The following is a 52,050-nucleotide window of genomic DNA, read 5'->3' on the forward strand; positions in this document are numbered from 1 at the left end:
CGTCCCCACCGCCCACCAACGCGGCGCTGCTGCGCCAGATCCTGGCGCTGGCCGCGCCCACCACCGCGCTGTCGATGCTGCAGGTGGTGGCCCAGGTGGTCGAGACCTGGCTGGCCGCACGCCAGGGCACGGCGGCGCTGGCGGGCTGGGCGGTGATGCTGCCCTTCGGGCTGCTGCTGCAGCAGATGTCCACCGGCGCCATGGGCGGCGGCGTGGTGTCGGCGGTGGCGCGGGCGCTGGGCGGGCAGCGGCGCGACGAGGCGGCGGCGCTGGTCACCCACGCGCTGATCATCGCCACCGGCTTCGGTGCGGTGTTTGCCATCGGTGTCACCGCCGCGGCGCCGCACCTGCTGCAGGCCGTGGCGGGGGCTGAATCGGCGCGCCTGGCCTCGCCCTACGCGGCCTGGGTGTTCGGTGCCGGCGCGCTGCCGGCCTGGTGGGGCAACACGCTGGCGTCGGTGCTGCGCGGCGGCGGCCGCCATGCGCTGGCGGCCCGCGTGCTGGCACTCAGCTGGGGCGCGCTGCCGGTGCTGGCCTGGCTGCTGGCCGAGCCAGCCGGCCTGGGGCTCACCGGCGTGGGCATCGCCTTCGCGGCCTCGTCCTGGACGGCCGCCGGGGCCATGGCCTGGCTGGTGCGCCGGGGCGATGCCGGCTTCATGCCGCGCTGGCGGCTGCAGCCGTCGCGGGCGCTGTTCGCCCGCATCCTGGCCGTCGGCGCGCTGGCCTCGGCGCTGGCGCTGGTGGCCAACATGACCACGGTGCTGGTCACCGCGCAGCTGCGCCACCACGGGCCGGCCACGGTGGCGGCCTACGGCATCGCGGCGCGGCTGGAGTTTCTGGTCATCCCGGTGGCCTTCGGCATCGGCTCGGCGCTGACGGCGCTGGTGGGCCGGCTGGTGGGCGCCGGCGACTGGGCCACCGCGCGGCGCATCGCCTGGCTGGGCGGCGGCGCCGCCTTCGTGCTGACCGGCGGCCTGGGGCTTACTGTGGCCGCCTTTGCGCTGGGCTTTGCCAGCCTGTTCACCCACGACCCGGTGATCGCCGGCATCGCCGCCAGCGCGCTGCGCTGGACCGGCCTGGCCTTCGGCGGCTTCGGCCTGGGCATGGCGATGTACTTTGCGTCGCTGGGGGCGGGCCGCATGCGCTGGCCGGTGGTGGCGGGGCTGTCTCGGCTGACCATCGCGGTGGGCGGCGGCTGGTGGCTGGCCAACGTGGCGGGCCTGGGCGCCGAGGGCAACTTCATCGGCGTGGCGCTGGGCATCACGGCCTACGGCGTGGCCGCGGCGGCCGGCGTGCGACCGGGCGTGTGGCACGGCCGGCGCTGAACACCGCCCAAGACGACACCCGCGGCCACGCCCGCATTCCGCGACGGCACACCGCCGCGATTGCACTGCCGCACGGGCGTTATTCCACGCTTCAACCGCAGCGGCAGGGGCCGATAGTGCTGTCGTGCGGCCTGTGTGCGCCAGCTCGACCCCGTCGGAGCCGGCCCGCCCGGGCACCCCCGATCGACCCACGACCCTGGAGCTGCCCATGAAACACCTGTTTGCCACCGCTGTCGTCGCCTTCGCCGCCCTGGCCTCCTCGCCGCTGGCGCTGGCCAATGACTACGCCGACCTGCGTCCCAAGCTGAGCGCCGCGCGCGAATCGCTGGTGACCATGCTCACCAACAAGGACAAGCGTGGCGCCGACCACCAGAAGGTGGTGAAGGACACCGCCGACGCCGTCAGTGCCCACCTTGCCAAGATGAAGGCGCCGGCTGGCAAGGACGCGCAGTTCAAGGAACTGGTGGACACCTGGAACGCCTTCAAGAAGACCCGCGAGGTCGACCTGGTGCCGGCCATCCTGGCAGGCAAGGACGACGAGGCGCGCAAGATCGCCGGCGGCGTGCAGAAGGAGCGCATCACCAAGTGCCAGCAACTGGTGGGCGAACTGGGCGGTTGACCCGGCGCCGGCCCGGCCCCGCGCACGATCCCCACTTCGGAGACACGCCATGAACCCCCTCGACCTGCGCATCGGCCCTCGCGTCGCCCTGGCCTTCGGCGCCGTGATCGTCATGATCATGCTGCTGGTGGCCGCGGTACAGCTCACGATGGCCCGCACCGCCGAGAACTCGGTGGAGATGGGCCGCGGCGTGGCCCTGCAGGCGCAGGCCTCCGAGACGCACCTGCTGGCCAAGGACAACGCGATCGCCGGCATGGTGTTCCTGGTGTCGTCGAGCGAGGAGCAGCAAAAGCGGCTGCTGCAGGAGATGCGCGACCGCGACCAGCGCATCGTGACGAACCTGGGCGCGCTGGAGAAGGCCCTGGCCGGCTCGGCCGAAGACGCCGCGCTGGTGGTCGACATCCGCAAGCGCCACGCCACCTACCAGGCCGGCGTCAAGCGCATCGTCGACATGGTGCAGGGCGGCAAGCAGACCGAGGCCACCTTTGCGGCCGACGAGGAGATGATCCCGATGCTGGCGCCCTTCCTGGCCGGCCTGGGCAAGCTCGACGCGCGCCAGGTGGCCCGGGTGCACGCCACCGAAGCCGCCAACGAACAACTGATCGGCTCGTCACAGTGGAAAACCATCGGCGCCGGGCTCGTCACCATGCTGCTGGCCGCCGCCACCGGGGGCTGGCTGGTGCTGGGCCTGACCCGGCCGCTGGCCCACGCGGTGGACATCGCCGAACGCGTGGCCGCCGGAGACCTGACCACCGAAACCGACGCCCGCGGCCGCGACGAGGTGGCGCAGTTGCTGCGCGCGCTGAACCGCATGAGCGGCAGCCTGTCGACGCTGGTGCAGCAGGTGCGCACCGCGGCCGACGGCATCGCCACCGGATCGCAGGAGATAGCCACCGGCAACGCCGACCTGTCGCAGCGCACCGAACTGCAGGCCTCGGCGCTGCAGCAGACCGCCTCGTCGATGTCGGATCTGGGCAGCGCCGTCACCCACAACGCCGACAACGCCCGCCAGGCCAACCAGTTTGCGCTAGGCGCCAGCACCGTCGCCGTCAAGGGCGGCGAGGTCGTCGGCCAGGTGGTCGAGACGATGAAGGGCATCCACCACAGCTCGCAGAAGATCGCCGACATCATCGGCGTGATCGACGGCATCGCCTTCCAGACCAACATCCTGGCGCTGAACGCCGCGGTGGAAGCCGCCCGTGCCGGCGAGCAAGGCCGCGGATTCGCGGTGGTGGCCGGCGAAGTGCGCGGCCTGGCCCAACGCAGCGCCGACGCGGCCCGCGAGATCAAGCAACTGATCTCGGCCAGCGTGGAGCAGGTGGAGCGCGGCAGCACGCTGGTCGACCAGGCCGGCGCAACGATGCACGAGATCGTCAGCTCGGTGAGCCGCGTCTCGGACATCATGAACGAGATCAACGCGGCCACCGGTGCCCAGAGCAACGGCGTGGCCCAGGTGAGCGAGGCGGTGTCGCGCATGGACCAGTCGACGCAGCAGAACGCCGCCCTGGTGGAACAGTCCGCCGCCGCCGCGGAAAGCCTCAACCAGCAGGCCCAGCGCCTGGTGCACGCGGTGTCGGTGTTCAAGCTCGGCGCCGGCTGAAGCCCTGCTCGGCGGACCGGGGTCTTACCTCGCGGCTGGAGCCATCTTCCTTGAAATCATTGGTCCGAAGAAACCAGGCACGTCACCGCCACCACGACGTTCAAGAAGAACTCCCAAATCGAACTCAACTGTTTTCCTTTGGAAGACACAAGGCCTCACCGGGCAGCGACGCGAAGCTCACTTCATCGTGCCCACTGCCTCCTGTGAGCATGACTTGGCGACGACTTGCAACCAATTCTGGCGTGGTGGGCACCTCACTGCCTCCCGCGATGCTGTTCGCACAAGTTCGTAGTCCATCGTCCGTGAGGCAGAGCAACTCCACGCGCCCAATCTTCCGGCTTGAACGTAACCACTCTTTGTCATTGAGCCAGTACCCGACTGCGCGAGGGCTCATCAGTTTGCTCAGGACGTCTCGTCTCATCTCGGCCTCTGTCAGTCGGTCCACATTCCCTTGTGCAAGGTGAAATGCCGCGATGGTTCGCGCACGTCCTTGCTCCGTAAGCGGATTCTCGTACTGGCGTGGTGCAAAGAATGTCGGCATGGCTGGAGCAGTTGAGTGTGAGGCCAAACGTTTGAGTTCAGCGGCTGCCGAATGCAGTCCGCTGGACAGAATACGAAGGCACTTCCCCAATCCAGTCACGGTGTCGAGGCACCAAGATTGACGTGCGGGTTGTCAATCTGGAACTTGGAAAGGGGAAGCCCATGTCGGAGATTACACGTGCGCCGAGCGTTCGGGTAGGCGTCTCTGCCACAGCGCTCATGGCGCTATGCGTCTGAACCAGTCACGCATCGTCTGCTTTACGCGTGCAATTTCCTCTTCCGGAATTGGATACATGTGGCAGATCGTGTTTCGAAGATGTCCGATCAGCCGAGCCTGCTGTACTAGCGCGCGATCGCGGACGAGATCCTCAAAGTCATCTTTCCAGCAATGTTCAATCACCCGCAACAGTTGCGGGTATGTCATCAGTGCGGCTTTCCCCCGGGAACCAAGCGCCATCCAGCTCTTCGAGTCCTCGGTTTCTTCAAGCTTCGTCAACTCGGTCTGTACATCAGGTGGAAGCTTCGGCCACCAATCTACCTTCCCGTCTTGAGACAGCACGCCGATGACAAACTCTCGAAGATAGCGCTCAAAAACGAAGAAGAGCTTGTAGGCCTCTGCTGCATCAATAGCGAGCCCCACTTCCTCCGGCATCGTCGCAGCCAGGTCGTGAGATGAGGCGATCTTGAGCGGTTCGGGTGGCACTAGTCCTGGAACGGCTCTCATCTCCCTGGAGGCAGACTGCCCTAGCATCAGGAACAGCGCCAAGCGTTGCTCGTTCACGGACGAAACGCCTTGCGTAGTGCGTTGAAGATGTTCAGGTAGGTCTCCTCCGTGGCATTCGCCGGAAGATGAACCTGGATGTTGTAGTGGAAGTCTGGTCGTAGGGCCCCAAAGTGTGAAGGCTTCTCAATGGGCAAGGGCGAGGCCTCCGCACTCGCTGCGTCAGCCGGCTTAGGAGAAGGGTCTAATTTGCTCTTCTTGGTGAAGTCGGCGACGCGACAGAGAGCTGTGAAAGTACCGGCAATCTTGTTGGTCATGCTGGAGTCAGAGCCAGCGACCTGTGCAATCAAGCCCTTGAGCTCAGCCGAAGCGAGACTGTGGGCGTTCTCATTGGCAGCGTATAGCCCCTCGTAGGCACGTTGGACTGCAGCCGCGATTGCCCCAGGAGCGACTGCGGCGTTCTTCAGACTCCCGTATTCCGAGGTCGGACGTCCGGCTTGATCCAGGAAGCCAAGCGCTTTGAGAAGAGAGATTAGTTCGCGGTCGCCGCTGCTGCTTAAGCCGAGGGTCTCAGCGAGGTACTTCTGCGTGAAGTTCTCTGGCTGCTTCGCTGCTTCAATGCGCTGGAACAGTTCTCCTACGTTCTTGTAGCTGGAAAGGTAGGGTAGGTCTGCGGCCAATCTCTTCTCCCTTGGTGTCGGTCATGCTTAGTCTATTGCTTTGAGGTACGGACGGCGAAGGACGTGAGCGCATAGGCAGCCGAAGGCCGCGAGTCGAGCTTCGGATGAGTGGCAGCAGTGCGCGATTGAGACGCCTAACAGGCCGTTGAAATACCAATCGACCGCGCCCGCGTGTTGAGCGAGGATCGTGTCCGAGTCTGTCGAGGAGTGAGCTGCCGATGCGCGGAGCCGACTGCTACAACGAGAGCCTGTTCACGACGGTGCGGCTGGAGGACTTTGTCCCGGCCAACCACCCGTTGCGCCCGATCCGCACCTGGGTCAACGACGCGCTGTCGACAATGGACGCCAAGTTCTCGGCCATGTACGAGGCCGACGTCAAGGGCGGACGCCCCAGCATCGCGCCTGGGAAGCTGATGCGGGCGATGCTGCTGCAGGTGCTCTACAGCGTGCGCAGCGAACGGCAACTCGTCGAGCAGATCCAGTACAACCTGCTGTTCCGCTGGTTCGTCGGTCTGGCCATCGAGGACAGCGTGTGGAACCACTCGGTGTTCAGCAAGAACCGCGACCGCCTGATCGAGCACGACGCGGTCACCGACCTGTTCAACGCCACCGTGGAGATGGCCGACCGGCGCGGGCTGCTGTCGGGCGAGCACTTCAGCGTGGACGGCACGCTGATCCAAGCCTGGGCCGGCCACAAGAGCCTGCGGCGCAAGGACGGGTCGGACGACGGCAAGCCGCCGGAGGACTGGCGTGGCGAGCCCCGCAGCAACGACACCCACGAGTCCACCACCGACCCCGAGTCGCGGCTGTACCGCAAGAGCAACGTGGCCCCTGCGCTGCCAAGCTTCCAGGGCCACGTGCTCACCGACAACCGGCACGGCCTGGTCGTCAACGTGAAGGCCAGCACCGCGGACGGCACGTCCGAGCGGGAGGTGGCCGCGCAGATGCTGGCCGACGTGGCCAAGCCCGGCAAGCGCGTCACCGTCGGGGCCGACAAGGCCTACGACACCAAGAGCTTCGTCAAGGCGTGCCGCGACCTCAACGTCACCCCGCACGTCGCACAGAACACCAACCGTCGCGGCGGCAGCGCGATCGACGAGCGCACCACGCGTCATCCGGGATACGAGGTCAGCCAGCGTCGGCGCAAACGCATCGAGCAGTGCTTCGGCTGGGGAAAGGTCATCGGTCCGATCCGGCAGGTGATGGTGCGAGGACTGGATAAGGTCGATCAGGTTCTGACCCTCACCATGGCGGCCTACAACCTCACGCGACTGCGCAGCTTGGCCAACTTGCGCCCGCGATGCGCCCAATGAGCGAAAGAAGCGTCCAAATGACCACCTCGAACCCCTCGAATCGCGATCGGCAAACCCGAAGTGGTCGAGATCGCCGAGTTGGCGGCACTGGATGACCTCGGGCCGCTGCAAGACGGAGGGAAGGTGCATGGTCATGTGCAGTTCTTCAACTGCCTGTTGGCCACATTTAGCGACCGGAATAGCAAGGGCCCCACTAGGGGGCCCTTTGTTGAGTGGCTGGAGGGATCCAACCGCAGTTGCCTAGGCTAGTTACTCGAACCCGTCCTGTTATCGGACGTCCAATCCCAGTCCATACTCATGTTTGCCTTTCTTCACATCAGACTCGGGGTGGTAGTGCTTCGTGAACACCTTACGGAAGCCACTAAGCGAGTGCTGCGCGCTCACTGTGAGGTAGAGGAACTGTCCCTCTGTCACACACTTCGCCCGCAGATCAACCGGCGCCCCGATACGCACGGCATACTGTGCCTCTTTGTCCTTCTTGTCGAACTTGCCGACTTCAAACACCTTGCTCTTTATGAGGGGCAGAAGGTCATTCGTCAAGACCACCCCCCCGTGAACGGACTTCGGGGTGATCAACGTTAGTTCGAACTCTAGATGGGTAAGCGCCCACCTGCTCTTGTTGATGATCTTGAAGGCGAAGATGTGATCGCCGTTCTTGCTTTGGTCCGCGATGAACTGCGAGAACTCAATCTTTGGCCGCAGACTGTAGAGAGCCCACAGGAAGATCATAGAGGCTATGACGCTTCCTACTACACCGATGAGTAAACTCTCCAGCATCCGGCACTCCTCCCCAGGAACGACGATATGCACATGTTACCAGTTGCGTCGCGTCAGGGTGTACGGTCTCGCGGGTGATTCCCGGAGGAGCCATAGCGTGCTTCCGTGGGGACTACCTGTTGTCGACACGCCAAACACTGGCGTATCCGGATGCGCCTGCATGGCGCCGGGGGGTCGGCGGCGTCGGCCGGCCCGTCGGCTCTTGCGCATTTGCGGTCGGAACGTTGTGCTGAGAACGATCACAGCGACGGTTGACCACGCCCTACCCACACCTTTCCCTGCCTTCGGCACCCGTTCACCTGCTCGATCAGGCTTGCGTGCGGGTTCGACACCTTCATGGCACCTCACGCAAAGGGCAGGCCCACTGCCATGACGCGTTGCGTGGTCGGCGGCCATGCCGATGCGAACGATGCACACACGCCAAGGGCCTTGCAGACCGCGAATCCGCGGGAGGTGTGGATGGGGCGTGTCGACCGAGGCCAAGCACCGGCCCGCCACGCTCACGCGGCCTCGTCGTAGCCCGGTTGCCCCGGCAGCAGCACGCCGCGGATGCGGCCATCGGCATCCAGCCTCAGGCGCGGGTGCAGGGGCGGCAACGCCCGCTGCGCGGCCGCATGCGACAACAGAGCCTGCACGCCCGCGTTGGCGAAGGGCTGCAACGAGTCCACCGTGCGCACGGTGGCGAACTCCATCGGAAAGTCGCCGCGCCCGTGCGCGGCCAGCGCCGCCGGCGGGTGCACCCAGGCCAGCGTGGTGGTCTCGCCGGCATCCACCTCGGGCACCTGGCCCGCGGGGGCGAGCACCACGAAGAACAGCGTGTCGAAGCGCTTGGGCAGCCCGATGGGCGTGACCCAGTGGCTCCACGGCTGCAAGGCGCTGGTGGCCAGGGGCAGACCGGCCGAGCCGGCCAGCGCGGCCAGCGACTCGCCGGCGTGCAGGCGGGCCCGCAGCGGCGCCCAGTCGCCATCGGCCGGCAGGTGGTGCTCGGGCGCGCCCAGCCACAGGCCGCATTCCTCGAAGCACTCGCGCAGCGCTGCCACGGCGTAGGCCAGGGCCTGCTCGCCGACCTGGGTGACCTCGCCGATGCGGCGCCGCAGCGCCTCGGCCGGCTCGTCGCAGGCGGCGGCATGCACCGGCGAGCCATCGACCGCGTCCACCGCGCCACCGGGAAAGACATAGGCCCCCGGCATGAAGCTCGCCTGCAGCGAGCGACGAACCATCAGCACCTCCAGGCCCGGCGCGCCGTCGCGCAGGATCAGCGTGGTGGCGGCCGGCCGAGGCGTGACGGCGGCCACGGCCAGGGGCGCCTGGCGCTTGGGGGGTGCTTCTTGGGAGGTCATGGCGGCCTGGGGCTGTCGTTCGGGCCCCCAGCGTAGCGCGTCGGCCGGCGTCGGCGAAATCGGCTTCGCCACCCAGGCCGGCCTGGCCCCCGAAAACGAAACGCAGTTCGCCGACACCCCGCCGAAAGGCCGCTTTTCAGGGTCTGCGGACATGGCACGGCCCCTGCAATGCACCGACTGTGCAGGCCACCCCGCCGGGGTTCCCGGGCCTGCCGCCCGGAGCCTCGCATGCACCACCGCCGCCTCGTCGACCACCAGCCACAGATCGCCGCCTTCGCCGGCCCTGCGAGCGATGGCGTGGGGACGGCGACAGGCGCAACGACAGGTGCCGCGACGAGCCCGCAGGTGCCGCTGGGCCTGGCCGCTGAACTGCTGGACGTGCTCGACACCGGCCAGGCCGAGGCCTGGCTGGTGCAGCTGATCGACCGCACCCGCCCGGGCATCGCCCAGCCGGCGTCTCGGGCCCTGGGGCGGCTGCTGGCGCCGGTGGCCCGCCGCCTGCTGGCCGGCCCGGCCGGTGCGGCGCACGGCCAGGCCACGCCGGCCTTGGCGGGCCGGGTGTTCGGGCTCGAGCTCGAAGGCCTGAGCCCCGAGGACCAGGCCTTCGAACTGGCCCGTCAGTTCGTTCGCTATGCCCGGGCTGCGGCGCAGCAGGCGGCGCGGCTGCCCTTGGGCACCACGGCCCACGACCGTGCCTGGCGCGCCGCCACCGCGGCCTCACGGCGCCTGGCCCCCGGCCTGCTGCCCTGGCTGGGCGGCACGGCCCACACGGTGCACACGGCCCGTACGGCCGATTTGGCGGAGGGCCGCCGGGGTGGCCCCCGCACCGCCTTCGATTCCCCACCCGGCCGCGATGGCGCGCCGGAACCGTTCCACCCAAGCAAGGAGCTTGTCATGCACGACATCGATCGCACCCAGATGGAATTCGGCTCGGAAGTGCCGGGTTTCGAGGCCGAGCAGTACGAATACGCCGAAGGCGAATGGGGCCAGGAGGGCGGCGCGCTGCTGAGCGAGGCCGACGAATTCGAACTGGCCAGCGAACTGCTGGGCGTGGCCAGCGAGGACGAACTCGACCAGTTCCTCGGCGGCCTGATCAAGAAGGTGGCGCGCGGCGCCGGCAAGCTGATCCGCTCGCCGATCGGCCAGGCCGTCGGCGGCGTGCTCAAGGGCGTGGCCAAGAAGGCGCTGCCGCTGGCCGGCGGCGCGCTGGGCGGCATGGTCGGCGGCCCGCTGGGCGCCAAGATCGGCAGCGGCCTGGCCTCGGCCGCGGGCGGTGCGCTGGGCCTCGAAGCCGAGGCCATGTCGCAGGAAGACCAGGAATTCGAAGGCGCCAAGCAGTTCGTCCGGCTGGCCGCCGACACCGTGGCCAAGGCCGCGTCGGCCGCGCCGTCGGCCGACCCGCGCGCTGTGGCCCAGGCCGCCGCCGTCAGCGCCGCGCGCCAGCTGGCGCCGGGGCTGCTGAAGTCCGCCGGCTCGGCGCTGGGCCAGGGCGGCGCGGGCGGCCGCGGCCAGGCTGGCCAAGGCGGCCGTTGGGCCCGCCGCGGCAACACCATCGTGCTGTACGGCGCCTGATCGGCCGGCTTTGCGCGTCGACGTCTGACACCATCAATGAGCGTCCGATGACACCGTTTGCCGCCTGGATGCTGGGGCAGGAAGCGCGCGCGCTGCTCACGCGGCTGGCGCGCGTCAAGCCCTTCGCGCTGGTCGAGGCCATGCCGCCCGCGGCCAACCTGCTGCCGCCGGCGCAGGTGGCCATCGAGCGCCACCTGGCCGTCGGCCGCCGAGACCTCGACCGGGCGGTGCGGGCCTTCATCGGCTGGCTGCATTGCCACGGGCCGGCCGCCAGCGCCGAGCAGGCGCAGCGCCGCTTCACGCTGCTGCGGCTGCAGTTCAATGCCGCACTCACCCAGTTCGACCTGTTCAGCGACGTCATCACGCAGCGCAGCGAGCACGAATCGGGCGTGTGGCTGTCGGGCCTGGACGTGGTGGCCGCCGATGCACTGGCGCTGCCGGGCGGCTTCTACGAGGTGCCGCCGATCGTCTGCTACCTGGACCGCGGCGCCGGCGCCGCCATCCGGCGCGCCCGCACGCGGCTGCCCGGCGGCGGCGACAACCCGGTGGCGGTGATCCGCGTGCCGCGCGAGCGCATGGTGGGCGCGGGCATCGCCTCGTCGCTGGTGCACGAGGTGGGCCACCAGGGCGCCGCGCTGCTGGACCTGGTGGCCTCGCTGCGGCCCGTGCTGCAGGCGCTGCAGGCCCGCGGCGGCCCCGACCAGGCCGCGTGGCGCCTGTGGGAGCGCTGGATCTCGGAGATCGTGGCCGACTTCTGGGCCGTCGCCCGCGTGGGCATCGCCTCCACGCAGGGGCTGATGGCGGTGGTGAGCCTGCCGCGCGCCTTCGTCTTTCGCGTGGATGTGGACGACCCGCACCCCGCGCCGTGGATCCGCGTGCTGCTCAGCTGCGCCATCGGCCAGGCGCTGTACCCACACCCGCAATGGGCCCGCTTCTCGGCGCTGTGGTCGGATTTCTATCCGCCGCGCGGGCTGGACGCGCCGCGCCTGGCGCTGTTCGACAGCCTGCGCGCCACCATGCCGGCTTTCGTGGCCTTGGTGGCGGCGCACCGGCCGCGCCGGCTGCGCGGGCACAGCCTGGCCGAGGTGCTGGCCACCGCCGACCGCCAGCCGGCGCGCCTGGCGCGGCTGTTCCGCGGCTGGTCGGCCGCGCCGCAGGTGATGTACGAGGCCGCGCCATCGCTGGTCTTCGCGGTGCTGGGCCAGGCCCGCGCCGACGGCCAGTTGAGCCCGGAGGACGAAAGCACGCTGATGGCCAAGCTGCTCACCCACTGGGCCCTGGCCAGCACCCTGGCCGGCGCGGCGCGCTGCGCGCACGCCAACAGGCCTGAATCCCGATCGACAGTCCACTGAAGGAGAACCTCATGGCAAGCAAGAACCCTGTTCAAAGCACCCCCCGCCCCGGCTCGGTCACCGTGTCGGTGATCGACGCGGGCGGCCTCGGCGGACCGCTGGGCGGCGCCTTCGTCAGCCTGTACCGGCGGCCCGACGCGGCCACGGCCAAGTTCGACGCCAAGGCCTGGAAGACCGACGACACGCTGTGGGTGGCCACCGCGCGCACCGACGCACGCGGCCAGGTGGCCTTCGACGACCTGGCGCCCGACCACTACGTGGTGTTCTACGAGCACCACCCCTTGACCTCGCCGCACCCCGTCGAGGTGGGCCCCGGCTGCAATGAGTCGGTGTGCCTGAGGCCCATCCTGGCGGTGGGCCGGCGCAGCGAGATCATCGGCCCCGACTGCCGCACCAGCGCCTGCCTGCGGCCGCGCACCGGCGACACGGTGCACACCTGGATCGAGTTCGACGGCCACCGCGGCATCGAGTTGAAGGACCGTGTCGAACTGGTGCTGCCGCCCGGCGCGGTGCGCGACGACGACGACAAGTTCGCCTTCACCAAGCGCATCACCGTGGCCGGACCGCAGGCCATGCAGGCGTCGCTGCGCTTCGACACCCTGCGCACGCCGCCCGGCGTCGCCGCCAGTGCCCCCACCGGCGCGCTGACCGGCGACCTGCGCGCCGAGTACAACCTGGCCTCGGCGCTGGCCACCACCGCCGACGAGCCCGTGCCCACGCCGGTGACCGGCAACCTGAACATCGCGCTCGACCGAAGCCAGACCGAGCCCACGGCCGACCTGAAGCTGTGGATGGCCATCCGCGCCAGCACCGAGTCGCTGTCGTTCACCCACTACGCCAACTTCATGGAGTCGCTGTTCTGCGGCAAGGCCGACGGCCACTCGCGCAGCGACGAGCGTGCGGCCTTCGGCAGCCTTCTGGGCCGGCGCTTCCTGCCCTTCACCGACACCGATGCCTACCGCGTGATGAAAGCGGCCACCGAGGCCTTCGTGATGGTCAACTGCGGCGTCTTCGCCGACGACGGCTCGCTGCGCGGCGACCCCGCCGTGCTGGCCGACCTGGAGAGCTACCTCGACCGCCGCGACCTGCCGCGGCCCGGCGCCTTCCCCTACCTGGAGCGGGTGGACAACGTGCCGATGCTGCCCTACCTGGCCATCCTGCGCCGCAAGCTGCCCGACGTGCCGATCGTCGCGCCGGCGCGCGGCCGGCAGATCGAGGTCGACGTGTGCGACGGCTTCATCGAGGCCAAGCTGCGCAACCCCTGCCTGCTCGAGCTGATCTGGTCTTACTGGCACGAGGAGGGCATGCAGGTGCAGGGCATGAACGCGGTGACGCGGCGCTTCCAGAACCTGCGCGGCCCGGTGCAGCCCGACCCGCTGGCCAACCTCGAGGTGCACCCGCTGCGGCCGCTGAGCCAGCTGCTGTGGGGCTACATCCAGGACGAGCAGCACCGCCTGACGGTCGCGCGGCGCAACGCCGAGTACGACCACCACTACGGCCTGCGGCTCGAAGGCCGCGCGGTGCAGGGTTTTCTGCCGGCGGATTCGCGCTCGAAGTTCCTCGAGGCCTTCCACCACCTGCTGCAGCTGTGCACGGTGTTCTACAAGCAGGACGACGACACCACCGTGAAGGCCGACGCCTTCGGCGTGCTCAATGCGCTGAAGGAGGTGCACCTGATCCTGTCGCAGGGCGCGCACAGCCAGTTCGCCGACCTGCCGGCCACCTCGCGCACCGAGTTGCTGATGCAGCAGTGGCTGTACTCGCGGGCCGAGTTCCGCGAGTTTCTGCCGACGCGGGCGATGGTGGCCTACCCCGAACCGTGGATGGACCGCGTCGATGCGCTGAAGACGCTGTTCCGCTGGACCGACACCAGCGTCATCCACTTCCACAACCTGGCAGTGTTTGGCGAGCAGCTGCTGCTGGCCATCCGCTACGGCGCGTGGAGCACGGTGTTCGAGCCCACGCAGGCCTTCAACTTCGCGCGCTTCTGGCGGCCGCAGATCCAGGGCTACGTGCACGCCTACCGCGCCGCCACCGGCGTGGTGCTGAGCGCCGAACGGATCGACGCCGGCGTCGACGCGACGCTGCCGTCGGTGCTGCTGCAGCGGCGCCTGTCCGCCCAGCGACGGAGCGTGTGACGTGGCGCCGTCATGCCCGACTTCACGTCCGCGCTCTACCTGGGGATGCACCATGCGAGCGACGCGCTGCCGCCCTGGCGCCGGCTCACCACGGGTCGGCCGGCCGCCCTGGCCGAGCCGCCCGGCGCCGCCGCTGTCGCCCAGGGCCTGGCGGCGCTGGCCGGCTCCGAGGCCGGCACGCTGCTGCCGTCGACCTTCCACCTGTTCTGGGACCTGCTCGGCGTGCTGAGCCGGCACGAACCGATCGAGATCTTCATGGACGCCGCCACCTACCCGATCGCCCGCTGGGGCGCCGAGCACTGGGCCGGCCGGGGCGTGCCGCTGCAGCGCTTCGGGCCGCACGATGCGTCGTCGCTGGCCGCATTGCTGACACGCCAAAGGCGCGTCCGGCCCTGGCGCCGCCCGGTGGTGCTGAGCGACGCGCTGAACCCCGGTGGCCGCAGCCAGCCGCCGCTGGCCGACTACGCCGCGCTGGCCCGGCGCCATGGCGGCTGGCTGCTGCTGGACGACACGCAGGGCCTGGGCGTGCTGGGTGCCGACGCCGGCCCGGCGGCGCCCTACGGCCGCGGCGGCGGTGGCTCGCTCGCCCGCTGGGGCCTGGGCGGCGCGCCGGTGCTGCTGGGCGCGTCGCTGGCCAAGGGCTTCGGCGTGCCGGTGGCGCTGCTGGCCGGGCCGCGCGCAGTGGTGCAGCGCTTCGAGGCCGACAGCGCCAGCCGCGAGCACATGAGCCCGCCGTCGCAGGCGGTGATCCAGGCGGCCAGCGCGGCGCTGGCCACCAACCGGCGCTGTGGCGATGCCTTGCGCCTGCGCCTGTGGCAGGCCGTGCAGCGGCTGCGCGCCGGCCTGGCCCGGCTGGGGCTGGCCGCCCCGGGCACCGACTTGCCGGTGCAGACGCTGGCGCTGCCGCCCGGCACCGACGTGCCTCGGCTGCACGCGCGGCTGCTGCGCGCCGGGCTGGCCACCGTGCCGCACCGCGACCGCGGCGCTGGCGGCCGCATCAGCCTGATCGTCACGGCCCGGCACGGCCCCACCGACATCGACCAGGCGCTGGCCGTCCTGGCCCGCACCGTGACCGCGCGGCCGCATGCCGACGCGGCCTGTTCCCTCACCCCAACCAGGAGATGACCATGCACACGATGTCCTGCCGGTGCGCGCACTGCCGCACGGGGGGCGGGGCCAGCGAGTTCGAATCGCTGGCCTTCCCGGCCTCGGTCTACCGCGACTCGCGCGCGCTCGAAGCCGAGTTCGAAGCGCCCACGGGCGACGCCAGCCCCGGCGGCCTGCCCTTCAGCGAGGCCGAAGAGCACGAGCTGGCGATGGAACTGCTGTCCGTCGCCAGCGAGGACGAGCTCGACCAGTTCCTGGGCAAGCTGTTCAAGGGCGCCTGGAAGGGCCTGCGCAAGGTGGGCTCGGCGGTCGGCCGCATCGCGAAGCCGCTGGGCGGCGCGCTGAAGGGCCTGGCCAAGCAGGCGCTGCCCTTCGTCGGCGGCGCACTGGGCTCGCTGATCCCGATCCCGGGCGTGGGCACGGCGATCGGCACCGCGCTGGGCTCCACCGTGGCCAATGCGCTGGAGGCCGAGTTCGGCGCCCTCGAGGCCGAGGACATGGAGTTCGAATCGGCCCGGCGCTTCGTCCGCATCGCCGGCAGCGCGGCCCGGCGGGCCGCAGCGGCGGCGCCGGGGGCCGATCCGCTGGCCGCCGTGCGCGCCGCCTTGCAGGCCGCCACACGCCAGCACCTGCCGGGCATGGCGCCGGCGTGGCAGCAGGAAGCCCCGACCGACCGGCGCGGCGCCGCCCAGGGCGGCCGCTGGACGCGGCGCGGCGGGCAGATCGTCGTCGAGGGTGCGTGACGCACCGCCGGGAGCGACACCATGGACCGCACCGAGTTCGAATCCGTCCCCTTCGCCTATGCGGCGGAAGCCGATGAACTGAGCTGGGAGGACGAGCGTGGGCGCGCCGCGCCGCCCTCTGGCGCACGGCCGCCATTCGGGGGACAGGCGTCGCGGCCGCCCTTCGGCAGGCCTGCATTGCCGCCCTTCGGCGGCGGGGCCCTGCCGAGCGTCTTCGCTGCACCGCCCTGCGTCTGCCCGGCTCACGGCACCGAGTTCGTCCGCTGGGTGCAGGCCAGCCTGAACCGGGTCGAGGGCGCCGCACTGCCGATCGACGGCGTGATGGGCACGGCCACCCGCGCGGCGCTGCGGCGCTTCCAGTCGACCAAGGGCCTGCCGGTGGACGGCATCGCCGGCCCGGAGGTGGAGCAGGCGCTGCGCGACGCGCGGCGCGGCGACGCGCCGTCGGGTGGCAACACGGCAGGCAACGCCGGGGGCGACGCCGCACCGCCCGAGTCGGCCGAGGGCTTCGAGTTCGAGGCGATGCAGTTCGAATCGTCGGCCGGCCGGCCGACGCTGCGGCAGGGATCGCGCGGCACCTCGGTGGCCGACCTGCAGCGCCGGCTGGCTGCGGCGGGCTTCAGCCCAGGCGTCGCCGACGGCATCTTCGGTTCGCAGACCGCCGCGGCCGTGCGTTCGTTCCAGCGCGCCCGCGGTCTGGGCGCCGACGGCATCGTCGGCCCCTTGACCTGGGGCGCGCTGCTCGGCACCGCGCCAAGTGGGCCGAGCACGCCGAGCACGCCTGGTGCCGGCTCGGCGACCGGGGTGTGGGTGCTGCCGCCCAGCGTGCGCGCCGCGGGCGACGCGCAGACCGTGCGCTACGACAATCCGCCGGCCTGGGCCGGCCTACCCGGCAACTGCACCGGCACCTTCACCGATGGCGCCGCCACGCTGAAGGCCTACCTCCAGGCGAACTTCGCGGGCATCTCGGGCATCTACGGCTACGACTGCCGCGCCAACAGCGCCACCCCGTCCGAGACCTCGGTGCATGGCACCGGCCGGGCGCTGGACATCATGATCCCCATGGTGGGCGGCCGGGCGAACGCCGCCGTCGGCGACCCGATCGCCAACTGGCTGGTGACCAACGCCTCGGCCCTCGGCGTGCAGTACGTGATCTGGAACCGCGTGCGCTGGAGCGGCAGCCGCACACCGCGCGTGGCGCCCTACACCGGTCCCTCGCCGCACACCGACCACGTGCACATGGAACTCAACGAGGACGGCGCCAACCGGCGCACGGCCTGGTATCGCGACCACGAGGTGGCCGACGAGGCGGTCGATGAGTTTGCCGACTCGGCCGAGTTCGAGTTCGAGGACGGGCTCGGCGCGGCACCCGCGGGCGCACTCCTGAACTGTGGCCCCGCGCCGGGTGGCCCGCGCCCCAAGTCAGGCACTTGTGTGGCGGCGATCGGTGACGCCTCGTGCACGCAGGGTGTCTGGTACCGGCCGCGCTACGGCGACAACCTGTGGTCGGTGGCGGAGAAGACGATCGCCAGGAGCGGCGCGTCCGGCGTCGGCCTGCATGCGTACATGCGCCAGATCAGCCGTCACCGGCACAACGCCCAGTACCTGAGCGGCGACGACGCCACGCGGCAATTCAGCCCTGTGTGGGGCGGCCCGCACGGCCGAACCTACGTCGGCGCGGGCGGCAAGTACGGGCTGATGTTCCTGCCGCCCTTCGGCCCCGGACTGGAGCGTGCGACATGTCCGCGGCCATGATGTCCCCGTCCACGCCCGAATCCACGGCGCCGTGGCGCCCGGCGCGCCAGCGCGAAGTCGCGCCCGTGCCCGCCCCCGCCGCCGCCGATGCATGGATCGCCCTCGAGGACCCGGCCACGGTCTTCCCGGGCATGGTGCCCGGGGCGGTGCGGATCGACGAGACACGCATCGGCAAGAGCGCCTACGAGGCCACCGTGGCCTGCCACATCGATGACGACCAGCGCCAGCCGCTGGGCCAGATGCGCGAGCGGCCGTACCGCTGGCTGTGCAAGCTGCAGGTGGTGGTGCGCGACCCCGACGATGGCGCGCTGCACATGGCCTTCGGCAGCGGACTGCTCATCGGCGAGCGCCACGTGCTGACGGCCGCGCATGTGCTGGTCCAGGCGCAGTTCGACGCCTCCGGCCGGTTCAGGCGCACGCTGGACGCCACGGCCGTCGCCGTGATCCCCGGGCTCGACGGCCGCGGTCGCAAGGCCGGTGGTGCGGCCGCCGACACGATGCCCTTCGGTTGGACGCACGGCGCCAACTTTCGCTGCGCGCGCGTGTTCCGCCTGGCCTCGCGGGCCAGCGGCTCCGAACCGAAAGACTTCGACTACGCGGTGATCCGCCTGGCCGATGCGATCGGCGCACGGCGCTTCGCGTCGCTCGGTGGCGCGGCGCTCGGACACTGGGGCCACCCAGCGCACGGCGGCCTGACGAGGATGAACGGCCGCGCGACCGGCAGCCTGAAGGGCGTGAAGGTGAATGCGGTCGGCTATCCACAGGACAAGTGCCGCGATGTGGCCCAGGGCCGGGACATCACCCGCGCCGAGCACGCCGCCTGCCCCACCGCCGACCTGGGTTCGGTGCCCTGGGTCGGCTTCGATCGCATCGCCGCGTCGGGCACCGTCGGCGCGAGCTTCGGCACGCTCGACCTCGACAGCGCCGCCGCGCCCGGCATGAGCGGCGGCCCGGTGTGGCTGCGCTGGCAGTCGGCGCGCGACCTGATCGGCATCGTGCATGGCTGCGACGCGACCAGTTCGAAGGACAACCCTTTCGTCGGCAGCATCGCCACGCTGATCACGCCGTCGGTCAAGCGCGACATCCAGTCCTGGTTGCGCTGACCCGGCCGATGCCGACGCCAGCCCCATGACCCTCATCGACTGCCACTGCCACGCCGGCCCCGGCGACGGCCTCACCGGGCCCTGGGACACGGACGCGCCCATTGGCGGCTATCTGCGGCGCTGCGCGCAGGCCGGCATCGCGCGCAGCGTGGTCTTCGCCGCCTTCCACTCCGACTACGCCGTGGCCAACCGCGAGGTGGCCCGGCTGGTCGCGGCGCGGCCGGACCGGCTGCTCGGCTTCGCCTTCGTGCACGCGGCGCGCGACCGTGGCCGCATCCACGCGATGGTGCGCGAGGCGGTGCAGGTGCACGGTTTCGTCGGCCTGAAGGTGCACCGGCACGACGCCCGCATCACGCGCGAGGTGTGCGAGGCGGCGCGCGCCTTCGGCCTGCCGGTGCTGTACGACATCGCCGGCGAGGCGTCGGTGTGCGAGCTGCTGGCGCAGCAGTACCCCGACGTCGACTTCATCATCCCGCACCTGGGCAGCTTTGCCGACGACTGGGCGGCGCAGCTGGCGGTGATCGACCACCTGGTGCGCCACCCCAACATCCATGCCGACACCGCCGGCGTGCGCCGCTTCGACCTGCTTCAGCAGGCGGTGCAGCGCGCCGGGGCGGCCAAGCTGCTGTTCGGCTCGGACGGCCCCTGGCTGCATCCGGCGGTGGAACTGGCCAAGGTGCGGCTGCTGGGCCTGTCGCCGGACGACGAGGCGCTGGTGCTGGGCGGCAACCTGCTGCGGCTGATCCACCGCCATCGCAAGGCGGCGCCAGGCGCCCGGCTCAGTGCGACACGCGGCGCTCGGCGAGCCAGTACTGCATCGTGCGTGGCGTGACGCCCAGGCGCCGGGCGGCGCGCTGCGGATCCTGGTCCTCCAGCTCGAAGGCAGCCTCCTTGGCGAGCTGGGCCGCCGTGTCGCCGATCTCCTTCAAGGCGATGCCCAGTTCGACGGCACGGCGGATCGCCCCCGCAAAGCCCGGGTCGGGCCAGGCCGGACTGTCGATCGCACCCGTCGGCCGCTCGTGCGGCGGCACGTTGCCCACGGTGAGCACGCCGCCGCCGCCGTGGCGGTGCCACAGCCGGGCCACGGTCTGGCGCAGCTCTCGCACATTGCCAGGGTAGGGGCGCGACAGCAGGTAGTCGCGCACCGCGTCGTCCATCGCCAGGCCCTCGGCCCGCGCGTCGAGCTGGGCCAGGAAGAAGCGCGCCAGCGGCAGGATGTCGTCGCGCCGCTCGCGCAGCGGCGGCAGCGTGCAGCGCAGGGCCGCGATGCGGTGGTACAGGTCGGCGCGGAACTGGCCCGCGGCCACCGCAGCCTCGAGGTCGCGGTGCGTGGCGCACACCAGGCGAAACTCGCTGCGCTGCCAGGCATTGCTGCCCAGGCGCTTGTACTGGCGCTCTTGCACCACGCGCAGCAGCTGGGCCTGCAGCGGCAGGCTCAGCTCGCCCACCTCGTCGAGGAACAGCGTGCCCCGATGGGCCAGCGCAAAGGCGCCGTCGCGCGGGCCGGTGGCGCCGGTGAAGGCGCCGCGCTCGTGGCCGAAGAACTCGCTGCCCGACAGCTCGGGCGACACCGTGGTGCAGTCCAGGATCACGAACTCGCCGAGGCCGGCGCGCGCGTCGAGCGCATGGACCAGCCGCGCCACCTGCTCCTTGCCGGTGCCGGTTTCGCCGGTGATGAGCACCGGCCCCTCGGTGAAGTGCGCCAGCTCGACCACGTTGCGCAGCAGCGCGCGCCAGGCCGGGCTGTGGCCCGCCACGGCCTCGCGCACCGGCGTCGAGTCTGCCAGCGTGGCCACGGTGTGCCAGCGCTGCAGGCGGCAGGTCACCTCGTGGGCGCCCTGCGGCAGCGTGGGCCAGCGCAGCAGGTCGGCGGCACCCGCATCGAGCACGGCCCACATCGCCGCCGGTGCCATCGGCTCGGGCGCCAGGCAGATCGCCAGCACCGTGGCGTGGCGCGACAGCGCGCGGACCTCGTCCAGGCTCTGCGCGTCGGCCCGTGCCAGCACGGCGATGCCCAGACCCGAGGGGGCCGGGGGATCATCCAGGCCATCGACCCCCGCGTCGCGCACCAGCGCGGCGATCTGGGACCGCTGCGCCGGGGAGACAGGCCCCACGAAGCGGAGCCAGGTCGAGATCGACATGGTGAGCAGGACGCCAGGGCGCGGCGGTCATGTCCGGGCCAGACACGCCCTGCCGATGCACTGCCGCGCTCGATCCATACCGCACCCCCTTACGTCAGGCCACGCCACATTGGCGGCGAGCGCCAACGGACGACGCAGCGTAGGCGGACCAGGCGCCGGGCGCAGCCCCTAAGCTTAGGCGGGCGCGCGTAACAGTTGATCGACAAGGCCCGCATGCCGACAGGGTTGGTGCATCGGGGCCGCAGGCACCGCGGCGTGTCCGCGCAGTGACGCTCCACCCGCCCTGACACGGCCGCGAACAGGCCGGCCTCGGGCCTGCCGACAGCGGGCAGGTGGGACCGGCACGGTGCATCGGCGATGATTCGACAGGCGCCCGGTAGGACGCCTCTTTTGACCGCTAGGCTGGCACGTTCTTTCGACCGGCGCGCACGCGGGCGATGATGGTCTTCATGATCTGCGCCGTGCCGTCGCCGATCTGGATGCCCAGCACGTCGCGCAGGCGCTGCTCCATCGGGCCGCGGTCGTAGCCCCCGTGGCCGAAGCACAGCAGGCACTGGTGGATCACGTCGTAGGCCAGCTTCGGGCCCCACCACTTGGCCATGCCCGCCTCGGCGGTGTGCGGCTGGCCGAAGGCCTGGCGTGTCCATCGGCACCAGCACCGCGGTCACGCCGTGCGCGCCCGACTCCACAGGGCCGGTTCGGCCGAACACCACGGTGATGTCGGCCCGGTCGGCCGCCGAGATCGAGGTCTTCTCGCCGTTGATGACCCAGTGGTCGCCGCGATCGCCGCAAACTCGCTCGATGCGCAGGCGCAGGTTGGCCGCGTCCGAGCCACCGCGAGGCTCGGTCAGCGCGATGGCGCAGATGGCCTCGCCGCGGGTGAGCTTCTTCAGCCACGGGCCGACGACCTCGGGCTGCCCGTGCTGCGACAGGATCTGGCCGTTCAACGAGGCCAGCAGGTTGAGGTACGAGAAGCTCAGGTCGGCGCGGGCAATCTCCTCGTGGATGACGCCGGCGGCCAGGCAGCCCATGCCCTGGCCGCCGAACCGCTCGGGCAACTCGGGGCCAATGAAGCCGAGCTCGCCCATCTCGCGCAGCAGCGCGCGGTCGAGCTCACGGCTCTTGTCGCGCGCCAGGAAGCCCGGTGCCACGCGGTCCGTGGCAAAGCGGCGCGGGGTCGGCCGGGACGGCTGGGTCGGCCCTCAGGGCTGGCCCGGACCGGGCGCTCACTTGGCGTATTTCTTGAAGTCGGGCTTGCGCTTTTCCTTCAGCGCCTTGACGCCTTCGCGCGACTCGTCGGTGTCGTAGTACAGCTTCAGCGCATACATGCCCATGCCGGCGATGCCGGCCTGGTGCGCGGTGTCCATGTTGAAGCTGCGCTTGGCGATGGCGATCGCGGTCGGGCTGCGCTCGCAGATGGTCTCGGCCCACTCCTGCACGGTGGCATCCAGCTGCTCGTGCGGCACGCACACGTTGGCCAGGCCCATGGCCACCGCTTCGGCCCCCGAGTAGCGCTTGTTGAGGTACCAGATCTCGCGCGCCTTCTTCTCGCCCACCACGCGGGCCAGGAAGGCGGTGCCGTAGCCGGGGTCGACCGAGCCCATCTTCGGGCCGACCTGGCCGAAGATGGCCTTGTCGGAGCAGATCGTCAGGTCGCAGATCGTGCACAGCACGTTGCCGCCACCGATGGCAAAGCCCTGCACCCGCGCGATCACCGGCTTGGGCACGTCGCGGATGGCGGTGTGCAGCTCTTCCATCGGCAGGCCGATGGTGCCGCGGCCGTCGTAGTTGCCATCGTGCGCCGACTGGTCGCCGCCGGTGCAGAACGCGCGATCACCCGCGCCGGCCAGCACGATGCAGCCGATGCTGCGGTCGTAGCCCGCCATGTTCAGGGCCTTGATCAGCTCGTCGCAGGTGGTGCCGCGGAAGGCGTTCATCTTGTCCGGGCGGTTGATCGTGATCCAGGCCACGCCGTTGCGGATCTCGTACAGGATGTCTTCGAAGTTCATGGGGTGTCTCCTGAGGTAGGGGTTGGATCAACCAGTCATCATGAGGCCGACGGACACGCTCAGGACTTGCCCGGTGCCGTAGGCCGCATCCTCGCTGGCGAAGAACAGCACCGCGCCCGGCAGGTCCTGCGGCTGGCCGATGCGGCCCAGTGGGATCGCGCGGGTGAAGGCCTCCATCAGCTTCTCGGGGTTGCCGGCGCCCTCTTTGTAGTCGGCGAACAGCGCCGTGTCGATGGGGCCGGGGCAGACCACGTTGACGATGATGCCGTGGCGCGCATGCTCGCGCGTGGTGACGATGCCCGAGTCGGGCCGCCATGTCTGGCAGGTGCTGGCGCAGCCCAAGATCCGCGCCTACTACGGGCAGATCCTCGAGGACTTCTCGGTCAACGACGTCACCCACACGCTGCACTACCTGCTGAAGATCCTCGACAACATTCAGCGGCTGGATGCCGAATGGCAACTGCCCGACGACGCTGGCGACAGCGAGGACGCCGAGCCCTGAGGCCCGTTCGCGCCGGACGGACATCACCGTCCGGCAGGCCAGGCCTCAGCCCAGCGCCAGCATCGCGTCGACCAGCGCCGGCACCTCGGCCTGCGACGCCAGCCGATGGCGCGCGCGCGACGGCACCTTGTCGTCGCCGATGCGCAGCGTCAGCCAGTGCGGCGCGGCGCGCTCGAACACGGGCTCGTCGTTGACGTCGTCGCCGACGTAGACCGCCGACGTGGCGCCGAAGCGCCGCACCACTGACCACATCGCCTCGCCCTTGTCGGGGGCCTGCGCGGGCGCGATGTTGACCACGCTGTGGCCGCCGAAACGGCGCAGCGACGGGTCGAGCGTGGCCAGCAGGGTGTCGATGCAGTCCAGCGCCAGGGCCACGTCGGGCGCGCGCCGGTAATGCAGCGCCAGCGACAGGCCCTTGTCCTCGAGCTCGACACCGGCCGCGGCCAGCGGCACCGCGTGGCGCTGCAGGCGGTGCAACAGCGCCGCCACGGCGGACGCGTCGATGGCGTGCAAGGCCTGTCCGGCCTCCTGCGCGCCATGGTGCCCCACCAGGTGCTGCGGCACGAAGCCCAGGCGCGAGGCCACGTCGGGCAGGCTGCGGCCGGTGAGCACCGCCACCGGCCAGCGCCGGGCCAGCAGCGCCAGGCGATGCGCCAGCGCGGGCGGCACGCGCGCGTCCGCGGGGTGGTCGACGATCGGCGCCAGCGTGCCGTCGAAGTCGAAGCCAAGGATCGGCGCGCCGGCCAGCACCGCCGCCAGCGCGGCCCGGCCCTCGGGGCTGTCGGGGCGGAACCAGGCTGTCATCACGGGGCCTCGTGGCCGCTGTGCTCCAGCACCCGCGCGTCGATGCGCTCGCGCAGGCGCCAGCGCCCGGCATCGGCCAGCATGCGGCCGGCCCAGCGGTAGACGTTGAACTCGCGCACCGTGCTGCGCAGGCTGGCCATGCGCTCGCGCTGCTCGGCCACCGGCATGGTGAGCGCCTGGTGCAGCGCGTCGGCGGTCTCGTCCAGGTGGTAGGGGTTGACGATCAGCGCCTCGCGCATCTCGGCCGCGGCACCGGCGAAGCGGCTGAGGATGAGCACGCCCTGCTCGTCGTCGCGCGCGGCCACGAACTCCTTGCACACCAGGTTCATGCCGTCGTGCAGGCTGGTCACCAAGCAGACGTCGGCGGCGCGGTACAACTCGTTCAACGCATCGTGGCCGTGGTGTCGGGCCAGCAGGTGCACCGGCTTGTACAGCGCATGGCCGAAGCGCTGGTTGATGCGCTGCGCCACCTCGTGGATGCGGGCCTGGAAGGCGCTGTACTCGGGCAGTTCGCTGCGCGAGGGCGCGGCGATCTGCACGAAGCCGAAGCGGCCGATCCAGCGCGGGTGCTTCTCGAGCAGCAGTTCCACCGCCTGCAGCCGCTCGAGGATGCCCTTGGTGTAGTCGAAGCGGTCGACACCCACCGCCAGCCGGTGGTCGGCCGGCAGGTTCAGGCGCTCGAGCACGCGCTGGCGGCACACCTCCACCGGCGCCCACGAGGCCCGCGTGGCCTCGTCGGGCCATTCGATCGAGATGGGGTAGCTCTCCACCAGCGTGCGCGCGCCGTGGTACGAGATGGTGGAGTTCTCGTGCTCGATGCGCGCCTCGAGGTGGCGGTCCACCGTCTCGATGAAGTTCTTGCAGTGGTAGCGCGTGTGGAAGCCGAGGATGGTGCTGCCCAGCATGCCCTGCAGGATCTCGCGGCGCCAGGGGCAGATGCCGAAGGATTCGGGGTTGGGCCAGGGGATGTGCCAGAACGTGATGATGGTGGCGCGCGGCAAGCGCGCGCGGATCATCGCCGGCAGCAGCGCGAAGTGGTAGTCCTGCACCAGCACCACCGGGTCGTCGCTGCGGGCCTCGCGCACCACCGCGTCGGCGAAGCGCTGGTTGACGGCGCGGTAGTGCTTCCAGTCGGCCTCGCGGAACACCGGCCGCACGTGCGCCACATGGCACAGCGGCCACAGGCCCTCGTTGGCAAAGCCGTAGTAGTAGCCCTTCTCTTCGGCCGGTGTCAGCCACAGCCGGCGCAGCGTGTACTCTTCGCTGCCGGGCGGCACGCGCACGCGGTCGTCGCGGTCGACCACCTCGGCGTCGGCACTGCCGCTGCCGTGCGCGATCCAGGTGCCCGAGCAGGCGCGCATCACCGGCTCCACCGCGGTGATCAGGCCGCTGGCCGGGCGCTGCACCTCGATGCCCGTGGCGCCGCGCCCGTGGATGTAGGGCTCGCGGTTGGACACCACGATCACCTGGTCGCCGCGCAACTGCGATCGCAGCAGCGCGCGCAGGCGCTCGGGGTCCCATTCGGTCAGCGGGCCCAGGGTGCGGCGGTAGGCGTCGTCCAGGTCGCGCAGCCGCGCGCGCAGGTCGGCCGCCACCGGGGCCAGTTCGCGCGCGCTGGCCCCGGGCGGGCGGATCAAGCCTTCGCCGCGCAGCAGCGCACGCGCCCCGTTGACCCAGCCACGCCAGCTCAGCTGCGCCACCACCACGGTGATCAGCGCGATCGTGCCGCCCAGGGCCACGATGAAGACGATCAGGTAGCGCTGCGTGTCCTGGCTGCGGCGCTCGACGAAGCTCAGGTCGTGCAGCAGCACCATCTGCGCCACCGGCTCGCTGTCGGCCAGCACCGGGTGCATGCTCAGGTGCACCGCGCCGCCCGCCAGGCGCAGCTGCGGCGCGGTCTGCAGCGCGGCCGTGCGCGCATGCACGCAATCCAGGTCGGACGGGTAGCTGCGGCTGTGGCGCAGCAGCTGGCCTTCGAGTGAACACACGCCGATGGCCAGCAGGCGCTCGTCCTGCGCGCTGCGGTCGATCAGGGCCTGCAGGCGATCGCCCTTGGATTCGTTCAGCGCATCGGCCACCGCATCGGACAGCGCGGTGGCCACCAGGTTGCCGCGCAGATCGAGATCGCGTGCGAACCAACGCAGCGTCAGGCGATCCATCAACGGCAGGGCAAGGTAGGCCGCTGCGATCAACACGACCACCAGCGGCAACAAAAATCGCAACTGCAGGCGTATCGTGTTCATCGCCATCGTGTCACTGTAGAGCCCGGCGACGCTCAGGAGTTCACCGATGTCCTCTCGAAATGTCACCACCCCCGCCTCGCTCGACCTCGGCCTGATCGGCAACTGCGCGATCAGCGCCCTGGTGGACGCGCGGGCGCGCGTCGTTTGGTGCTGCATGCCACGTTTCGACAGCGCGCCGGTGTTCCACGCCTTGCTGCACGACGGGCCCGACCCCGACGAGGGCACGATGACGATCGAGCTCGAAGGCTGCATCGGCAGCGAACAGGCCTACGACCCCGGCACGGCCATCCTGCGCACGCGGCTGTTCGACGACGCCGGCAATGCGGTGGAGGTGTGCGACTTCGCGCCGCGCTTCCGTCACCACGAGCGCATGTTCCGCCCGGCACAGCTGGTGCGCCGCCTGCGCCCGCTGGCGGGCCACCCGCGCGTGCGCGTGACGGTGCGGCCGGTCGGTCGCTGGGGCGCCGAGCCACCGGCGCTCACCCGCGGCAGCAACCACCTGCGCTTCGTGCTGCCCGAGCTGACCCTGCGCCTGAACACCGACCTGCCGCTCACCTACGTGGTGGACGGCACCTGGTTCACGCTGGCCGGCCCCGCCGCGCTGCTGCTGGGCCCCGACGAGACACTGGACGGCGCCATCGAGGCCACCGCGCGCCAGTTCGAGGAGCACACCGCCGCACACTGGCGCCACTGGACGCAGCGTCTGGCGCTGCCGCTCGAATGGCAGGACGCGGTGATCCGCGCGGCCATCACGCTCAAGCTGTGCCAGTTCGAGGAGACCGGCGCCATCGTCGCGGCGATGACCACCAGCATCCCCGAGGCCCCCGGCAGCCAGCGCAACTGGGACTACCGCTACTGCTGGCTGCGCGACGCCTTCTTCGTGGTACGGGCATTGAACAGCCTGTCGGAGGTGGGCACGATGGAGGACTACCTGCGCTGGCTGCGCGACGTGGTGCGCCGCGCCAGTGCCGGCGGCGGCATCGTGCAGCCGCTGTACGGCATCGGCCTGGAGGCCGACCTGCCCGAACGCACGCTGCCGCAACTGTCGGGCTACCGCGGCATGGGCCCGGTGCGCGTGGGCAACCAGGCCAGCGAGCACAGCCAGCACGACGTGTACGGCAACATCGTGCTCGGCGCGGCCCAGGCCTTCCACGACCACCGGCTGTTCCACCGCGCCGACGCGGCCGACTTCGCGGTGCTCGAGGGCATGGGCGAGCGCGCCTGGGCCCTGCACGACCAGCCCGATGCCGGCATGTGGGAGCTGCGCACCCGCGCCCGGGTGCACACCTCGTCGTCGATCATGTGCTGGGCCGCCTGCGACCGGCTGGCCAAGGTGGCGCTGGCGCTGGGCCTGGGCCCGCGCCATGCGCTGTGGACCTCTCGCGCGGCGCACATCCGCGACACGGTGCTGCAGCGGGCATGGTGCGCCGAGCGCGGCGTGTTCGCCGAGAGCTTCGGCGGCCGCGACCTCGACGCCAGCGTGCTGCTGATGGCCGAGGTGGGCTTCATCGAGCCGCGCGACCCGCGTTTCCTGTCGACGGTGCAGGCGCTGGAGCACCACCTGTGCGACGGCCCGCACATGCGCCGCTACGAAGCGCCGGACGACTTCGGCCCGCCGGAGACGGCGTTCAACGTCTGCGCCTTCTGGCGCATCGACGCGCTGGCCCGCATCGGCCGCGTCGACGAGGCGCGCGACCATTTCGAGGCCCTGCTGGCCTGCCGCAACCCGCTGGGCCTGCTGTCCGAGGACATCGCCCCGGCCACCGGCGAGCTGTGGGGCAACTTCCCGCAGACCTACTCGATGGTGGGCATCGTCAACGGCGCGGTGCGCCTGTCGCGGGCCTGGGACACGGTGGTGTGAGGCTCGTTCAGCGCGGCACGAAGAAGGTGGAACGCTCGCGCTGCACCCGTGTCGCGGCCAGGCCGTCGTGCTGCATCGTCACCGCGAACTCGATCGGCACCGACTGGCCGCGCAGCGACTGCGCCGCCGCCGCCGGAAGGCGCAGCTGCACCACCACCGACTGGATGCCGGTGGACGGCACGGTGAGTTCGGGCGCGTCCAGCACCAGCCCGGGCAGGCCGCTGGCGGTCACGCGGAAGGTCTGCGCCGCCTCGCTGCGGTTCATCAGCTGCAGGCGGTAGACGTTCTCGACCTGGCCCTCGTCGATGAGGCGGGCCATCGTGCCGCGGTCCTTGATGACGTCGAACTGGAAGGGGCTGCGCAGCGCCACGCTGGCGCCGAAGGCGATGCTCGCCGACAGCAGCACGCCGCCGTAGATGAGCACCCGCGGCCGGAGCACGCGCCGCACCATCTGCAGCCTGGACCAGCCGCCGACCACGGCGTTCTCGGTGGAGTAGCGGATCAGGCCTTGGGGGTAGCCCATCTTGTCCATCACGCCGTTGCACACGTCGATGCAGGCGGCGCAGCCGATGCACTCGTTCTGCAGGCCGTCGCGGATGTCGATGCCGGTGGGGCACACCTGGACGCACAGCGTGCAGTCGATGCAGTCGCCCAGGCCCTGCGCGGCGGCGCTGGTCTTGCGCGAGCGCGAGCCGCGCGGGTCGCCGCGGCCCGCGTCGTAGGTGATGATCAGCGAGTCCTTGTCGATCAGCGCGCTCTGGAAGCGGGCGTAGGGGCACATGTACTTGCACATCTGCTCGCGCAGCCAGCCAGCGTTGCCATAGGTGGCCAGGCCGTAGAACAGCACCCAGAACAGGTTCCAGGGGGTGACGCTGAAGGTGGCCACGGCCTGCGTCAGCTCGCGGATCGGCGTGAAGTAGCCGACGAAGCTGAAGCCGGTGAACAGCCCGATGGCCAGCCACGCCCCATGCTTGGCGGTCTTGCGCGCGATCTTGCCCGCGCCCCACGGCGACTGGTCGAGCCGCATGCGGGCGATGCGGTCGCCTTCGATGTGCCGCTCCACCCACATGAAGATCTCGGTGTAGACCGTCTGCGGGCAGGTGTAGCCGCACCACAGCCGGCCGGCCACCGCGGTGAAGAAGAACAGCGCCATCGCCGACAGCACCAGCAGCGCCGCCAGGAAGACCAGGTCCTGCGGGTACAGCACCAGCCCGAGGATGTAGAAGCGCTGCGCGTCGAGGTCGAACAGCACCGCCTGGCGACCGCCCCACTGCACCCAGGGCAGGCCGTAGAACAGCAACTGCGTCAACCACACGGCCACCCAGCGCCAGCCGGCGAACCAGCCGGTCACCGCGCGCGCATAGATCTCGGGCTGCTTCTCGTACATCGAGACCCAGTCGGGGCCCGCGCCGGGCGCCCGCCGGTCGTCCGGCACCGGCTGGATCGGGATGACGGTGGCGTGCTTGGGCGCGCTCACGGGGACGGGGTCAATGGCATGGCGGGCGGCGGATGGCGGTACGGTGCGCCGCAACGTGGGCGGTCATCCGCAGCAGGCGCCGCCCGAGCAGCACGAACTGGCCGCGATCGACGCGCGTGCGGCACGGCGGATGGCCAGGCGCCATTGCGCGCTGCTGCCCTCCAGCGCCGCGACGGTGAACTGCCCGGGGCAGCGGCGCTCGATCTGGTGCAGCAGCGGCACGGGGTCGTGCGCGTGCTCGTCGGCCAGTTCCAGCGTCTCGCCCACGGCCAGCGCGGCCAGGCGCGTGAAGACGAGGTCGTGGCGCTGCTCCGGCGGCACGGTGCTCAGGTCGAGGACGGATTCGGCGAGGGTGGCGGTGGTCATGGCGTGTCCTTTGCGGAACGGGGTGGAGAAGGGGAAGGCGCGCTGGGTGAACCGTGTGGCGGCGCGCGCCGCGGGCGGAGGTCAGCCATCCTTGCCGTCGAGCCGGGTGCTCAGCAGCCAGGGGGTGAAGACCCAGAGGTACAGGCCGAAGGCGGTGCTCCAGGCCAGGGCCGCGGCGATCAGCGGCACGGTGGACGAGGGCACGGCCAGCGGCACCAGCGCGCGCAGCAGCGCGGCGGCCATCACCAGCGCGTAGGCGGCCACCTCGGCGCGCGAGACCTTCAGCGGCCGGCCGGTGTGGCCGCGCGCGGTGCGCGTGACCATGCCGATGATCAGCCCGCCGGTGGCGCCCACGGCCAGGGCATGCACACCGTGCGACACGCCGAGGACACCCACCTGCGACAAGGCCAGCAGCGCCAGGCCTAGCGGGATCCAGGCATACGACAGGTGCAAGATCCACAGGATCGGGCGGCCGCGGGTCACGCCCGGCTGCCAGCGCCACAGCCGGTGCGCGTGCAGCGCGGCGGCGGCAGCGAGCAGCACGGCGGTCAGCGGCCCGGCGGGCAGCAGCACCCAGCCGGCCAGGCCCAGCGCGGTGAGGGCCAGGGTGGCGATGTCCAGGCGCGGGTGGCTGGCCAGCTTCAGCCCTGGCGTGGCGCTGATGGTGAACGCGGGCACCACGCGGCCGGCCATCACGCACTCGATCATCACGATCAGCGCCAGGCCGGCATGCAGGGCCGCGAGTGGCGACACGTCGATGCGGCCCAGCGCGGCCAGGTGGAACACGCCGTTGGCCGCGCCCAGCAGCAGCAGGATCAGCGCCAGCGGCAGGTTGCGGCGGTTGCCGGCGCGCAGCAGCACAGTGGTCAGCAGGCCGGCCACCAGCGGCAGCAGGGCCACGTCCAGCACCGCGAACAGCGGCTGCGGGCCCCACACCCCCGCCACGCGCGCGGCCAGCCACAGCAGCGCCAGCGCACCCAGCCCGGCGCCCCGCGGCGTGGCCAGGCCGGTCCAGGCCTTGCCGGCGGTGAGCAGGAAGCCCACGATCACCGCGGCGGCAAAGCCGAACAGCATCTCGTGCGCATGCCACAGCATCGGCGGCAGGGCCATCTGCGCGGGCACCGCGCCCAGCAGCATGGCCACCCACAGCGGCACCGCCAGCACCGCGAACACCGCCGCCCCCAGGTAGAACGGGCGGAAACCCAGCCGCAGCACCGGCCAGCCGCGCGCCGGCGGCGTGGCCGCGCCGGTGGACTGCGGCGAGAGCACCTGCAGGAGGGGAACGAAGTCGGGGGTCGGTGTGCTCATGGTGCAGGCTGGGGCCGTGGCGCCAGCGATCCGGTCGGGTATCGGCAACGCGGCGATTTAAAGTAGTACAGTGAATGCATCTTATCGCGCCGCCCATTGCAAAGCAATGTGCAAAATACATCTTTCAGGGGTGATCCGACGATGCGACTGTCCGACTACACCGACTACACGCTGCGCGTGCTGATGTACTGCGCCGCCCACCGCGACCGGCTGGTCACCATCGCCGAGATCGCCGACGGCCACCAGGTGTCGAAGAACCACCTGATGAAGATCGTCAACGACCTCGCCCGCCAGGGCGTGATCGAGACCACCCGTGGCCGCGGCGGCGGCCTGCGGCTGCTGAAGGCGCCGGCCGACGTGCGCGTGGGCGACGTGGTGCGCGACGCCGAGACGGATTTCCGACTCGTCGAATGCTTCGACGCGGCGTCCGACACCTGCACCCTGACGCCGCGCTGCCGGCTCAAGGGCGTGATGCGCGCGGCGATGAAGGCCTGGTTCGCCGAACTCGACCGGGTGACGCTGGCCGACATCGCCGGGCCGATGCCGGCGAACGCGGTGCGCGTGGCCTTGCCGGTCGGGCGCGCGAAGCGGCGCTGATGAACGCGCTCGCGCGCTTGCGAAACAGCGGTCGGATTCGCACAGGCATCCGCGATTTCGCCGCCGGGGTCACCAGACACATCGGGCGGGCGCCTCACCCGTCGACAAGGGGAAGACCGGGCTCGCGCAACGGGCCGGCGCGTTGGGCGATGCAACGGGCCGCAAACCGCCGCACCTGCTTGCACACAATTCGACGCTTTGACGACATCCGGTCGTACTTCGTCGGCCGGCAGGGCCCGGGACCCTCATGTCCCCGCGGGACCGACCGATAAGGCTTGTCTATGGCTTGCCGGTCGCGGACAGGGTGGCGAAGCAGAGAACGGATCTGCACTGTCCGATGCGGAACGAATGGACTCGACGCGCCTGTGTGCGTCGCGCGCGCAGGCTCGCGGTACATTCCTGCGTTCGAGCCGGCGAATGCCTCCGGCAGTCCGCGCGACTGTCGCGATCCTCGATTGCGCAAGGAGTTGCAGGGCCGTGACGATTGAACCGCCCCTGACCGCGCAGTCGCCTGCGGCCATCGAGGCCCAGATCGACTACGAGCGCGTCAGTTCGATCTACAGGTTGGCCCCGATGCCGCAGATCGGTGCGGTCGCCTTTTCGATGGTGATCAGCTACGCCATGTGGGGCCTTGTGTCGGCGCAGTGGGTGATCGGCTGGTTGGCGTATCGCGTGGCCATCGCGGCCGTGCGTTCGCTGGAGACACTCCGCTTCGCACGCGATCCGCACCGCACCCGGCGCGTGGCTTACTGGCGCGCCCGATTCGAGGCGTTCATTGTTCTGGACAACCTGGGATGGGGCGTCATTTCCGTCGTCTTCATTCCCGCGACGCAATCCAGCGGTCTGGGTGCGCTGCTGTTTGCCGGCGTGTCGTGCATCACGGCCATCGGTGTCTTCGTGTTGATCAGCAGCTTTCGCACCGCCGTCGTCAATTTCCTGGTCATGCTGCTGCCGCTCATCGGGTCGGCTGTCTGGAACGGCTACTCCGACGCGTGGGTGATCGTGTGCAGCCTGTGCATCTACGGCGTGGTGCTGGCTCAGGAAAGCTGGCGCAGCAACGAGCGCTGGACCGAGATGACGCGATTGCGGCTGGCAAGCGACTCGGTGGCCACCGAGCGAGAGCAGGCCCGGTTGCTCGCAGTGGAGGCCAACCTCGCCAAGACGCGGTTCCTGGCCAACATGAGCCACGAGATCCGCACCCCGATGAACGGGGTTCTGGGCATGGCCGAGCTGTTGCAGGGCACCCGGCTGGATGCGGACCAATCGCGCTTTGTCGGTGCCATCGCGTCGGCTGCGCGCTCGCTGCACGCCCTGCTGGGCGACATACTGGACCTGGCCAAGATCGAGGAAGGCAAGGTCGAAATCGAACGGATCGATTTCGAGCCAGCGCGGGTGCTGGCCGATATCGTCGAGGTTTACCGTGGACTGGCGGCGGCGCGAGGAACGGTGCTGGTCACACAGCTCGATGTGCACACGGTCTCGCATGTCCGGGGTGATCCGACACGGTTTCGGCAGGTGGTGACCAACCTGCTGGGAAACGCGATCAAGTTCACCGATCAAGGCACCATCACGCTGAGCAGCCAGGGCATCGACGGGCCAGCGGACGATGCACGCCCGTGGTTGCGGGTGCAGGTGCGCGATACCGGCGTTGGCATTGCGCCGGAGGCACTGCCCAATCTGTTCCAGCGGTTCACGCAAGCGGACGCGTCGACCACCCGCAAGTTCGGCGGCAGCGGGTTGGGCCTGGTGATCTGCAAGCACCTGGTGGAACTCATGGGCGGGACCATCCATGTCGACAGCCGGCCCGGCAGCGGAAGCACGTTCAGGTTCGACCTGCCGTTCGATGCCGCGACCGGGCCAGCGGCTTTGCCCGAGTCCGAGCCCAAGGCCATCGGGAGGCCGGTCCGCGAGGCCAGCATCCTCGTGGCGGAGGACAACCAGATCAACCAGCAGGTGGTGTGCGCCATGCTCGAGCGACAGGGCATGAAGGTCACGCTGGTCGAGGACGGCGCGCGCGCGCTGGCGGTGATTCAACAGCAGAGGTTCGATCTGGTGCTGATGGATTGCCAGATGCCGGTGATGGACGGTTATGAGGCGACGCGGCTCATCCGGGCAGCGCAGAGAGGGGGTCCACGCACCCCGATCATCGCGCTGACCGCGAACGCGATGGCCCAGGATCGCCAACGCTGTGCCGATGCGGGGATGGACGGCTATGTCACCAAGCCCATCACCGCGGCGGCCCTGTACGCGGCGCTGAGCGAGCATCTGGCGGACACCCTGCAGTCCGGCGAAGCGTCGGCACAGCCCGTGGCGTCGTCGGCGCCGCGGACGGACAGCGGTGCTCACGGGGGCGGTGCTGACGGGGGCGGTGCTGACGGGGGCGGTGTCATGGCGTTCGACCCCTCTGTGCTTCAGGCCCTGCCGATGGTGGCGGATGGCTCCCAGCCAGAGTTTGCCGAGCAGATGCGTGCGTTGTTCGCGTCCACGGGAGCACTCAGCCTGATCGACATAGACGCTGCGCTGGCACAGCGGGATGCGGCACGTGTGCAGCGGCTGCTGCACACGCTGAAGTCGTCCAGCGCGCAGGTCGGTGCGCTGGAGCTGTCGGCGATCGCGGCCCGGTTCGAAGCGGCCTTGCGCGCGGGTGAAACCGCGCAGGACGACTGGGCACGCCAGTTGCACGATGCATGGGGCAGGCTGGAAATGGCGTGGCAGGTGTAGGCCAGCGCTGAATCGGCAGTGTGTCTGCGTGACCGCCGACGCCGACCGGGGCCAGGCATGCTCTTGAGCACTTGTGGGAGCACCGAGAGGCCGGCTACCCGCGCCGGCCTTGACGCAGATCGCCCACCGGCCGCACCCGTCCGTGGCACGCCGTCCTACACTTCGCGCATGCGTTTGCACCGACGCCCTGCGCGCTGGCTCTCCGGCTGGCTGATCGCGGCACTGCTCCTGATGCAGTTGCTGGCGTCGGCGCACGCCTGCACGGTGGTCGGCGCGGTGGCCCCTGCAAAGGCGATGGCGCCGATGGCCGACATGCCCGGCTGCACCGAGGCTGTGGACGAAGCCCCTGTCGCCGACAGCACCTTGCTGTGCCAGGTGCACTGCCAGCAGGGTTCGCAGACCGTCCACCCCACGCCCGCCGTCGACGCGCCGGCCACGCCGGTGCTGATGGCGGTGCTCGACTGGGCCCCGGCCGCGCTGGCCTCCACGGGCACGCTGCACGCGTCGCCCGACGTCCGCTCGGGCGCGCCGCCGCCCGGCTCGCCACCGCTCTACCTCTCGCTGCTCGTCCTGCGCAACTAGCGCGGCCGTCGCGGCCGGCCTGCGCCATCGCAGGCCCGGCCGGGTACCGGTCTCCGCCCAGTTTGCCCAAGGACTTGCCATGCCCCCCTTCCCTTTCCGCGTGCGCGCCGCTGGCGCGGCCACGGCGCTCGCGTTGGCTGCGGCCTGCTGGCCCGCTGCGGCCGCCGCCGCCCTGAGCTTCGACGAAGCCCTGTCGCTGGCCCGCGACCAGGCGCCGTCGCTGGCCGCGCAGCACAGCGCGCTGGCCAGTGCCCAGGCCGAGCAGCCCGCGGCCACCACGCTGCCCGATCCGCGCCTGACGCTGGGCGTCGACAACCTGCCGCTGACCGGCGCCGACCGCTACAGCCTGACGCGCGACTTCATGACCATGCAGCGCATCGGCCTGATGCAGGAGGTGCCCAACCGCGCCAAGCGCGACGCCCGCGCCGCCGGCGCCCAGGCCCGCATCGAGCGCGAGCGGGCGATGCTGGCCGTGGCCCGGCTGGCGGTGCAGCGCGAGGCCGCGCTGGCCTGGATCGGCGTGCACTATGCCGAGCGGCGCGTGGCGCAGCTGGCCGACCTGGCGCGCGAAAACCAGATCGTCATCGACACCACCGACGCGCGCATCGCCTCGGGCAAGGCCATGCCGGCCGAGCGCACGATGGCACGGCAGGAGGCCCTGGCCCTGGCCGACCGCCATGACGACGCGCTGCGCGACGTGGCCCGCCAGCGCGCCGCGCTGCGCCGCTGGGTGGGCCCGCGCGGCGACGAGCCGCTGGACGGCGCGCCACCGCCCACCCACGTGCACCCCGACGGCGTGCGCGCCGGCCTGCACCGCCACGCCGAGGTGGCACCCTACACCGCGATGCAGGCGATGGCCCAGGCCCAGGTGGGCGAGGCCGAGGCCGAACAGCGCGGCGACTGGGCCTGGGAAGTCGTGTACAGCCGCCGGGGCCCGCAGTACCCCGACATGCTGTCGTTGCAGGTGAGCATCGACCTGCCCTGGCAGAAAGACCGTCGGCAGCAGCCGATGGTCAGCGCACGGCAGAAGGAACTGCAACGCATCGAGGCCGAGCGCGAGGAGACGCTGCGCAAGCACCAGGAAGAGGTCGAGGCGCAGCTGGCCGAACTGCAGGCGCTGGACACGCAGCGCGAGCGGCTGGAGCGCAGCGGCCAGCCGCTCGCCGACGAGCGCGTGGCGCTGGCGCTGGCCGGCTACCAGTCGGGCCGTGGCGACCTGGGCGCGGTGCTGATGGCCCGCCGAGAACTGGTCGAGACGCGGCTGCGCCTGATCGACCTCGACACCCAGCGCGCCGCCCTGCGCGTGCGCCTGACCACCCTGATCGCGGAGCAATGACATGAGCGCAACTGGTCGAAAACTTCTCCCGATCGCGCTGCTGGCGGCGGGCGTGGCCCTGGGCTGGGGCGTGGCGCAGTGGCGAGGCGCGGCATCGCATGCCGGGCACGACGCCGCACCCGCAGCCGCCACCTCGGCAGGCGCAGCCTCGGCCGCGCGCCAGGTGCTGTACTGGTACGACCCGATGGTGCCGACCCAGCGCTTCGACAAGCCCGGCAAGTCGCCCTTCATGGACATGCAGCTGGTGCCGCGCTACGCCGACGAAGGCGAGGTGGCCGGCGCCGCGGGCGGCGCGGCGCCGGGCCTGGCGGTCTCCACCCAGGCGCAGCAGGCGCTGGGCATGCGGCTGGCCACGGTGGAGAAACGCCCCATCGGCGCGGCCATCGAGGCCACCGGCACGGTGCAGCTCAACGAGCGCGACATCAGCATCGTGCAGGCGCGCACCGCCGGCTTCGTCGAACGCGTGCACGCGCGCGCCCCTGGCGACGTGATCGCCGCCGGCGCGCCGCTGGTCGACCTGATGAACCCCGAATGGCTTGGCGCGCAGCAGGAGTACCTGGCGGTGAAGGCCGTCGGCGACGCGGCGCTCACCGCGGCCGCACGGCAGCGCCTTTTGCTGCTGGGCATGCCGACCGCACTGATCGAGCAGGTGGAGCGCAGCGGCCAGGCCGTGGCGGTGCAGACCATCACCGCCCCCACCGGCGGCGTGATCAGTGAGCTGATGGTGCGCACCGGCATGACGGTTGCGGCCGGCATGACGCTGGCGCGCATCAACGGCCTGGGCACGGTGTGGCTGGAGGCCGCGGTGCCCGAGGCGCTGGCGGCGTCGGTGCAGCCCGGACAGCGCGTGGAAGCGCGCTTCGCCGCACTGCCCGGCGAGGCCGTCAACGGCCGCGTGACCGCGGTGCTGCCCGAGGCCAACCGCGACACGCGCACGCTGCGCCTGCGCATCGAACTGCCCAACCCGGGCCAGCGGCTGCGGGCGGGCCTGTTCGCGCAAGTGACGCTGCGCGGCACGCAGCGCGATGCGTTGGTTGTGCCGACCGAGGCGGTGATCCGCACCGGCCGCCGCGCGCTGGTGTACCTGGCCGAGGCGCAAGGCCGCTACCGCCCGGTGGAGGTGACGCTGGGCGAGGAGGTGGACGACCGCATCGTCGTGCGCAGCGGCCTGGCCGAAGGCCAGCAGGTGGTGGCTTCGGGCCAGTTCCTCGTCGATTCGGAGGCCAGCCTGCAGGGCGTGCTGGCACGGGCCGCGACGGCCGCGGTGGCCGGGCCCACCGCCGCGGCACCCACCAGCGCGAAGGCCCCCGCGACCGCCGCGAATGCGCGTGCGCACCCGCCCACGCCGGCCACGGCCATGCCGCCCGCTGCGGCCCCCGAGTACGCCACCCAGGGCACCGTCGTCGACATCGACGCCGACAGCCTGACGCTGAAGCACGACCCCGTGCCCGCGCTGAAGTGGCCGGCGATGACCATGCCCTTCAAGCTGGCCGACCCCGCGCTGGCCAAGGGGCTGAAGAAGGGCCAGGCGGTGCAGTTCAGCTTCCGGCAGCAGGGGGACGAGCATGTGGTGACGCGGGTGGCGCCCGCCAGCGGAGCGGCGCGGTGATCGCCCGGCTGATCCGCTGGTCGGTGGCCAACCGCTTTCTGGTGCTGCTGGCCACGCTGATGCTGGGCGCCTGGGGCGTGCTCAGCCTGCGCAGCATGCCCATCGACGCGCTGCCCGACCTGTCGGACGTGCAGGTCATCATCCGCACCAGCTACCCCGGCCAGGCGCCGCAGATCGTCGAGAACCAGGTCACCTACCCGCTGGCCACCACGATGCTGTCGGTGCCCGGCGCGAAGACGGTGCGCGGCTTCTCGTTCTTCGGCGACAGCTTCGTCTACGTGCTGTTCGACGACGGCACCGACCTGTACTGGGCGCGCTCGCGGGTGCTCGAATACCTGAACCAGGTGCAGGGCCGATTGCCAGCCAGCGCCAAGACGTCCCTCGGCCCCGACGCCACCGGCGTCGGCTGGATCTTCCAGTACGCGCTGGTCGACCGCAGCGGCCGCAACGACCTGTCGCAACTGCGCACGCTGCAAGATTGGTTCCTCAAGTACGAGCTGAAGAGCCTGCCCGATGTGGCCGAGGTGGCCAGCGTGGGCGGCATGGTGCGGCAGTACCAGGTGGTGCTGGACCCCGCCAAGCTGGCCGCCTACGGCATCACCCATGCGCAGGTGCGCGAGGCGCTGATGGCCGGCAACCAGGAGACCGGCGGCTCGGTGCTGGAACTGGCCGAGGTCGAGTACATGGTGCGCGCCAGCGGCTACCTGAAGACGCTGGACGACTTCCGCGCCATCCCGCTGGCCGCGCGCGGCGGCATCCCCGTGCGCCTGGGCGACCTGGCCACGGTGCAGGTGGGCCCGGAGATGCGGCGCGGCATCGCCGAGCTCGACGGCGAGGGCGAGGTGGCCGGCGGCATCGTCATCCTGCGCTCGGGCAAGAACGCACAAGCCACGATCGCCGCGGTGAAGACCCGCCTGGCCGAATTGCAGAAGAGCCTGCCCCAGGGCGTGGAGGTGGTGACCACCTACGACCGCAGCGCACTGATCGAGCGCGCAGTGACGAACCTGTCGCACAAGCTGATCGAGGAGTTCCTGGTCGTCGCCGCCGTGTGCCTGGTGTTCCTGTGGCACCTGCGCTCGGCGCTGGTGGCCATCATCGCGCTGCCGCTGGGGGTGCTGATCGCCTTCCTGGTGATGCGTTACCAGGGCATCAACGCCAACATCATGTCGCTGGGCGGCATCGCCATCGCCATCGGCGCGATGGTGGACGCTGCGGTGGTGATGATCGAGAACGCACACAAGAAGATCGAGGCTTGGCAGCACGCGCACCCCGGCCGCTCGCTCGAAGGCGAGGAACGCTGGCAGGTGATGACGCAGGCCGCCGAAGAGGTGGGCCCGGCCCTGTTCTTCTCGCTGCTGATCATCACGCTGAGCTTCATCCCGGTGTTCACGCTCGAGGCGCAGGAGGGGCGCCTGTTCGGCCCGCTGGCCTTCACCAAGACCTATGCGATGGCCGCGGCCGCCGGCCTGTCGGTGACGCTGATCCCGGTGCTGATGGGCCTGTGGATCCGCGGCCGCATCCCCGACGAGCAGAAGAACCCGATCACCCGCGCGCTGATCGCCATCTACCGCCCGGCGCTGGAATGGGTGTTGCACTGGCCCAAGGCCACGCTCGTCATCGCGCTGGCCGTGCTGGCCACCACGGCCTGGCCCTTGATGAAACTGGGCGGCGAGTTCCTGCCCAAGATCGACGAAGGAGACCTGCTGTACATGCCGTCGGCGTTGCCGGGCCTGTCGGCGCAGAAGGCCGCGGAGCTGCTGCAGCTGACCAACCGCATGATCAAGACCGTGCCCGAGGTGCAGCGCGTGTTCGGCAAGGCCGGCCGTGCCGAGACGGCCACCGACCCCGCACCGCTGGAGATGTTCGAGACCACCATCCAGCTGAAGCCGCGCGAGCAGTGGCGCCCGGGCATGACGCCGGATCTGCTCGTCGACGAACTCGACCGCGCAGTCAAGGTGCCGGGCCTGTCGAACATCTGGGTGCCGCCGATCCGCAACCGCATCGACATGCTGGCCACCGGCATCAAGAGCCCCATCGGCGTGAAGGTGACGGGCGGCGAACTGGCCTCGATCGACCGCGTGGCCGCGCGCATCGAGCAGGTGGCCAAGGGCGTGCCCGGCGTGTCGTCGGCCCTGGCCGAGCGACTGACCGGTGGCCGCTACGTGGACGTGCAGATCGACCGCGCCGCCGCCGGCCGCTTCGGCCTGAACATCGCCGACGTGCAGGCGGTGATCGCCGGCGCGGTGGGTGGCGAGAACGTCACCGAGACCATCGAGGGTCTGGCGCGCTTCCCGGTGAACCTGCGCTACCCGCGCGAATGGCGCGACACGCCGCAGCGGCTGACCCAACTGCCCATCCTCACGCCGATGGGCCAGCAGATCACGCTGGGCAGCGTGGCCAAGGTGACGATCACCGATGGCCCGCCGATGCTGAAGAGCGAGAACGCGCGGCCCTCGGGCTGGGTGTACGTGGACGTGCGGGGCCGCGACCTGGCCTCGGTGGCGCACGACCTGCAGCGCGCCGTGGCCGGCGAGGTGCAACTGGAGCCCGGCATGAGCGTGGCCTACTCGGGCCAGTTCGAGTACCTGGAACGCGCCAATGCGCGGCTGAAGATCGTGGTGCCGGCCACGCTGCTGATCATCTTCGTGCTGCTGTACCTCACCTTCAGCCGCTTCGACGAAGCGCTGCTGATCATGGCCACGCTGCCGTTTGCGCTGACCGGCGGCGTGTGGTTCTTGCACCTGATGGGCTACAACCTGTCGATCGCCACCGGCGTGGGCTTCATCGCGCTGGCCGGCGTGGCGGCCGAGTTCGGCGTGGTGATGCTGCTGTACCTGAAGCACGCGCTGCACGATCGGCTGGCGGCGGGTGCGGAGACCACGGCCCAGGTGGTCGACGACGCCATCCGCGACGGTGCCGTGCTGCGTGTGCGGCCCAAGGCCATGACGGTGGCCGTGATCCTGGCCGGCCTGCTGCCCATCGTCTGGGGCACCGGCACCGGCTCGGAGGTGATGAGCCGCATCGCCGCGCCGATGCTGGGCGGCATGGTGACGGCCCCGCTGCTGTCGCTGTTCATCGTGCCGGCGGTGTTTGCGTTGTTGAGGCGGCCGAAGAACTGAGGCGCTGTGGCGCTGCGGCACTGAGCGCATTCGATCGTTTGGAGCGCCCGATCGACTCGGGGTGCGGCGGCGTCGGGCCGATCTCCTGATCCGCCCACTGTGAACGACGAAGGCCAGCGCGGTGATCGAGCCGTTGCCTTCTGTTCTTCGATCACCACCACTGTGTCTACAAAGGTGCGGGCGGGCAGGCGGCGGCGCGCGTGGGAGGCGCCGGTCAGGCTTGGGATCGTGGCCCGCGCGCTTCAGCGCGCTTCGTGAACTGACTCGCCGGCACCTGAACGAAACGAGCGCAGCGAGTGAAGTGAATCGACGGCGGGGCCACGATCGCGAGACTGGCCGGGAAGTCGGCGCCACAGGCGCCGACCGCCGTATTCGCGCGCCGCAGCCTGCCCGCCCGCGCCTTTGCCGCGCCGACGCCGACGCAGACGCACATGCCCGTGCCACAAGCCGAATCGCAATCACTTGCGGGCATCCACTATCCTGGATACTATGTCCACCATGAAGGAAGACGAGAACAACGCCCTCAACGACCGGATCGCCAGGCGGGTGCGCGACTTGCGCGCCGAGCGCGGCCTGTCGATCGAGGCGCTCGCCACGCAGTCGGGGGTCAGCCGCTCGATGATCTCGCTGATCGAGCGGGGCGAGAGCAGCCCCACCGCCGTGGTGCTCGAGAAACTGGCCACGGGCCTGCATGTGACGCTGGCCTCGCTGTTCGATGCGCCGCAGGCCACGCCCGAGCCGGTGGCCCGGCAGGCAGACCAGCCCGTGTGGCGCGATCCGCACTCGGGCTACCGGCGGCGCAATGTGTCGCCCAGCGGCGTGGCGTCGCCCATCCAGATCGTGGAGGTGGCCTTTCCGCCGCGGGCGCGCGTGTCGTATGAAACCGGCGCCCGCGAACCGCTGGTGCACCAGCAGGTGTGGGTGCTCGACGGCAGCATCGAGGTGACGGTGGGCGACGACGTGCACCGCCTCGACACCGGTGACTGCCTGGCGCTGGTGCTGGACCGCCCCGTGAGCTTCCACAACCCCGGACGCAAGACCGCGCGATACGCGGTGGTGATCACCAGCCAGCCAGCCGCCAGGAGATGACATGACGACCACCGCCCCGGCCCGCCCGGTCCGCCGCCTGACCACCCCGACCGACGAGCAACTGCAGGCCCTGGCCGATGTGCTGATCGACTGCGTCGACGGTGGCGCGTCGGTGAGTTTCATGCACCCCTTGCCGCGCGAGAAGGCGCTGGACTTCTGGCGCCAAGTGGTCGACGGGGCCATGCGCAACGAGCGCGTGCTGCTGGTGGCCGAGGACGCGGGTGGCGCCATCGTCGGCACCGTGCAGGTGGTGCTGCAGCAGCCCGACAACCAGCCGCACCGCGCCGACGTGTCGAAGATGCTGGTGCACCGCCGCGCCCGCCGCCAGGGCCTGGGCGCGGCGCTGATGCGCTCGGCCGAACAGGCGGCGCGCGCGCACGGCAAGTCGCTGCTGGTGCTGGACACCGCCAGCGACGAGGCCGCGCGGCTGTACGCGCGCCTGGGTTGGCAGCACTGCGGCGTGATCCCCGGCTATGCGCTGCTGCCGCAGGGCGGCCTGTGCGACACCACCTACTTCTATCGCGCACTGGCCGCGTGACTGGCCACCTCGGCGCACTGGCCGGCTGACCGGGCACCTCGGCGTACCGGCCGGCAGACCCGCCGACCGGGCGGCCCGCCCGCGCGACGGCAAAGGGCGAGGCCTTGCCGATGGACCGCCGGCGCGGCGGCTGCCATGATCCGCCGCCATGCCTGCCCTCCCACCCTTCACCGCCTTCGCCTGGATCGGCGCGCACCCGTGGCTGTACCCGGCGCTGGAGGTGGTGCACATCGTCGGCATCGCGCTGCTGCTGGGCAGCCTGGTGCTGGTCGAGTTGCGGCTGTGGGGGCTGGGCGCCGCACTGCCGCTGCCGGCGCTGGCCCGGTTCGGGCTGTCGATCAGCCTGGTCGGTTTCGCGCTGGCCGCCGCCAGCGGGCTGACGATGTTTGCCAGCCAGCCCGGCGACCTGATTGCCAACCGCATGTTCGTCATCAAGATGGGGCTGCTGATGCTGGCGGGCACCAACGCGCTGGCCTTCCACGCGCGCGGCGGGGTGCACAAGGCCGACGCGCTGGCCCGCGCCCAGACCTTGCTGTCGCTGGGGCTTTGGCTGGGCATCATCATCTGCGGTCGCTGGATCGCCTACCACTGACCCCCACCCGGAGACCCACGCCATGCAACGCCGACACCTGCTGATCGCCGCCGCCACGCTGCCCGCCCCGGTGGCGTTCGCCCACCACGGCTGGAGCAGTTTCGACCAGTCCCGGCCGCTCTACCTGGAGGGTATGGCGCGCAAGGTGGCCTGGCGCAACCCGCATGCCGAGTTCGACCTCGAGGTGGCCGCCGACCTCAAGCTGCCGGCCGACCTGGCCCGCCGCACGCTGCCCGCGCAGTCTGCCGGGGTGGATGGCCCCGCGCTGCTGGCCAACGCCCGGCTGCCGACGCGCCGCGACAAGGTGTGGCACATCGAGCTCGCGCCCCTCACGCGCATGGAGGCCTGGAAGGTGGCCGAGATCAAGCCCGGCGACCGCGTCGCGCTGCTGGGCTTCACCTTCAACGGCGAAAAGGGCGAGCCGGTGCTGCGCGTCGAGTACCTGTTCATCGGTGCGGCCACCTACGGGCTGCGCTCGTCGCCGACCTGATGGGCGGCGGCGCGGCCGGCGGCCCTCGGCCGCGGCAGTGTTTGCCACCGCACAGCGCGGCGCCGATGGCCGGCCTAGAGTGAATGGATGCGAGAACCCTCTCTCCGATCCTTCACGAACCAAAGGTCCACCATGATCCACCGCTTCGCACTGCCCGCATCGCTCATCCTCGCCAGCCTGCTGGCCGTTCCGGCCGCGCAGGCCGCGATGAGCAAGACCGACTACTCCGCCGCCAAGAGCCGCATCGGCGCCGACTACAAGGTCGACAAGGCCGCCTGCGACGCCCTGTCGTCCAACGCCAAGGACGTCTGTGTCCAGGAGGCCAAGGCCAAGGAAAAGGTCGCCCGCGCCGAACTCGAATCCAGCTACACCGGCAAGGCCCGCGACCAGAACAAGCTGCTGGTGGCCAAGGCCGAGTCGGCCTACGCCGTGGCCAAGGAGAAGTGCGACGACCAGTCCGGCAACGCCAAGGACGTGTGCGTGAAGGAAGCCAAGGCCGTCGAGGTGAAGGCCCTGGCCGACGCCAAGCTGGGCAAGGACATGGGCGCCGCCATCAAGGACGCCAACAGCGACAAGCGCGAGGCCGACTACAAGGTGGCCGCCGAGAAGTGCGACGCGATGTCGGGCGATGCCAAGTCGGCCTGCATCACCACGGCCAAGGGCCGTTACGGCATGAACTGAGCCTGGCGCAGGACGCCACCGGCCGCGACGCCTGCGGCCGGCAATGTGGTCCTGCACTCGCTCACCCCCATCGGGCACCTGCCCCTGGACAACGACATCGCCGCCGCCACGCTGCTGCACATCGACTCGAGTCTGCCCCCCGGCCACTCGGACGTGCGCCGCGTGGCGGCGGCGATCGTCGAGCACCTGATGGCGTCGGACACGGCCCTGGTGCTGTGTCGCCGCGACCTCGACGCGGCGCCGCTGCCGCACCTGTCTCGCCTGCTGCTGCCCGCCGACCATGCGCTGCAGGACACGCTGGCCGCGGCGCTGGAATCGGTGGCCATCGAACGCGGCCGCGCCGCCAGCCGCGCGGTGATGGACGAGTTCCTGGCCGCCGACACCGTGGTGATCGGTGTGCCATCGGACCGGGCCGCCGTGCCGGCGCACCTGAAGGCCTGGACCGACCGCCTGCTGATCCCGGGCAAGACCTTCCGCTTCACCGACCACGGCATCGAGGGCCTGGCCGGGCACAAGCGCGTGATCATCGTGGTGCCCCGCGATGACGCCGGCGGGCCAGGCGCGTCGACCACGCTGACGGCCGGTCATGTGGAGAGCCACCTGCGCGCCGTGATGTCCTTCATGGGCGTGCGGCAGCCTGAGCTCATCTTGACCGAGGACAGCCCGCCAGGTGCGGCGGGGCTGGACAATGGCGACGCGCTGGCAACGGCCTTGGGTCTCGATCGCCGGTCGCAAGCGCTGGCCTGATCGATCGTCAGGCCCCTGGCTGTGCCGGGTCTGCGCCCCTCCCAAAAACCTCACCTGCCGATCTCTCCCTGATCCCCAGTCGATCGGTCCCCCCGAAGGACACCATGCAAGTCTTGCTCCACACCGACCCCAACACCGACGGCAGCCAACAGATGGCCGACCACCTGCAAAGCGTGGTCAAGGACGCGATGCACCGCTTCGGCGAGCGCGTGACGCGCGTGGAGGCCCACCTGTCCGATGCCGACGGGCAGACCAAGTCCAGCGACCATGCGATCCAGTGCGCGCTGGAAGCGCGGCTGGTCGGCCTGGAACCGGTGTTCGTCAAAGACCAGGCCGGCAGTGCCCACCAGGCCATCGACGGCGCGGTGCGCAAGCTCGAACGCGCCGTGGCCACGGTCATCGGCAAGCAAGACCCCCGGCGACACCGCAACCAGGACGACACCGCGTCCGACGACAGCGTCGCGCCGGCGGCCGGACCCGTCTGAATCCCAGGCCCGCCCGGCGCGTCCCGCGGGTCTGGCTGTGCCGGCCTCAGGGCCGCAGGTTCACCTGCCCGCGCACGTCACCGTTCGGTTGGGCAGCGGTGTACAGGTTGACATACCAGCGGCCTGCGCTCAGTTCAGCGGCCTGCGACGGCGTGAGGATGGCGCTGCCCTTGATCGGGTTGACCAGGCTGCCCGTCATCGTCAGCACCACGCCGGCGACCTGTGCGGGCAGCGCCGGCCCATGGAAGTGGGCGGCCGTCACCGGGCCGCCGAGTCCGGCATAGACCACGGTCCACGTGAACTGGCCCGATGCGGGGTCGAGACTGGCCTCCAGCGTGCCCCGCCCCTGGCCGGGCCGCGGCGGCAGTTCATTGCCCTCCGACAACACCGCCGAAAACGCCAAGGCGGCCCGCACGGCGGCCACCGGGGCCACCGATGCGGCGGGCGCCGCTGGCGCCATGCCGCAGGCGGCCAGGCCGACAGCGGCGATCAACGCGCCAAGAGCGGCCAGGCTGCGGTGGTCCACGGGGACACTCCTTCGGTGGCGAAACTGGTCTTTCGGCGTACGGCCAACCGGACGAGGCCGAGCAAGCGCTGAAGCGCTCGGCGCCGGGGGGTCCCGGCGCCGAGCCTTGAAACGGTTCAGCCGCATCGGCCTGGCTGCGCCGTCCCTCCGCGTCCGGAGGCGTCATCGCCCGCCCGGCAAGGCGCCGGACGGGACGGTGCCGGTTCAGCTGCCGATGTACTTGGTGCCGTAGAACTTGTGCACGCCGGTGGCCCAGGTGTCGTCGGCCATCGACGGCCAGTGGTCCTTGTCGAAGCCCGGGGCGTCCTTCAGGGCCTCCTTCAGCGCGTTGAGCGTGAAGCGCTTGTTCTCGGTGTCCAGCGTCAACGCCGACCAGGGCACGGCGAACAGCTTGTCGCCCATGCCCAGCACGCCGCCGAACGACAGTACCGCGTAGGCGATCCTGCCCGTGGCCATGTCGATCATGAATTCCTTGATGTCGCCCAGGTCTTCGCCGTCCTTGTTGTAGACGTCGTTGCCCATCAGCGTGTCGGCGCCCATCAGTGCCGGGCCGGGGCCGCCATTGGCATTGGCGTAGATGCCGAGCTTGTCGCGAGTGACGTAGTTGGATTGCATGGTGGTTCCTTGTGTGGTCCAGAAAGGTGGTCGGAGCCTCGGGGGCCGCAACCGGTGCCGCCGGCCTGCGCATCGTTCGCGACAAGGCCTGCAGGTGCGTCCACAGCCTACGGGCCGTGCCGTCGGCAGTCCGTGCGGCAACCCACCCTGCGGGGCCTGGTCCTACAACTCACGGGGTGCTTCCATGGCGGAACAGGTCGTTGACCTGCCCGACCTGCCCCGATCAGGTCACCGGCGCCGGGTTGAACAGCACCAGCGCGTTGTGCAGCTTCCAGTGCTCGGCCCAGGTCTTCCTGCGGCCGCTGGCCACGTCGAGCATCAGGTGGAAGAGTTCCCAGCCCACGTCCTCGATGGTGGCGGTGCCGTCGGCGATGGTGCCGGCGTTCACGTCCATCAGGTCGTGCCAGCGGCGCGCCAGGTCGCTGCGCGTGGCCACCTTGATCACCGGCACCGCGGCCAGGCCGTAGGGCGTGCCGCGGCCGGTGGTGAAGACGTGCAGGTTCATCCCCGCGGCCAGTTGCAGCGTGCCGCAGATGAAGTCGCTGGCCGGCGTGGCGGCGTAGGTCAGGCCCCGGGTCTTGAGCTTCTCGCCCGGCGACAGCACGCCCGAGATCGGCGCGGTGCCCGACTTGACGATCGAGCCCATCGCCTTCTCGACGATGTTGGACAGGCCGCCGGCCTTGTTGCCCGGCGTGGTGTTGGCGCTGCGGTCGACGCCGCCGCGCTTCAGGTACGCGTCGTACCAGGCCATCTCGCGGATCATGGCCTGCGCCACCTCGGGCGTGGCGGCGCGCGCGGTGAGTTGGTCGATGCCGTCGCGCACCTCGGTGGTCTCCGAGAACATGACGCTGGCGCCGGCCCGCACCAGCAGGTCGGTGCAGAAGCCCACCGCCGGGTTGGCAGTGACGCCCGAGAACGCATCGCTGCCGCCGCACTGCACGCCCACCACCAGTTCGCTGGCCGGCACCGTCTCGCGGCGGCGGGCGTTCAGTCGCTCGAGGTGCACCTCGGCCTGGCGCAGGATCGAATCGACCATCGACATGAAGCCGACGTGCGCGTCGTCCTGCAGGCAGATCACATCCAGTGCGCCGCCGGCACGCTCGTCCGAGATCGGGATGCTGCCCGGCGGCAGCAGCCGCTCGGGCTGCAGCTTCTCGCAGCCCAGGCTCACCACCATCACCTCGCCGCCGAAGTTGGGGTTCAGGCTGATGTGGCGCAGCGTGCGGATCGGCACCACCGCGTCGGGCGCGTCGATGGCCACCCCGCAGCCATAACCATGTTCCAGAGCGACCACGTCGTCGACTTTCGGAAAGCGCGGCAGCAGTTCGGCCTTGATGCGCTTGACCGCGAAGTCGGTGACGCCGGCCACGCACTGCACCGTCTGCGTGATGGCCAGGATGTTGCGCGTGCCCACCGAGCCGTCGGCGTTGCGGTAGCCCTCGAAGCTGTGGCCTGGCAGCGGCGGCAGCGGCTCGGGCCGGGCGGTGGCGATGGGCAGGCCGTCCAGGCCGCGCGCGTCGGGCATCTTCAGCAGGCGCTCGTGCACCCAGCTGCCGGCCGGGATGTCCTTCAGCGCGTGGCCGATCGGGATGCCGTAGCGCCGCACCGGCGCCCTGGCGGCGATGTCGACCAGCGCCACCTTGTGGCCCTGCGGCACGCGGTCCACCAGCACCGGGCCCGCGGGCAGCGCGGTGCCGGCGGCCAGCCCGCCGTCGTTGGCCACGATGGCGACGTTGTCGCGCTCGTGCATGCGGATGGTCAGCGGCGGCTTGACGACTGCGTTGGGCATGGCGGTCTCCGGTTGTGCGGGGCGGTTGCTCAGGGCCGCTGGCCCACCTCGTGCGACTCGCGCGTCCACGCCTTCGATTGTTCACTCAGGCTCAGGCCCAGGCCGGGCCGGGTGGGCACCAGCATGCGGCCGGCCTTGATCTCCAACCGCTCGTTGAACAGCGGTTCCAGCCAGTCGAAGTGCTCCACCCAGGGCTCGGTCGGACAGGCCGCGGCCAGGTGAACGTGCAGTTCCATCGCGAAGTGCGGCGCCAGCATCAGCCCGGCCTGCTCGGCCTGCGCGGCGATCTTCAGGAAGGGCGTGATGCCGCCGACGCGCGGCGCGTCCGGCATCAGCCAGTCGGCGGCGCGGTGGCGGATCAGCTCGCCGTGCTCGGCCGCGCTGGTGAGCATCTCGCCGGTGGCGATGGGCGTGTCGAACTGCGCCGCCAGCGCGGCGTGGCCCTCGTGGTCGTAGGCGTCCAGCGGCTCCTCGATCCAGATCAGGTTGAACGATTCGAAGGTGCGGCACATGCGCTGCGCGGTGGGCCGGTCCCATTGCTGGTTGGCATCGACCATCAGCGGCGCATCGTCGCCCAGGTGCTTGCGCACGGCCTCGACGCGGCGGATGTCCAGCGCCCGGTCGGGCTGGCCCACCTTCAGCTTGATGCCGCCGATGCCGCGCTCGCGCGAGACCGCTGCATTCACGAGCAACTGTTCCAGCGGCGTGTGCAGGAAGCCGCCCGAGGTGTTGTAGCAGGCCACCGAATCGCGGTAGCTGCCCAGCAGCTTGGCCAGCGGCAGGCCGGCGCGGCGGGCCTTCAGGTCGTACAGCGCCACGTCGAAGGCGCCGACGGCCTGCGTGGCCAGGCCGCTGCGCCCCACCGAGGCGCCGGCCCAGCACAGCTGCGTCCACAGCCGGCCGATGTCGCTGGGGTCTTCGCCGAGCAGCGCCGGCGCAAGCTCCTTCGCATGGGCGAACTGGCCCGGCCCGCCCGCGCGCTTGGCGTAGCTGAAGCCCAGGCCGCCGTGCCCGTCGGCCGTCTGCACCTCGGCGAACAGCATCGCGATCTCGGTCATCGGCTTCTGCCGGCCGGTCAGCACCTTGGCGTCGCTGATCGGCGTGGCCAGCGGCAGCATGCACGACGAGACGCGCACCCAGGCGATGCGGTCGCTGGCAGCGCTCATCCCTTGGCCACCTCGTGGTCGGCCATCAGCTCCAGCGCCTTCACCAACGCCGAGTGGTCCAGGTCGGCCATGCCGTGGGCGGCGCAGGCCTGCATCAGTTGCGCGGCGCTGGCGGTGTGGGGCAGCGCCACGCCCAGTTCGCGCGCGCCCTGCAGCGCAAGGTTCAGGTCCTTCTGGTGCAGGCGGATGCGGAAGCCGGGGTTGAAGGTGCGCTTGATCATGCGCTCGCCGTGCACTTCGAGGATGCGGCTGGACGCGAAGCCGCCCATCAGTGCCTGGCGCACCTTGGCGGGGTCGGCGCCGGCCTTGCTGGCGAACAGCAGCGCCTCGCCCACCGCCGCGATGTTGAGCGCGACGATGATCTGGTTGGCCACCTTGGTGGTCTGCCCGTCGCCGTTGCCGCCGACCAGCGTGATGTTCTTGCCCATCGCCTCGAGCAGCGGGCGGATGCGCTCGAACACCGCCTCGTCGCCGCCGCACATGATGGTCAGCGAGGCGGCCTTGGCGCCGACCTCGCCGCCCGACACCGGCGCGTCGATGTAGTCGGCGCCCAGCGCGTTGATCTTCTGCGCGAACACCTTGGTGGCCATCGGCGAGATCGAGCTCATGTCGACGACGACCTTGCGCGCGCCCCCGGCCGGCAGCGCCGCAGCCACGCCGTGGGCGCCGAAGAGCACCGCCTCGACGTCGGACGTGTCGGGCACCATCATGAAGATGACCTCAGCCTGGCGCGTCACCGCCTCGGCGGTGTCGCAGCGCAGGGCCGCCGACGCGGCGATCGATTCGGGCAGCTTGCCGCGGGTGTGCACGTGCAGCGTGTGGCCAGCGTTGGCCAGGTGCAGGGCCATCGGGGCGCCCATGATGCCCAGGCCGATGAATCCGATGTTCATGTGGGTTCCTCTTGCGGTGGCGATGTTGGAGGCCGGCCAGGCAGGGCCCGGCGTGTGGATGGCGCCAGGGCGACCGGCGTTCAGTCGAGCTTCACGCCGCCCTGCGCCACCACGCCGGCCCAGTGCTTGCGCTCGCGCTCGAAGAAGCTGCTGAACTCGGCCGGCGTCATCGTCACCACCTCGGCGCCCTGCGACACCAGGCGCTCGCGCACCTCGAGGCTGCGGATGATGCGCGTCAGCTCGGCGTTCAGCCGGGCCACCACGGCCGGCGGCGTGGCCGCCGGCACCACCAGGCCCTGCCAGGTGCCTGATTCGAAGCCCTTGACGCCCTGCTCGGCGATGGTGGGCACGTTGGCCAGCAGCGGCACGCGCGTGGCCTTGGACACCCCCAGCACCTTGAGCTTGCCGGCCTGCACCTGCGGCAGCGTGGCCAGCATGCCGTTCATCAGCACCTGGGTCTGCCCGGCCACGGTGTCGCCGATGGCCTGCGCGCCGCCCTTGTAGGGGATGTAGGTCCACTCGGCCTTCGTCGCCTTCTCGACGGCCACGCCGGCCAGGTGCGGCGCGCTGCCGATGGCGGTGACCGCGAAGTTCAGCTTCTGCTGGTGCGACAGCGCCACCAACTCCTGCAGGGTGTTGGCCGGCACCGACGGGTGCACCACCAGCAGGTGCGGCGAATAGGCCAGCATGGTCACGCCGCGCAGGTCCTTCGACGGATCGAAGGGCAGCTTGCTGTACACCGACGCGGTGATGGCCAGCGCGCCCACGTCGCACAGCAGCAGCGTGTGGCCGTCGGTGGACTTGGCCACCAGGTCGGTGCCGGTGTTGCCGTTGGCGCCGGCCTTGTTCTCGATGACGACCGTCTGCTTCAGGGCCTCGGACAGCTGCGGCGCGATGGCCCGCGCGATGATGTCCGACGAGCCGCCCGGCGGGTAGGGCACGACGATGCGGATCGGCTTGGTCGGCCAGGCCTGGGCGGCAGCGCCCTGCCCGGCCGTGGCCAGCAGCGCGGCCAGCGTGGTCAGCAACCAGCGGCGGGTGAGTCGTGTCATGGGAAGTCTCCTGGGTGGGCTCGGGGAAGG

44 protein-coding genes and 2 pseudogenes are annotated in these 52,050 nt (G+C 70.8%); 27 read left to right on the top strand and 19 right to left on the bottom strand.

Features of this window, described 5'->3' with window-relative positions:
* The 3 genes from EOINJALH_RS04490 to EOINJALH_RS33280 form a co-directional block, all read left to right on the top strand.
* A partial coding sequence (locus EOINJALH_RS04490) for an MATE family efflux transporter (protein WP_199873144.1) occupies positions 1-1,325 on the top strand: 1,325 nt, incomplete at its 5' end.
* A 208-nt stretch (positions 1,326-1,533) separates the two neighbouring features.
* Positions 1,534-1,944 carry a hypothetical protein gene (locus EOINJALH_RS04495; RefSeq protein ID WP_088279122.1) on the top strand — a complete coding sequence of 137 codons (411 nt, stop codon included), beginning with the start codon at positions 1,534-1,536 and terminating at the stop codon, positions 1,942-1,944.
* Positions 1,945-1,993: 49 nt separating this feature from the next.
* A complete protein-coding gene (locus EOINJALH_RS33280; protein WP_088279123.1) occupies positions 1,994-3,544 on the top strand; it encodes a methyl-accepting chemotaxis protein in 1,551 nt (516 codons plus the stop codon).
* 757 nt (positions 3,545-4,301) lie between these two features.
* Here EOINJALH_RS33280 and EOINJALH_RS31040 read toward each other — a convergent pair.
* Positions 4,302-4,865, bottom strand: coding sequence for a Swt1 family HEPN domain-containing protein (locus tag EOINJALH_RS31040; protein WP_144289863.1), 564 nt, complete (start codon positions 4,863-4,865; stop codon positions 4,302-4,304).
* On the bottom strand, positions 4,862-5,485 hold the full coding sequence (locus tag EOINJALH_RS31045) for a DUF5343 domain-containing protein (protein WP_144289864.1): 624 nt from the start codon (positions 5,483-5,485) through the stop codon (positions 4,862-4,864). Before EOINJALH_RS31045 ends, EOINJALH_RS31040 begins: the two co-directional genes overlap by 4 nt.
* A 218-nt stretch (positions 5,486-5,703) precedes the next feature.
* Here EOINJALH_RS31045 and EOINJALH_RS04505 point away from each other — a divergent pair, with 218 nt between their 5' ends.
* Positions 5,704-6,798 (top strand): IS5 family transposase, encoded by a 1,095-nt coding sequence (locus tag EOINJALH_RS04505; protein WP_088279124.1) that lies wholly within the window; start codon positions 5,704-5,706, stop codon positions 6,796-6,798.
* Between the two features lie 267 nt (positions 6,799-7,065).
* Here EOINJALH_RS04505 and EOINJALH_RS04510 read toward each other — a convergent pair whose 3' ends face one another.
* Together EOINJALH_RS04510 and EOINJALH_RS04515 are read right to left on the bottom strand one after the other, a co-directional pair.
* Positions 7,066-7,575, bottom strand: a complete 510-nt coding sequence (locus tag EOINJALH_RS04510) for a hypothetical protein (RefSeq protein ID WP_144289865.1) — start codon at positions 7,573-7,575, stop codon at positions 7,066-7,068.
* Positions 7,576-8,075: 500 nt separating this feature from the next.
* Positions 8,076-8,915, bottom strand: coding sequence for an NUDIX domain-containing protein (locus EOINJALH_RS04515; RefSeq protein WP_088279126.1), 840 nt, complete (start codon positions 8,913-8,915; stop codon positions 8,076-8,078).
* Between the two features lie 228 nt (positions 8,916-9,143).
* On the opposite strand from EOINJALH_RS04515, the gene EOINJALH_RS32110 reads away from it, so the two are divergent.
* The 8 genes from EOINJALH_RS32110 to EOINJALH_RS04555 are packed head-to-tail and all read left to right on the top strand — an operon-like array spanning position 9,144 to position 19,517.
* On the top strand, positions 9,144-10,487 hold the full coding sequence (locus EOINJALH_RS32110; RefSeq protein ID WP_199873145.1) for a hypothetical protein: 1,344 nt from the start codon (positions 9,144-9,146) through the stop codon (positions 10,485-10,487).
* Between the two features lie 47 nt (positions 10,488-10,534).
* The gene (locus EOINJALH_RS04525; protein WP_088279127.1) at positions 10,535-11,839 is read left to right on the top strand and encodes a hypothetical protein; all 1,305 of its coding nucleotides are present in this window, start codon (positions 10,535-10,537) and stop codon (positions 11,837-11,839) included.
* Between the two features lie 11 nt (positions 11,840-11,850).
* Positions 11,851-13,977, top strand: a complete 2,127-nt coding sequence (locus tag EOINJALH_RS04530) for an 8-amino-7-oxononanoate synthase (RefSeq protein WP_088279128.1) — start codon at positions 11,851-11,853, stop codon at positions 13,975-13,977.
* Positions 13,978-13,989: 12 nt separating this feature from the next.
* A complete protein-coding gene (locus EOINJALH_RS04535) occupies positions 13,990-15,102 on the top strand; it encodes an aminotransferase class I/II-fold pyridoxal phosphate-dependent enzyme (protein WP_088279129.1) in 1,113 nt (370 codons plus the stop codon).
* Positions 15,103-15,104: 2 nt separating this feature from the next.
* Entirely contained in the window at positions 15,105-15,827 is a 723-nt protein-coding gene (locus EOINJALH_RS31595; protein WP_158219653.1) for a hypothetical protein, read from the top strand.
* Between the two features lie 21 nt (positions 15,828-15,848).
* On the top strand, positions 15,849-17,582 hold the full coding sequence (locus EOINJALH_RS04545; protein WP_088279131.1) for a peptidoglycan-binding protein: 1,734 nt from the start codon (positions 15,849-15,851) through the stop codon (positions 17,580-17,582).
* The gene (locus EOINJALH_RS04550; RefSeq protein ID WP_088279132.1) at positions 17,567-18,685 is read left to right on the top strand and encodes a serine protease; all 1,119 of its coding nucleotides are present in this window, start codon (positions 17,567-17,569) and stop codon (positions 18,683-18,685) included. The genes EOINJALH_RS04545 and EOINJALH_RS04550 overlap by 16 nt, the downstream gene beginning before the upstream one ends.
* Before the next feature lie 25 nt (positions 18,686-18,710).
* The gene (locus tag EOINJALH_RS04555) at positions 18,711-19,517 is read left to right on the top strand and encodes an amidohydrolase family protein (protein ID WP_088279133.1); all 807 of its coding nucleotides are present in this window, start codon (positions 18,711-18,713) and stop codon (positions 19,515-19,517) included.
* On the opposite strand, the gene EOINJALH_RS04560 is transcribed toward EOINJALH_RS04555, so the two are convergent.
* The 4 genes and pseudogenes from EOINJALH_RS04560 to EOINJALH_RS04575 all read right to left on the bottom strand — a co-directional run.
* Positions 19,465-20,826: a sigma 54-interacting transcriptional regulator gene (locus tag EOINJALH_RS04560; protein WP_088279134.1), complete on the bottom strand. Its 1,362-nt coding sequence runs from the start codon at positions 20,824-20,826 to the stop codon at positions 19,465-19,467. The two genes, EOINJALH_RS04555 and EOINJALH_RS04560, sit on opposite strands and share 53 nt — an antisense overlap.
* Positions 20,827-21,223: 397 nt before the next feature.
* Positions 21,224-21,998: pseudogene (locus tag EOINJALH_RS04565) on the bottom strand (acyl-CoA dehydrogenase family protein); the annotation flags it as partial.
* Positions 21,999-22,052: 54 nt separating this feature from the next.
* Positions 22,053-22,835: a 2-ketocyclohexanecarboxyl-CoA hydrolase gene (gene badI / locus EOINJALH_RS04570; protein WP_088279135.1), complete on the bottom strand. Its 783-nt coding sequence runs from the start codon at positions 22,833-22,835 to the stop codon at positions 22,053-22,055.
* Positions 22,836-22,862: 27 nt separating this feature from the next.
* A pseudogene (locus tag EOINJALH_RS04575) lies at positions 22,863-23,120 on the bottom strand (SDR family NAD(P)-dependent oxidoreductase); the annotation flags it as partial.
* On the opposite strand from EOINJALH_RS04575, the gene EOINJALH_RS04580 reads away from it, so the two are divergent.
* Positions 23,095-23,337, top strand: coding sequence for a hypothetical protein (locus EOINJALH_RS04580; protein WP_310732265.1), 243 nt, complete (start codon positions 23,095-23,097; stop codon positions 23,335-23,337). The pseudogene EOINJALH_RS04575 and the gene EOINJALH_RS04580 sit on opposite strands and share 26 nt — an antisense overlap.
* A 45-nt stretch (positions 23,338-23,382) precedes the next feature.
* Here the strand turns inward: EOINJALH_RS04580 and otsB are convergent, their stop codons facing one another.
* Positions 23,383-24,141 carry a trehalose-phosphatase gene (gene otsB / locus EOINJALH_RS04585; protein WP_088279136.1) on the bottom strand — a complete coding sequence of 253 codons (759 nt, stop codon included), beginning with the start codon at positions 24,139-24,141 and terminating at the stop codon, positions 23,383-23,385.
* Positions 24,141-26,390 carry a trehalose-6-phosphate synthase gene (locus tag EOINJALH_RS04590; protein ID WP_088279137.1) on the bottom strand — a complete coding sequence of 750 codons (2,250 nt, stop codon included), beginning with the start codon at positions 26,388-26,390 and terminating at the stop codon, positions 24,141-24,143. The genes otsB and EOINJALH_RS04590 overlap by 1 nt, the downstream gene beginning before the upstream one ends.
* Before the next feature lie 40 nt (positions 26,391-26,430).
* Between EOINJALH_RS04590 and EOINJALH_RS04595 the strand changes: the two genes are divergently transcribed.
* Entirely contained in the window at positions 26,431-28,245 is a 1,815-nt protein-coding gene (locus EOINJALH_RS04595) for a glycoside hydrolase family 15 protein (RefSeq protein ID WP_088279138.1), read from the top strand.
* A gap of 7 nt (positions 28,246-28,252) precedes the next feature.
* Here EOINJALH_RS04595 and ccoG read toward each other — a convergent pair whose 3' ends face one another.
* From ccoG to EOINJALH_RS04610, 3 genes are all read right to left on the bottom strand, one after another.
* Entirely contained in the window at positions 28,253-29,722 is a 1,470-nt protein-coding gene (ccoG, locus tag EOINJALH_RS04600) for a cytochrome c oxidase accessory protein CcoG (protein WP_088279139.1), read from the bottom strand.
* A gap of 63 nt (positions 29,723-29,785) precedes the next feature.
* Positions 29,786-30,088, bottom strand: a complete 303-nt coding sequence (locus EOINJALH_RS04605) for a DUF2249 domain-containing protein (RefSeq protein ID WP_088279140.1) — start codon at positions 30,086-30,088, stop codon at positions 29,786-29,788.
* 81 nt (positions 30,089-30,169) lie between these two features.
* On the bottom strand, positions 30,170-31,396 hold the full coding sequence (locus tag EOINJALH_RS04610) for an NnrS family protein (protein ID WP_088279141.1): 1,227 nt from the start codon (positions 31,394-31,396) through the stop codon (positions 30,170-30,172).
* Between the two features lie 141 nt (positions 31,397-31,537).
* On the opposite strand from EOINJALH_RS04610, the gene EOINJALH_RS04615 reads away from it, so the two are divergent.
* The 13 genes from EOINJALH_RS04615 (at position 31,538) to EOINJALH_RS04675 (ending at position 45,982) form a co-directional block, all read left to right on the top strand.
* Complete coding sequence (locus EOINJALH_RS04615) at positions 31,538-31,993, top strand: Rrf2 family transcriptional regulator (RefSeq protein ID WP_088279142.1); 456 nt, start codon at positions 31,538-31,540, stop codon at positions 31,991-31,993.
* A gap of 477 nt (positions 31,994-32,470) precedes the next feature.
* Positions 32,471-34,714, top strand: a complete 2,244-nt coding sequence (locus EOINJALH_RS04620; protein WP_158219655.1) for an ATP-binding protein — start codon at positions 32,471-32,473, stop codon at positions 34,712-34,714.
* Positions 34,715-34,882: 168 nt separating this feature from the next.
* Positions 34,883-35,296, top strand: coding sequence for a hypothetical protein (locus EOINJALH_RS04625; protein WP_088279144.1), 414 nt, complete (start codon positions 34,883-34,885; stop codon positions 35,294-35,296).
* A gap of 79 nt (positions 35,297-35,375) precedes the next feature.
* Positions 35,376-36,632, top strand: a complete 1,257-nt coding sequence (locus tag EOINJALH_RS04630; protein ID WP_088279145.1) for a TolC family protein — start codon at positions 35,376-35,378, stop codon at positions 36,630-36,632.
* A gap of 1 nt (position 36,633) precedes the next feature.
* On the top strand, positions 36,634-38,241 hold the full coding sequence (locus tag EOINJALH_RS04635) for an efflux RND transporter periplasmic adaptor subunit (protein WP_088279146.1): 1,608 nt from the start codon (positions 36,634-36,636) through the stop codon (positions 38,239-38,241).
* The gene (locus EOINJALH_RS04640; protein ID WP_088279147.1) at positions 38,238-41,360 is read left to right on the top strand and encodes an efflux RND transporter permease subunit; all 3,123 of its coding nucleotides are present in this window, start codon (positions 38,238-38,240) and stop codon (positions 41,358-41,360) included. The genes EOINJALH_RS04635 and EOINJALH_RS04640 overlap by 4 nt, the downstream gene beginning before the upstream one ends.
* A gap of 498 nt (positions 41,361-41,858) precedes the next feature.
* Positions 41,859-42,449 carry a helix-turn-helix domain-containing protein gene (locus EOINJALH_RS04645; RefSeq protein WP_234413656.1) on the top strand — a complete coding sequence of 197 codons (591 nt, stop codon included), beginning with the start codon at positions 41,859-41,861 and terminating at the stop codon, positions 42,447-42,449.
* 1 nt (position 42,450) lies between these two features.
* On the top strand, positions 42,451-42,987 hold the full coding sequence (locus EOINJALH_RS04650) for a GNAT family N-acetyltransferase (protein WP_088279149.1): 537 nt from the start codon (positions 42,451-42,453) through the stop codon (positions 42,985-42,987).
* A gap of 148 nt (positions 42,988-43,135) precedes the next feature.
* Positions 43,136-43,579: a hypothetical protein gene (locus EOINJALH_RS04655; RefSeq protein ID WP_088279150.1), complete on the top strand. Its 444-nt coding sequence runs from the start codon at positions 43,136-43,138 to the stop codon at positions 43,577-43,579.
* A gap of 22 nt (positions 43,580-43,601) precedes the next feature.
* Entirely contained in the window at positions 43,602-44,069 is a 468-nt protein-coding gene (locus EOINJALH_RS04660) for a DUF6152 family protein (protein WP_088279151.1), read from the top strand.
* Between the two features lie 132 nt (positions 44,070-44,201).
* A complete protein-coding gene (locus EOINJALH_RS04665; RefSeq protein WP_199873146.1) occupies positions 44,202-44,750 on the top strand; it encodes a hypothetical protein in 549 nt (182 codons plus the stop codon).
* A gap of 45 nt (positions 44,751-44,795) precedes the next feature.
* Positions 44,796-45,497, top strand: coding sequence for an FMN-dependent NADH-azoreductase (locus EOINJALH_RS04670; protein WP_088279152.1), 702 nt, complete (start codon positions 44,796-44,798; stop codon positions 45,495-45,497).
* Positions 45,498-45,601: 104 nt separating this feature from the next.
* A complete protein-coding gene (locus EOINJALH_RS04675) occupies positions 45,602-45,982 on the top strand; it encodes an HPF/RaiA family ribosome-associated protein (RefSeq protein ID WP_088279153.1) in 381 nt (126 codons plus the stop codon).
* A 46-nt stretch (positions 45,983-46,028) separates the two neighbouring features.
* On the opposite strand, the gene EOINJALH_RS04680 is transcribed toward EOINJALH_RS04675, so the two are convergent.
* The 6 genes from EOINJALH_RS04680 to EOINJALH_RS04705 all read right to left on the bottom strand — a co-directional run bounded on the left by EOINJALH_RS04680 (position 46,029) and on the right by EOINJALH_RS04705 (position 52,020).
* On the bottom strand, positions 46,029-46,508 hold the full coding sequence (locus EOINJALH_RS04680) for a CHRD domain-containing protein (protein ID WP_158219656.1): 480 nt from the start codon (positions 46,506-46,508) through the stop codon (positions 46,029-46,031).
* A gap of 204 nt (positions 46,509-46,712) precedes the next feature.
* A complete protein-coding gene (locus tag EOINJALH_RS04685; protein ID WP_088279155.1) occupies positions 46,713-47,123 on the bottom strand; it encodes a PRC-barrel domain-containing protein in 411 nt (136 codons plus the stop codon).
* A 223-nt stretch (positions 47,124-47,346) separates the two neighbouring features.
* Positions 47,347-48,912, bottom strand: a complete 1,566-nt coding sequence (garD, locus tag EOINJALH_RS04690) for a galactarate dehydratase (RefSeq protein ID WP_088279156.1) — start codon at positions 48,910-48,912, stop codon at positions 47,347-47,349.
* A gap of 29 nt (positions 48,913-48,941) precedes the next feature.
* On the bottom strand, positions 48,942-50,078 hold the full coding sequence (locus tag EOINJALH_RS04695) for an L-talarate/galactarate dehydratase (RefSeq protein ID WP_088279157.1): 1,137 nt from the start codon (positions 50,076-50,078) through the stop codon (positions 48,942-48,944).
* Positions 50,075-50,968 (bottom strand): 2-hydroxy-3-oxopropionate reductase, encoded by an 894-nt coding sequence (locus EOINJALH_RS04700; RefSeq protein ID WP_088279158.1) that lies wholly within the window; start codon positions 50,966-50,968, stop codon positions 50,075-50,077. The genes EOINJALH_RS04695 and EOINJALH_RS04700 overlap by 4 nt, the downstream gene beginning before the upstream one ends.
* 80 nt (positions 50,969-51,048) lie before the next feature.
* Entirely contained in the window at positions 51,049-52,020 is a 972-nt protein-coding gene (locus tag EOINJALH_RS04705) for a tripartite tricarboxylate transporter substrate binding protein (protein WP_088279159.1), read from the bottom strand.
* Between the last annotated feature and the right edge of the window lie 30 nt (positions 52,021-52,050).

The sequence above is a fragment of the Ideonella sp. A 288 genome (assembly GCF_002198735.1).
Classification (GTDB): Bacteria; Pseudomonadota; Gammaproteobacteria; order Burkholderiales; family Burkholderiaceae_C; genus Pseudaquabacterium.

Coding starts and splice junctions, on each gene's coding strand:
- EOINJALH_RS04495 (WP_088279122.1), top strand. CDS start 1,534: ATGAAACACCTGTTTGCCACCGCTGTCGTCGCCTTCGCCGCCCTGGCC.
- EOINJALH_RS33280 (WP_088279123.1), top strand. CDS start 1,994: ATGAACCCCCTCGACCTGCGCATCGGCCCTCGCGTCGCCCTGGCCTTC.
- EOINJALH_RS04505 (WP_088279124.1), top strand. CDS start 5,704: ATGCGCGGAGCCGACTGCTACAACGAGAGCCTGTTCACGACGGTGCGG.
- EOINJALH_RS04510 (WP_144289865.1), bottom strand. CDS start 7,575: ATGCTGGAGAGTTTACTCATCGGTGTAGTAGGAAGCGTCATAGCCTCT.
- EOINJALH_RS04515 (WP_088279126.1), bottom strand. CDS start 8,915: ATGACCTCCCAAGAAGCACCCCCCAAGCGCCAGGCGCCCCTGGCCGTG.
- EOINJALH_RS32110 (WP_199873145.1), top strand. CDS start 9,144: ATGCACCACCGCCGCCTCGTCGACCACCAGCCACAGATCGCCGCCTTC.
- EOINJALH_RS04525 (WP_088279127.1), top strand. CDS start 10,535: ATGACACCGTTTGCCGCCTGGATGCTGGGGCAGGAAGCGCGCGCGCTG.
- EOINJALH_RS04530 (WP_088279128.1), top strand. CDS start 11,851: ATGGCAAGCAAGAACCCTGTTCAAAGCACCCCCCGCCCCGGCTCGGTC.
- EOINJALH_RS04535 (WP_088279129.1), top strand. CDS start 13,990: ATGCCCGACTTCACGTCCGCGCTCTACCTGGGGATGCACCATGCGAGC.
- EOINJALH_RS31595 (WP_158219653.1), top strand. CDS start 15,105: ATGCACACGATGTCCTGCCGGTGCGCGCACTGCCGCACGGGGGGCGGG.
- EOINJALH_RS04545 (WP_088279131.1), top strand. CDS start 15,849: ATGGACCGCACCGAGTTCGAATCCGTCCCCTTCGCCTATGCGGCGGAA.
- EOINJALH_RS04550 (WP_088279132.1), top strand. CDS start 17,567: ATGTCCGCGGCCATGATGTCCCCGTCCACGCCCGAATCCACGGCGCCG.
- EOINJALH_RS04555 (WP_088279133.1), top strand. CDS start 18,711: ATGACCCTCATCGACTGCCACTGCCACGCCGGCCCCGGCGACGGCCTC.
- EOINJALH_RS04560 (WP_088279134.1), bottom strand. CDS start 20,826: ATGTCGATCTCGACCTGGCTCCGCTTCGTGGGGCCTGTCTCCCCGGCG.
- badI (WP_088279135.1), bottom strand. CDS start 22,835: ATGAACTTCGAAGACATCCTGTACGAGATCCGCAACGGCGTGGCCTGG.
- EOINJALH_RS04580 (WP_310732265.1), top strand. CDS start 23,095: ATGATGCCGTGGCGCGCATGCTCGCGCGTGGTGACGATGCCCGAGTCG.
- otsB (WP_088279136.1), bottom strand. CDS start 24,141: ATGACAGCCTGGTTCCGCCCCGACAGCCCCGAGGGCCGGGCCGCGCTG.
- EOINJALH_RS04590 (WP_088279137.1), bottom strand. CDS start 26,390: ATGGCGATGAACACGATACGCCTGCAGTTGCGATTTTTGTTGCCGCTG.
- EOINJALH_RS04595 (WP_088279138.1), top strand. CDS start 26,431: ATGTCCTCTCGAAATGTCACCACCCCCGCCTCGCTCGACCTCGGCCTG.
- EOINJALH_RS04605 (WP_088279140.1), bottom strand. CDS start 30,088: ATGACCACCGCCACCCTCGCCGAATCCGTCCTCGACCTGAGCACCGTG.
- EOINJALH_RS04610 (WP_088279141.1), bottom strand. CDS start 31,396: ATGAGCACACCGACCCCCGACTTCGTTCCCCTCCTGCAGGTGCTCTCG.
- EOINJALH_RS04615 (WP_088279142.1), top strand. CDS start 31,538: ATGCGACTGTCCGACTACACCGACTACACGCTGCGCGTGCTGATGTAC.
- EOINJALH_RS04625 (WP_088279144.1), top strand. CDS start 34,883: ATGCGTTTGCACCGACGCCCTGCGCGCTGGCTCTCCGGCTGGCTGATC.
- EOINJALH_RS04630 (WP_088279145.1), top strand. CDS start 35,376: ATGCCCCCCTTCCCTTTCCGCGTGCGCGCCGCTGGCGCGGCCACGGCG.
- EOINJALH_RS04635 (WP_088279146.1), top strand. CDS start 36,634: ATGAGCGCAACTGGTCGAAAACTTCTCCCGATCGCGCTGCTGGCGGCG.
- EOINJALH_RS04645 (WP_234413656.1), top strand. CDS start 41,859: ATGAAGGAAGACGAGAACAACGCCCTCAACGACCGGATCGCCAGGCGG.
- EOINJALH_RS04650 (WP_088279149.1), top strand. CDS start 42,451: ATGACGACCACCGCCCCGGCCCGCCCGGTCCGCCGCCTGACCACCCCG.
- EOINJALH_RS04655 (WP_088279150.1), top strand. CDS start 43,136: ATGCCTGCCCTCCCACCCTTCACCGCCTTCGCCTGGATCGGCGCGCAC.
- EOINJALH_RS04660 (WP_088279151.1), top strand. CDS start 43,602: ATGCAACGCCGACACCTGCTGATCGCCGCCGCCACGCTGCCCGCCCCG.
- EOINJALH_RS04665 (WP_199873146.1), top strand. CDS start 44,202: ATGATCCACCGCTTCGCACTGCCCGCATCGCTCATCCTCGCCAGCCTG.
- EOINJALH_RS04675 (WP_088279153.1), top strand. CDS start 45,602: ATGCAAGTCTTGCTCCACACCGACCCCAACACCGACGGCAGCCAACAG.
- EOINJALH_RS04685 (WP_088279155.1), bottom strand. CDS start 47,123: ATGCAATCCAACTACGTCACTCGCGACAAGCTCGGCATCTACGCCAAT.
- garD (WP_088279156.1), bottom strand. CDS start 48,912: ATGCCCAACGCAGTCGTCAAGCCGCCGCTGACCATCCGCATGCACGAG.
- EOINJALH_RS04695 (WP_088279157.1), bottom strand. CDS start 50,078: ATGAGCGCTGCCAGCGACCGCATCGCCTGGGTGCGCGTCTCGTCGTGC.
- EOINJALH_RS04700 (WP_088279158.1), bottom strand. CDS start 50,968: ATGAACATCGGATTCATCGGCCTGGGCATCATGGGCGCCCCGATGGCC.
- EOINJALH_RS04705 (WP_088279159.1), bottom strand. CDS start 52,020: ATGACACGACTCACCCGCCGCTGGTTGCTGACCACGCTGGCCGCGCTG.